The organism is Salinimonas profundi (genome assembly GCF_014750655.1).
Taxonomy (GTDB): domain Bacteria; phylum Pseudomonadota; class Gammaproteobacteria; order Enterobacterales; family Alteromonadaceae; genus Alteromonas; species Alteromonas profundi_A.
Genome location: NZ_JABBXD010000002.1, coordinates 263,284 through 320,954, shown reverse-complemented (window position 1 = coordinate 320,954; position 57,671 = coordinate 263,284). Strand labels below are relative to the sequence as shown.

The 57,671-nt window shown below is 47.9% G+C and carries 50 protein-coding genes, 1 tRNA gene, 1 pseudogene and 1 riboswitch (1 of these 53 running past the window's edge); of the genes and pseudogenes, 35 read left to right on the top strand and 17 right to left on the bottom strand.

What is annotated here, in order from left to right; translation table 11 throughout:
* The 14 genes from HHX48_RS05860 to lysS form a co-directional block, all read left to right on the top strand.
* Positions 1 to 128, top strand: partial view of an acyl-CoA thioesterase gene (locus HHX48_RS05860; protein WP_191023137.1) — the final stretch only. Its footprint begins 301 nt before the window's first position; the window shows 128 of its 429 coding nt (coding positions 302-429); its start codon lies beyond the left edge, outside the window; its stop codon occupies positions 126 to 128.
* Positions 129 to 630: 502 nt separating this feature from the next.
* Positions 631 to 735, top strand: a riboswitch (TPP riboswitch).
* A 53-nt stretch (positions 736 to 788) separates the two neighbouring features.
* Positions 789 to 2,849 (top strand): TonB-dependent receptor, encoded by a 2,061-nt coding sequence (locus HHX48_RS05855; RefSeq protein ID WP_191023135.1) that lies wholly within the window; start codon positions 789 to 791, stop codon positions 2,847 to 2,849.
* Between the two features lie 9 nt (positions 2,850 to 2,858).
* Complete coding sequence (locus tag HHX48_RS05850; RefSeq protein ID WP_191023133.1) at positions 2,859 to 3,122, top strand: YkoF family thiamine/hydroxymethylpyrimidine-binding protein; 264 nt, start codon at positions 2,859 to 2,861, stop codon at positions 3,120 to 3,122.
* Entirely contained in the window at positions 3,115 to 3,723 is a 609-nt protein-coding gene (gene pnuC, locus HHX48_RS05845) for a nicotinamide riboside transporter PnuC (protein WP_191023131.1), read from the top strand. Before HHX48_RS05850 ends, pnuC begins: the two co-directional genes overlap by 8 nt.
* Entirely contained in the window at positions 3,701 to 4,510 is an 810-nt protein-coding gene (locus tag HHX48_RS05840) for a phosphotransferase (protein ID WP_191023129.1), read from the top strand. The genes pnuC and HHX48_RS05840 overlap by 23 nt, the downstream gene beginning before the upstream one ends.
* A 94-nt stretch (positions 4,511 to 4,604) precedes the next feature.
* Positions 4,605 to 4,681, top strand: a tRNA-Trp gene (locus HHX48_RS05835).
* Positions 4,682 to 4,735: 54 nt separating this feature from the next.
* Complete coding sequence (locus tag HHX48_RS05830; protein ID WP_191023127.1) at positions 4,736 to 5,176, top strand: hypothetical protein; 441 nt, start codon at positions 4,736 to 4,738, stop codon at positions 5,174 to 5,176.
* A complete protein-coding gene (gene rimI, locus HHX48_RS05825; RefSeq protein ID WP_317983480.1) occupies positions 5,167 to 5,622 on the top strand; it encodes a ribosomal protein S18-alanine N-acetyltransferase in 456 nt (151 codons plus the stop codon). Before HHX48_RS05830 ends, rimI begins: the two co-directional genes overlap by 10 nt.
* 280 nt (positions 5,623 to 5,902) lie before the next feature.
* On the top strand, positions 5,903 to 7,813 hold the full coding sequence (locus tag HHX48_RS05820; protein ID WP_191023125.1) for a hypothetical protein: 1,911 nt from the start codon (positions 5,903 to 5,905) through the stop codon (positions 7,811 to 7,813).
* A gap of 212 nt (positions 7,814 to 8,025) precedes the next feature.
* On the top strand, positions 8,026 to 9,615 hold the full coding sequence (gene prfC / locus HHX48_RS05815; protein WP_191023123.1) for a peptide chain release factor 3: 1,590 nt from the start codon (positions 8,026 to 8,028) through the stop codon (positions 9,613 to 9,615).
* An 11-nt stretch (positions 9,616 to 9,626) separates the two neighbouring features.
* Positions 9,627 to 11,360 (top strand): arginine--tRNA ligase, encoded by a 1,734-nt coding sequence (gene argS / locus HHX48_RS05810; RefSeq protein WP_191023121.1) that lies wholly within the window; start codon positions 9,627 to 9,629, stop codon positions 11,358 to 11,360.
* An 80-nt stretch (positions 11,361 to 11,440) separates the two neighbouring features.
* Entirely contained in the window at positions 11,441 to 12,013 is a 573-nt protein-coding gene (locus HHX48_RS05805; RefSeq protein ID WP_191023119.1) for an NADPH-dependent FMN reductase, read from the top strand.
* Positions 12,014 to 12,171: 158 nt separating this feature from the next.
* A protein-coding gene (gene prfB, locus HHX48_RS05800; protein WP_191023117.1) for a peptide chain release factor 2 occupies positions 12,172 to 13,270 on the top strand; the annotation gives its coding sequence in 2 pieces (ribosomal slippage) (positions 12,172 to 12,246 and positions 12,248 to 13,270; 1,098 coding nt in all).
* An 18-nt stretch (positions 13,271 to 13,288) separates the two neighbouring features.
* Positions 13,289 to 14,830 carry a lysine--tRNA ligase gene (gene lysS / locus HHX48_RS05795; RefSeq protein ID WP_191023116.1) on the top strand — a complete coding sequence of 514 codons (1,542 nt, stop codon included), beginning with the start codon at positions 13,289 to 13,291 and terminating at the stop codon, positions 14,828 to 14,830.
* On the opposite strand, the gene HHX48_RS05790 is transcribed toward lysS, so the two are convergent.
* The 3 genes from HHX48_RS05790 to HHX48_RS05780 are packed head-to-tail and all read right to left on the bottom strand — an operon-like array spanning position 14,821 to position 16,992.
* The gene (locus tag HHX48_RS05790) at positions 14,821 to 15,744 is read right to left on the bottom strand and encodes a ketopantoate reductase family protein (RefSeq protein ID WP_191023114.1); all 924 of its coding nucleotides are present in this window, start codon (positions 15,742 to 15,744) and stop codon (positions 14,821 to 14,823) included. The two genes, lysS and HHX48_RS05790, sit on opposite strands and share 10 nt — an antisense overlap.
* 8 nt (positions 15,745 to 15,752) lie before the next feature.
* On the bottom strand, positions 15,753 to 16,493 hold the full coding sequence (locus HHX48_RS05785; RefSeq protein ID WP_223858078.1) for a TIGR01621 family pseudouridine synthase: 741 nt from the start codon (positions 16,491 to 16,493) through the stop codon (positions 15,753 to 15,755).
* Complete coding sequence (locus HHX48_RS05780) at positions 16,441 to 16,992, bottom strand: Hpt domain-containing protein (protein ID WP_191023112.1); 552 nt, start codon at positions 16,990 to 16,992, stop codon at positions 16,441 to 16,443. The genes HHX48_RS05785 and HHX48_RS05780 overlap by 53 nt, the downstream gene beginning before the upstream one ends.
* A gap of 184 nt (positions 16,993 to 17,176) precedes the next feature.
* Between HHX48_RS05780 and HHX48_RS05775 the strand changes: the two genes are divergently transcribed.
* From HHX48_RS05775 to HHX48_RS18925, 4 genes are all read left to right on the top strand, one after another.
* Positions 17,177 to 20,047 carry a M16 family metallopeptidase gene (locus tag HHX48_RS05775; RefSeq protein ID WP_397541067.1) on the top strand — a complete coding sequence of 957 codons (2,871 nt, stop codon included), beginning with the start codon at positions 17,177 to 17,179 and terminating at the stop codon, positions 20,045 to 20,047.
* Between the two features lie 90 nt (positions 20,048 to 20,137).
* Entirely contained in the window at positions 20,138 to 21,724 is a 1,587-nt protein-coding gene (gene gshA, locus HHX48_RS05770; RefSeq protein ID WP_191023108.1) for a glutamate--cysteine ligase, read from the top strand.
* Positions 21,725 to 21,804: 80 nt separating this feature from the next.
* Complete coding sequence (locus tag HHX48_RS05765; protein WP_191023107.1) at positions 21,805 to 22,440, top strand: transglycosylase SLT domain-containing protein; 636 nt, start codon at positions 21,805 to 21,807, stop codon at positions 22,438 to 22,440.
* A 335-nt stretch (positions 22,441 to 22,775) separates the two neighbouring features.
* Positions 22,776 to 22,898, top strand: a complete 123-nt coding sequence (locus HHX48_RS18925) for a hypothetical protein (protein WP_263406918.1) — start codon at positions 22,776 to 22,778, stop codon at positions 22,896 to 22,898.
* Positions 22,899 to 22,911: 13 nt separating this feature from the next.
* Here HHX48_RS18925 and smrB read toward each other — a convergent pair whose 3' ends face one another.
* Complete coding sequence (gene smrB / locus HHX48_RS05760) at positions 22,912 to 23,475, bottom strand: endonuclease SmrB (RefSeq protein WP_191023105.1); 564 nt, start codon at positions 23,473 to 23,475, stop codon at positions 22,912 to 22,914.
* Positions 23,476 to 23,608: 133 nt separating this feature from the next.
* Between smrB and prmB the strand changes: the two genes are divergently transcribed.
* The 4 genes from prmB to HHX48_RS05740 are packed head-to-tail and all read left to right on the top strand — an operon-like array spanning position 23,609 to position 27,818.
* Entirely contained in the window at positions 23,609 to 24,550 is a 942-nt protein-coding gene (gene prmB / locus HHX48_RS05755; protein ID WP_191023103.1) for a 50S ribosomal protein L3 N(5)-glutamine methyltransferase, read from the top strand.
* A 3-nt stretch (positions 24,551 to 24,553) separates the two neighbouring features.
* Complete coding sequence (aroC, locus tag HHX48_RS05750; protein ID WP_191023101.1) at positions 24,554 to 25,651, top strand: chorismate synthase; 1,098 nt, start codon at positions 24,554 to 24,556, stop codon at positions 25,649 to 25,651.
* A 17-nt stretch (positions 25,652 to 25,668) separates the two neighbouring features.
* Positions 25,669 to 26,850 carry an MFS transporter gene (locus tag HHX48_RS05745; protein ID WP_191023679.1) on the top strand — a complete coding sequence of 394 codons (1,182 nt, stop codon included), beginning with the start codon at positions 25,669 to 25,671 and terminating at the stop codon, positions 26,848 to 26,850.
* Between the two features lie 14 nt (positions 26,851 to 26,864).
* A complete protein-coding gene (locus HHX48_RS05740; protein ID WP_191023099.1) occupies positions 26,865 to 27,818 on the top strand; it encodes a hypothetical protein in 954 nt (317 codons plus the stop codon).
* On the opposite strand, the gene HHX48_RS05735 is transcribed toward HHX48_RS05740, so the two are convergent.
* The 4 genes from HHX48_RS05735 to HHX48_RS05720 form a co-directional block, all read right to left on the bottom strand.
* Positions 27,815 to 29,338, bottom strand: a complete 1,524-nt coding sequence (locus HHX48_RS05735) for a SpoVR family protein (protein ID WP_191023098.1) — start codon at positions 29,336 to 29,338, stop codon at positions 27,815 to 27,817. The genes HHX48_RS05740 and HHX48_RS05735 overlap by 4 nt on opposite strands.
* Before the next feature lies 1 nt (position 29,339).
* Positions 29,340 to 30,623, bottom strand: a complete 1,284-nt coding sequence (locus HHX48_RS05730) for a YeaH/YhbH family protein (protein WP_191023096.1) — start codon at positions 30,621 to 30,623, stop codon at positions 29,340 to 29,342.
* Positions 30,624 to 30,659: 36 nt separating this feature from the next.
* Positions 30,660 to 32,582, bottom strand: coding sequence for a PrkA family serine protein kinase (locus HHX48_RS05725; protein WP_191023094.1), 1,923 nt, complete (start codon positions 32,580 to 32,582; stop codon positions 30,660 to 30,662).
* A gap of 229 nt (positions 32,583 to 32,811) precedes the next feature.
* Positions 32,812 to 33,396, bottom strand: a complete 585-nt coding sequence (locus tag HHX48_RS05720) for a superoxide dismutase (protein WP_191023091.1) — start codon at positions 33,394 to 33,396, stop codon at positions 32,812 to 32,814.
* Between the two features lie 374 nt (positions 33,397 to 33,770).
* On the opposite strand from HHX48_RS05720, the gene HHX48_RS05715 reads away from it, so the two are divergent.
* From HHX48_RS05715 to HHX48_RS05695, 5 genes and pseudogenes are all read left to right on the top strand, one after another.
* Positions 33,771 to 34,121, top strand: coding sequence for a Grx4 family monothiol glutaredoxin (locus HHX48_RS05715; RefSeq protein ID WP_191023677.1), 351 nt, complete (start codon positions 33,771 to 33,773; stop codon positions 34,119 to 34,121).
* A gap of 306 nt (positions 34,122 to 34,427) precedes the next feature.
* Complete coding sequence (locus HHX48_RS05710; protein WP_191023089.1) at positions 34,428 to 37,025, top strand: TonB-dependent receptor plug domain-containing protein; 2,598 nt, start codon at positions 34,428 to 34,430, stop codon at positions 37,023 to 37,025.
* Positions 37,026 to 37,201: 176 nt separating this feature from the next.
* A pseudogene (locus HHX48_RS05705) lies at positions 37,202 to 37,760 on the top strand (RNA polymerase sigma factor).
* Positions 37,757 to 38,833 (top strand): FecR family protein, encoded by a 1,077-nt coding sequence (locus HHX48_RS05700; protein ID WP_191023087.1) that lies wholly within the window; start codon positions 37,757 to 37,759, stop codon positions 38,831 to 38,833. Before HHX48_RS05705 ends, HHX48_RS05700 begins: the two are co-directional and overlap by 4 nt.
* A gap of 176 nt (positions 38,834 to 39,009) precedes the next feature.
* Positions 39,010 to 41,904: a TonB-dependent receptor plug domain-containing protein gene (locus HHX48_RS05695; RefSeq protein ID WP_191023085.1), complete on the top strand. Its 2,895-nt coding sequence runs from the start codon at positions 39,010 to 39,012 to the stop codon at positions 41,902 to 41,904.
* 15 nt (positions 41,905 to 41,919) lie between these two features.
* On the opposite strand, the gene HHX48_RS05690 is transcribed toward HHX48_RS05695, so the two are convergent.
* On the bottom strand, positions 41,920 to 42,114 hold the full coding sequence (locus HHX48_RS05690) for a (2Fe-2S)-binding protein (RefSeq protein ID WP_191023083.1): 195 nt from the start codon (positions 42,112 to 42,114) through the stop codon (positions 41,920 to 41,922).
* Positions 42,115 to 42,359: 245 nt separating this feature from the next.
* Here HHX48_RS05690 and HHX48_RS05685 point away from each other — a divergent pair, with 245 nt between their 5' ends.
* Positions 42,360 to 42,965 carry a peroxiredoxin gene (locus tag HHX48_RS05685; RefSeq protein WP_191023081.1) on the top strand — a complete coding sequence of 202 codons (606 nt, stop codon included), beginning with the start codon at positions 42,360 to 42,362 and terminating at the stop codon, positions 42,963 to 42,965.
* A 51-nt stretch (positions 42,966 to 43,016) separates the two neighbouring features.
* Here the strand turns inward: HHX48_RS05685 and rnt are convergent, their stop codons facing one another.
* The gene (gene rnt / locus HHX48_RS05680; protein WP_191023079.1) at positions 43,017 to 43,664 is read right to left on the bottom strand and encodes a ribonuclease T; all 648 of its coding nucleotides are present in this window, start codon (positions 43,662 to 43,664) and stop codon (positions 43,017 to 43,019) included.
* A 202-nt stretch (positions 43,665 to 43,866) separates the two neighbouring features.
* Between rnt and HHX48_RS05675 the strand changes: the two genes are divergently transcribed.
* On the top strand, positions 43,867 to 44,739 hold the full coding sequence (locus HHX48_RS05675) for a flagellar protein MotY (RefSeq protein WP_191023077.1): 873 nt from the start codon (positions 43,867 to 43,869) through the stop codon (positions 44,737 to 44,739).
* Here the strand turns inward: HHX48_RS05675 and glpQ are convergent.
* The gene (gene glpQ, locus HHX48_RS05670) at positions 44,736 to 45,749 is read right to left on the bottom strand and encodes a glycerophosphodiester phosphodiesterase (protein ID WP_223858073.1); all 1,014 of its coding nucleotides are present in this window, start codon (positions 45,747 to 45,749) and stop codon (positions 44,736 to 44,738) included. The two genes, HHX48_RS05675 and glpQ, sit on opposite strands and share 4 nt — an antisense overlap.
* A gap of 144 nt (positions 45,750 to 45,893) precedes the next feature.
* Positions 45,894 to 48,176 carry a 5-methyltetrahydropteroyltriglutamate--homocysteine S-methyltransferase gene (metE, locus tag HHX48_RS05665; protein WP_191023075.1) on the bottom strand — a complete coding sequence of 761 codons (2,283 nt, stop codon included), beginning with the start codon at positions 48,174 to 48,176 and terminating at the stop codon, positions 45,894 to 45,896.
* Positions 48,177 to 48,331: 155 nt separating this feature from the next.
* Between metE and HHX48_RS05660 the strand changes: the two genes are divergently transcribed.
* Positions 48,332 to 49,216: a LysR family transcriptional regulator gene (locus tag HHX48_RS05660; protein WP_191023054.1), complete on the top strand. Its 885-nt coding sequence runs from the start codon at positions 48,332 to 48,334 to the stop codon at positions 49,214 to 49,216.
* 33 nt (positions 49,217 to 49,249) lie between these two features.
* On the opposite strand, the gene HHX48_RS05655 is transcribed toward HHX48_RS05660, so the two are convergent.
* The gene (locus tag HHX48_RS05655) at positions 49,250 to 50,134 is read right to left on the bottom strand and encodes an alpha/beta hydrolase (RefSeq protein WP_191023052.1); all 885 of its coding nucleotides are present in this window, start codon (positions 50,132 to 50,134) and stop codon (positions 49,250 to 49,252) included.
* 625 nt (positions 50,135 to 50,759) lie between these two features.
* Here HHX48_RS05655 and HHX48_RS05650 point away from each other — a divergent pair.
* From HHX48_RS05650 to HHX48_RS05630, 5 genes are all read left to right on the top strand, one after another.
* Positions 50,760 to 50,990, top strand: a complete 231-nt coding sequence (locus HHX48_RS05650) for a twin-arginine translocase TatA/TatE family subunit (protein ID WP_263406917.1) — start codon at positions 50,760 to 50,762, stop codon at positions 50,988 to 50,990.
* Positions 50,983 to 51,351: a Sec-independent protein translocase subunit TatA/TatB gene (locus HHX48_RS05645; RefSeq protein ID WP_191023050.1), complete on the top strand. Its 369-nt coding sequence runs from the start codon at positions 50,983 to 50,985 to the stop codon at positions 51,349 to 51,351. The genes HHX48_RS05650 and HHX48_RS05645 overlap by 8 nt, the downstream gene beginning before the upstream one ends.
* A complete protein-coding gene (gene tatC, locus HHX48_RS05640) occupies positions 51,344 to 52,126 on the top strand; it encodes a twin-arginine translocase subunit TatC (RefSeq protein WP_191023048.1) in 783 nt (260 codons plus the stop codon). The genes HHX48_RS05645 and tatC overlap by 8 nt, the downstream gene beginning before the upstream one ends.
* A 201-nt stretch (positions 52,127 to 52,327) precedes the next feature.
* Entirely contained in the window at positions 52,328 to 53,752 is a 1,425-nt protein-coding gene (locus HHX48_RS05635; RefSeq protein ID WP_191023046.1) for an alkaline phosphatase PhoX, read from the top strand.
* 67 nt (positions 53,753 to 53,819) lie between these two features.
* Positions 53,820 to 54,368 (top strand): hypothetical protein, encoded by a 549-nt coding sequence (locus tag HHX48_RS05630; protein WP_191023044.1) that lies wholly within the window; start codon positions 53,820 to 53,822, stop codon positions 54,366 to 54,368.
* Between the two features lie 127 nt (positions 54,369 to 54,495).
* On the opposite strand, the gene nth is transcribed toward HHX48_RS05630, so the two are convergent.
* From nth to rsxD, 4 genes are read right to left on the bottom strand one after another with little or no spacing between them, the layout of a single operon-like run.
* Complete coding sequence (gene nth / locus HHX48_RS05625; RefSeq protein WP_191023042.1) at positions 54,496 to 55,128, bottom strand: endonuclease III; 633 nt, start codon at positions 55,126 to 55,128, stop codon at positions 54,496 to 54,498.
* A 9-nt stretch (positions 55,129 to 55,137) separates the two neighbouring features.
* Entirely contained in the window at positions 55,138 to 55,830 is a 693-nt protein-coding gene (locus tag HHX48_RS05620; protein WP_191023040.1) for an electron transport complex subunit E, read from the bottom strand.
* Between the two features lie 11 nt (positions 55,831 to 55,841).
* On the bottom strand, positions 55,842 to 56,474 hold the full coding sequence (gene rsxG / locus HHX48_RS05615) for an electron transport complex subunit RsxG (protein ID WP_191023038.1): 633 nt from the start codon (positions 56,472 to 56,474) through the stop codon (positions 55,842 to 55,844).
* 5 nt (positions 56,475 to 56,479) lie between these two features.
* Positions 56,480 to 57,568 carry an electron transport complex subunit RsxD gene (gene rsxD, locus HHX48_RS05610; RefSeq protein WP_191023037.1) on the bottom strand — a complete coding sequence of 363 codons (1,089 nt, stop codon included), beginning with the start codon at positions 57,566 to 57,568 and terminating at the stop codon, positions 56,480 to 56,482.
* Positions 57,569 to 57,671 lie beyond the last annotated feature (103 nt).

Sequence of the window (57,671 nt, the reverse complement as noted above, 5' to 3'; positions counted from 1 at the left end):
TAGTCTTCGTCAAGGTTGACCCGGTAACCCGCCAGCCTGTACCGCACGGTAAAACGCTGGAAAGCCTGAAGACGCAAACCGATGAGGAGTTGCGCAGCCTGAATTTATTGTCAGAATCAGGCGACTAACGCCAGCGACTGACCAATCTTAAATGTTGATTGGTAAGGTATAAGGCGCATCAGTAGTGCTTCGGTACGCTGGCTGCTAAACTGCGCTGATTCTATAAGAGGGAAGGGCAGCAAGAGCATTCTCATCTGTCTGATTAGTGAATTGTAAGTCACATCAACGACTTAATAAGCTACGTATCAGCGCCGGGTAGAATAATTTGTGAAATGCCATCCGTGCTCCCTGTGTGCTAACGAAGTTAACTTTTGTCAGGGTTCAAAAAGGACCCAACACAAGTCGCAAGTGTCCTGTCAGTGATTGCCGGCTAGAATATCACTATCACGGTACTTCATGTCATTGCACGCAGGTTGTTTAGCGACGGCCGGTTTTGTCACGAATACTCTTACGTCAGGTAACGGCCTACCCACCTTCCATTGATTAAAAACGCCCGTCCGTCACTTTTACGGGCGTTTTTTATTTCATCCTATTGTACGACTTGATACACTGCCGCCAGCAGACGAGAGTCTGCCTACCAAGGGGTGCCGATTCCGGCTGAGATCTGCGTTTAGCGCAGGAACCCTTTTACCTGATCCGGATAATACCGGCGTAGGGATGGTGTCATGATACAACCAGCTTTCCTGCCCTAATGCCGGATCTTTTTCTAAGCAGATAAGAGATCCTTAATGAAATACAACGCGATACTTCTGGCCTTTCTGAGCACGTCGGTGTTTGCTGAAACACAGGATATTGAATACATCACAGTAACCGGTGATTTTCGACAGGCAACACTTGATCAGTTAAGCAGCAGTGCAACAGTATTGTCTACACAACGACTCAATGCCCGTCAGGCAACATATCTTGATGATATTTTAAACGTCGCTCCCAATGTCAACTTTGCATCCGGCGCTTCAAGAGGGCGATTTATCCAGATACGCGGGATTGGTGAGCGCTCACAATTCGCAGAACCCATCAATCCTTCGGTTAGCTTTTTAGTGGATGATTTTGACTTTTCGGGGCTCGCCGCAGCCGGCGTATTGTTTGATACTCAACAGGTCGAAGTATTCCGGGGACCCCAATCGACACTATTTGGTACCGGCGCCCTGGCAGGCGCAGTAAAAATCGTTTCAAACCAAGCCGGTGAAGACCAGAGTACACATGCTGAGGTGCGTGCTGGCAATAAAGATTCCTATCGTGTTGAAGCGGCTACAGGCAGTGAGTTAACGTCGGCGCTGCGCTATCGGGTGGCTTTTATGCACAACGCCAGCGACGGCTTTGTGAATAATACGTTTCTCAATCAGGATGATACTGACAATATCAATGAAACAGCAGCTAGGGCTGCGCTACAGTGGGATGTCAGTGATGACAGTGTGCTGGATATCAGCTACCGCTGGTATGATATCGACAATGGCTATGATGCTTTTTCTTTAGATAACACCCGCGAGTCCCTGGTGGATGAACCTGGTTTTGATACCCAGCAAACCCATGCCGTCAGTGTGAAGCTGACAACGGATTATCAGTACGGTCAGCTGACCTCATTACTTACCCATGCGTCGCATAATATCGCTTATGGATACGATGAAGACTGGACTTATACCGGGTTCCATCCGTTTGGCTATACGTCTTTCGATGCTTACTTTCGCGAAGTAGACACTCAAACTGCTGAAATACGATTTACCAGCGCCCAGCGTGCCAAACTGTTTAATGACACGACTGACTGGCTTGTCGGTGTACATTATAAAGGTGTTGAAGAAGCACTATGGCGGGAATACACCTATGCGGAAAGCGATTTTGTCAGTAAGTACCTACCCACAACAAAAGCACTGTACGCGCAGACTGACACGCAGTTTACAAACGCGCTGGCCCTGACCTTCGGGCTGCGTTTTGAAAATTACGGTTTCGACTACGCGGACAACCAGGGGCTGCAGCGCGAATATGATACCAACATGGTGGGCGGTAAAGTGGCGTTGCAATATACCCCGGATCAACATACCTGGTATGCCAGTATTTCACGCGGTTTCAAAGGTGCAGGCATCAATCCTGCGCAGCGTGTATCAGAAGAAAAACGATTTTTTGATGAAGAATATAACTGGAACTACGAACTTGGTGTCAAGGGCCCGCTATTCGTGCCGCAGGCAACACTGCGCGCGGCGATCTTTTATATGCAAAGAGACAATACGCAGGTGAATGATTTTGATGTCATTACCCGTGATGATGGTACACCTGATTTCATTGATGTCATTGATAACGCTGATTTGGGCACTAACCGTGGTATTGAACTTGAGGCAAGCTGGCTGGTTACCGATATCTGGCAACTTCAGGGCAGCATTGGTTATCTGGATGCAAAGTTTGAAGAATATACGAATGCTCGCGGCGATTTTATCGATGAACAACAACAGGCACAGGCGCCGCGCTGGACAGCAAATCTGTATTCACGGTTGATGATTAGCGATAGCTGGTCGTGGCAGGCCGATATCGATTTTAAAGACCGGTATCGCTTTTCAGACGGACACGATGTGATGTCACCTTCTGCCACACTGGTCAATACACAGCTCAGATGGGAAAACAATCATTGGTATGCATCAGCATGGGCCAATAATCTCTTTGACAAAACGTATTACGTGCGTGGATTTGGCGGCTTTAGCAACGACCCAAGAGATGGTGAGTTTGGGTATGCTTCGCCGGAACCCTATTACCAGCTGGGTGCAGGCAGACAATACGGTATTACTGTTGGATATCAATTTTAGGAGATAATTATGCAGGTAATGGTAGAACTATCACTTTATCCGTTGGCGGATAACTTCATCCCGGCAATTAAGTCGTTTTTAGAAAGAATTAACCGTTACGATGAGTTGTCAGTGACAACCTGTTCAACCAGCACTCAGGTGACAGGGGATTATCAACGTGTGATGGAAATGCTCGGTATAGAAATGCAGCGAACGCATGAAGAGGTCGGGCAGGCTGTGTTTGTGGCTAAGTTTTTAAACTTTGATGCGATGCAGTCACGAAGTGATGACTGATACGTTCATACAGCAGATCGCAGCCACCTCGCTAGCTGAGTGGCTTGCGGTCGGGCTGGCTATCGCTTACGTCTGGCTGGCGGCCCGACAAAACAGCTGGTGTTGGCTCTGCGCGTTTTTGAGCACGGCGATTTATACCTATCTGTTCTGGCAGGTCACGCTGCCATTTCAGTCTCTGCTGAACTTTTTTTACATGGTGATGGCGATTTACGGCTTTTATCAGTGGAAAAAAGGGCAGCAAACGTCGTCCGGCGTGCAATCCTGGCCGTGGTACTGGCACATTGCGATTGTCCCGACACTCTTATTGGCCGGCTGGGGGCTGGCGGTTGTCGCAGCTGGTCAGTTTAACAATGAATTTTTATGGCTGGATGCCTGTATTCAGGTGTTAAGTGTCGTGACTACCTTTATGGTCGCCCATAAAGTCTTGCAAAACTGGGTGTATTGGTTTTTCATTAACCTCGCTTCTGCATATCTGTATGCGCAATCTGGCTTGACCTTGTCTGCCTGCCTGTTCACCGGATATGTGGGATTCTCCGTATATGGATACTGGCAATGGCTTGGGCAATGGAAAATGCAGCATGAATCACACGCATATAATTAATGAACTGAAACAGGCGTTATCTCTTTCAGATAATGCCAGCCTGACTGAAATTCAGGGCGGTGAGGTTAACCGGGTTTTTAAACTGAAAGATGGCGAAATGCATTTCGCTGTCAAATCGCTGGCCAGGGATGAATTTAGTGGTATTAACCGGTTCCACCAGTTTCTACTACAAGAGCAACTGGCGCACAGGGAAATCGCGCCCGCACCAGTCTGGTTGAATAAGACGCAGGATCTATGGGTAGAAAGCTGGCTGGAAAAATCCATTGAAAAGGATATTTCTGTCGGCGGCAGGCCCGGTATTATGGCTGATATACTGGCTCAGATTCATCATCAGCCGATAACCGTCAGACCTTTAGATCTGCCGCAGCGTCTCTATCATTACATCGACAGAGCAGGGTTAAAAGATGACGATCCGCGTGTCAGACGAACGCAGCAAGTCATAAGACAATATGCCCTGGACTATGTGCCAGCTGAGCATCTTGTTTTATGCCACAATGATTTATCATGGGGGCATATTCAGTCACTTGATCCGGTAATGATTGTCGACTGGGAATATGCCGCAATGGGCAATCGTTTTTTTGATCTTGCATCATGCGCGAGTATCAATCGATTTGATGAAAAGGATACTGACCGTCTGATTTCCCGGTATGCCCAGCGAACGGCAATAGCACAGACCACGGTGGAGCACTATTTTCGCGAGCAGAGAGACGTTGTGGATGTGACCGAGACGTTGTGGAGCGCAGCGTTAGAAGCGACGTCTGACGGACGGGCTGATCAAGTGCTGTAATACGGCAAAATGATTGATAAGTAACCACTTAGCTTGCCGCCTGTAGAAAAACCCTTTACCTTTAACTTCCGTTACGTATAATGCTTTTCGCGCTAGGGGTGTAGTTCGAATTGGTAGAACAGCGGTCTCCAAAACCGATGGTTGGGGGTTCGAGTCCCTCCACCCCTGCCAATCTTCTCTTATGTGGCGTATAGTTAATCATCTTAACCTGAAAGCCAGTCGTACATGTCTCATTTAACTCAAGCTCAAATTGCCGCACTTCAGCAAATGGGTATCTGTGTCTGGATCAATGCAGATAAACTGGCGTCGACAGACACTGTGGCTGCAGACCTTGAGAAATCACAATCATCGTCGGTGTCCAGTAAGACAGATCATGCCGTGTCGGTTAACCGCGTTGCGCAGTTAAGAGAATCACTGTCCCAAACGACGCCGCATCAGACTAACCCTGTCCAAACGCCGTTAACGGACCAGCAACGAACGCAGTATGCGCAATTTATCAGCGACATAAATTATGCCTGGGCACTTTGCCATCCACAAAAATCACTACCCGAGTTAGTTGTCGGCACATCATTGCGTGTTACAGATACCATTGTTGAGCTTCCTTGCGATCCCGGACAATTAGATGCCGACCAAAAAGCTAACCTGTGGACGAAGTTGTGGCGCTAAAAATAGTGCGTAAGGTCTCACCAGATGATCACAAGTCAATAGATCGCGCCTATCATATTCATGAACAGGTGACATACTCACCCTGGTCGTACGCCACGTTCGCTGATTGTATTACTCCGCCTTATCAGATGATGGTTATCTGCGAAACCGATGTTATCGGCTATGCGATGATTCTGATGGTCGCTGACGAAGCGACGCTGATGGATATCGGCGTAAGCCCGGCAGCGCGGGGAAAAGGGGCTGGAAAAGCCCTTATTCAAAAGGTTATTGAAATTTGTACGCAACAAAAAATGGCTACGATCTGGCTTGAAGTCAGAGTGAGTAATAGTGTTGCAATAAATTTATATAAATCTCAAGGGTTTAGCGACCAAGAAGTACGTAAAAATTATTACGAAACGAATGATGGTAAGGAAGATGCCATCATCATGAAGCGAGTAATTAATTAGCATTTCGCGTCAGGAGCACTGATAAAACTTTCATATTAGTTTTGACTTATCTCTCTCAAATTCTCCTAACTAACTGTTTTTAAAGATCGTAAATAAACTTAAATTAAATTTGTAAAATTCAGTAATACTGCCGTATTGTCGCTTATACCCGTAATACTTAGTAAGCATTGCACTTCACAGCTACTCTTAGCGCATCTTATCGCTGAGCTTAGCGACTTGTCTGTCTTAAACGAAGTGTGTTGCAGTTATGACCCGACGATTTCTTATTTCCAGTTTATGCTTGTCAGTTTTAACCCTTTCAGCCTGTGGTTCAGGTGGGAGCGAATCGACAGAAAAATTAACAGCGCCCGATCAGTCTGAACCGTTGACAACGGGCAGTTTGCCCGCGCCCTCTAATCCTACTCCCAGTCAACCTGATGACAGCACTCAGGACGAACCTGCTGGTGATACGGGCGGGACTTATGAATTGCCTAAAGATGGCATTTCCGGTCCACTGACTGAAGATGTCACTGCGCAGGCTGCGACCTATCGATTAGGTGTTCAGCTGGCCTCGGTAAGCAGTGATATGACCGCATGGATGTTCAACGATTTGATGAAATCCGCCGGAATGCGGGGCCAATCTGTATCCTATGCCAGCCATGGGTGGTTTTACAACACAGGTTCCGGCATGGTCACCGACCGTTCTGATAATATTCAAACGGATGCCCACGGCTGGCCAACATCCATGACACTTAAGGATGGCACCATCGCTGAGTCAATACTTACGACAGTGATGTCATCGACTATTCAGGGGGCGTACGAATCGGGTGCATACACGCTGACCTTTGACGGGCAGGGCGCGTTTGCGTTTGAAAACGCAGATATCCTTGAGCAGCAGGAGGGTCAGATTGTACTGCAGTATGCTGGTGCGGGCCCGCTAACCATATCCATCACACAGACAGATCCTGATGGTAATGGTAATTATCTGAAAAATATTCAACTGCAGCGTCCTGATGCGAGCAGCGCTGAAACATTCTCGGCTGACTACGTCGATTATCTGACATCCAGCCGGGTAGTGCGCACTACCAGTCTGTATAGTGATGCTGCGCTTTACGCTAAACCCGGTACCGAAAACCTTTTCCAGGGCGCATCGGGGTGGAGCCAGCGCAGTACAATGCAGACCGCTCACTGGGGCACCGTGTCAGGCGTGCCGTATGAAGCGATGACTGAACTGGCAGATAAAGCCATTGCTGATTTGTGGCTAAACATTCCGTTAGCTGCTGATGATGCCTACGTGACAGCGATGGCAGAGCTGCTACTGACATCGCTTAAGACCAACCGGGTTTTATACATTGAATTGGGTAGCGAGCTGGCGAAACGGACCTACCCACAAAGTATGGGCCGTGACTACGCACTGTCACGCGCCATACAGCGCTGGCCGGATGCGATGCAAAGCGAGCTGCTTGCAGAACATTCGCTGCTGGCAAAAGAGAATGTACTTATCAGTAACTGGCAGGCAGCCAGAACACTGGAGATTCAGGCTATCTTCGATAGCGTCTGGCAGGCAGAAGCTGACCGGGTGGTTACGGTGCTGGCTGGAACGCTTAACAATACGATGAAAACCCACAACTACAATGCGCTGTTACTGGATGGCATGTTGCTTCGTGAATACGAAGGCGCAGATGCACCGGGAATGCAGGTGGATGCTTTGGCGGTTGATCCTGTTGTGGTAAACAATGCTGCTAATCAATTTAGTGTGGATAGCGCTGATGCGATGCTTACTGATGCAATCAATTACGTGGATGGTACCGGTCAGTATTATGAACAGGCCCATGCGCCGGGTCTGCGTTACGCGGTTCGCTCGGCTGCCGACCTATCTGAAGAATATGGCATTGCGCTTACTGCTTATTCCGGCGGTCATGCGCTAAATGCCTCGTCCTACCTGAATTATCAGGTGCTGAAAAGCAGTCAGATGTATGATGTCTATCAATCTGTATTTGCAGTCTGGCAGGAAGAGGGGGGCGGTGTGTTCGTTGCAGGACAGGGGATTGCTGCCACGGAACAACCTGAATACTGTAACAGCACTACTTATTCTCCCGGCAATCGTATTAGTACAATTGGCCTGAAGGAAACGCAGCATCAGGACGAGTCGGACGCCCACATGCTGCGCGCACTGAAAGATGAAATGCGGGCCATCGGTCAAATCAAATAAGCGGCGATATTAGTTAGAAAAAGCACGGCATCAGCCGTGTTTTTCTTTTTTCTGCCAGCCAGATCTCACGTAAATACGCGCACCAGTCACCTCCAATCCGCTCTGTGTATGTATTTGTGCGCTTATACACTATATAATCCCGTGCCATTAATATTGCAATTCATCCTGGCTGGGCAAATTAACTTCCGGTCTGTTAAACAATAAGTGTAAGCATGAGTAATAACGCGCTAGCGAACGAAATTCAGAAACGTCGCACATTCGCCATCATATCGCACCCCGATGCGGGTAAAACCACCATTACTGAGAAAGTACTGTTGTTCGGACGTGCGCTGCAAAAGGCAGGTACGGTTAAAGGTAAAAAATCCGGTCAGCACGCAAAATCAGACTGGATGGAAATGGAAAAGGAACGGGGGATCTCGGTAACCACCTCGGTCATGCAGTTTCCGTATTCTGACCATCTTGTTAACCTGCTGGATACCCCAGGGCACGAAGACTTTTCGGAAGATACGTACCGTACTCTGACGGCGGTGGATTCATGCCTGATGGTTATCGATGCTGCCAAAGGTGTTGAGGATCGCACCCGCAAACTGATGGAAGTAACGCGGCTTCGTGATACGCCTATCATCACATTTATGAATAAACTCGACCGGGATATTCGTGATCCGATGGAATTGCTGGATGAAGTAGAGACCGAGCTGAATATGATGTGCGCGCCCATTACCTGGCCAATTGGCAGTGGTAAAGGCTTTAAGGGCGTTTATCATCTTTACCGTGATGAGGTGATTCTGTATCAAAGCGGTCACGGTCATACCATTCAGGATGTGCGTAAGGTAAAAGGTCTGGATAATCCCGAGCTGGATGAGGCTGTAGGTGCTGAGCTAGCCACCACCTTGCGCGATGAGCTCGAGCTGGTGCGCGGCGCATCCAATGAATTTGACAAAGAATTGTTTCTGGAAGGTGAATTGACGCCCGTATTCTTTGGTACCGCATTAGGTAACTTTGGTGTTGATCACATGCTGGACGGGCTGGTCGAATGGGCGCCTGCACCAAAATCACGGGAAACCGAAGACGGCAAGATTGAAGCCAGTGCGCCGCAATTTAGTGGTTTTGTATTTAAGATCCAGGCCAATATGGATCCCAAGCACCGCGACCGCGTGGCATTTTGTCGTATTGTTTCCGGTAAGTATGAAAAAGGCATGAAAATGCGCCATTCACGCATTGGCAAAGATATCCGCATTGCTGATGCCCTGACGTTTCTGGCAGGAGACCGGTCGTTACTTGAAGAAGCGTATGCCGGCGACATTATCGGTTTACACAACCACGGCACCATTCGCATCGGTGACACCTTTACCTCCGGAGAAAACTTTAAATTTACCGGCATTCCGAACTTTGCGCCGGAACTGTTTAAGCGCATTCGGTTACGTGATCCCCTTAAACAGAAGCAGTTGCTAAAAGGTCTGATTCAGCTTTCCGAAGAAGGGGCCGTACAGGTTTTCCGTCCTCTGGCTAACAACGATCTGATAGTAGGCGCTGTGGGTGTGCTGCAGTTTGATGTGGTCGTTGCCCGTCTCAAAGCAGAATATAATGTTGATGCGCTGTACGAACATATCAGCGTTAACACTGCTCGTTGGGTGTATAGCGATGATGAAAGAAAGCTTGATGAATTCCGCCGTAAAGCCGAGCAGAATCTGGCTCTGGATGGTGGTGACAATCTGACCTATATCGCCCCGACTATGGTCAACCTGCAACTGGCGCAAGAGCGCTATCCCGATATTCAGTTTACTAAAACCCGTGAGCACTAAAGATTTAACCTATGAATATATACGCATTATTAGTTAGCCGTTTTACCCAGGCGCTTGATGAAATGGGTGTTGAAAATGCGCCTGTACCTATTGCCCGAAGTGCTCGGCCTGAGTTTGGCGAATATCAGTTCAATGGTGCCATGGCACTGGCAAAGCAGCTTAAGCAGAAGCCACGGGATATTGCTGAAAAAATTGTAGAGCAGGTCAAGCTGGATGATGTAGCGCATAAGCTGGAGATTGCAGGTCCCGGCTTCATCAACATCCATTTGAACGATGCATGGCTGGCCAATCAGTGTGAGCTGGCGTTACACGACCCGCGTCTGGGTATTGCCAAGCAAAGCCAGCAGAATGTGGTCGTTGATTATTCTTCACCAAATCTGGCGAAAGAAATGCACGTTGGTCACCTGCGCACCACCATCATCGGTGATAGCGTGGTGAAGCTGCTTGAGTTTTTGGGTCACAACGTTATTCGTCAGAATCACATGGGTGACTGGGGGACGCAGTTTGGTATGTTGCTGGCCCACTTTAACGACAAATTAGAAGCCAACTATATGGCTGAAACCGCCTTGTCGGATTTGGAAGACTTTTATCGTGAAGCAAAGGTGCGCTTTGACGAAGAAGAAGGCTTTGCTGACCGCGCCCGTGAATTTGTGGTGAAGCTGCAGGGCGGCGACGAGTCCTGTCTGGCGCTATGGGAACGGTTTATCGACATCTCCATTCAGCACAGTGAAGAAGTGTATGAAAAGCTCAATGTCAGTCTGACCCGCAAAGATGTCATGGGCGAGTCTGCCTATAACGATGACCTGGCCAACGTTGTGGCTGATTTAAAGGCGCAGGGTATTGCTGTGGAAGATCAGGGCGCTCAGGTTGTGTTCTTACCAGAGCTTGCTGATAAAGAGGGTAAGCCCGCCGTATTTATCGTACAGAAGTCTGGTGGCGGCTACTTGTATGCGACCACTGATTTGGCCGCTATGCGATATCGCTCAGGGAAACTGAACGCCGACAGAACGTTAATACTGACTGATGCCCGCCAGGCCTATCACTTTAAGCAAACTGAAATTGTGGGTCGTAAAGCTGGATTCATGAAACCAGAGCAAAGCTATGAACATTGTCCGTTCGGGATGATGCTGGGTAGCGATGGCAAGCCGTTTAAAACCCGTTCGGGCGGCACTGTAAAACTGGTGGACCTGCTGGATGAAGCGGTTACCCGGGCGCGTGACCTGATTGGTAAACGTGATTCTGATCTGAGCGCTGAAGAGCTGGATGACGTTGCTCGTAAGGTGGGCATCGGCGCGGTGAAATATGCGGATTTAAGTAAGAACCGCACCACTGACTACGTCTTCAATTGGGACACTATGCTAAGCTTTGAAGGCAATACTGCTCCTTATTTGCAATACGCGTTCACACGTGTGCAAAGTATTTTCAGAAAGTCCGGTATTTCTGTGGCAGATCTACCCGTAGATATCAAAATTAACGAAAAGCAGGAGCATGCGCTGGCCGTTCAGTTGATGCAGTTTGAAGAAACCATCAATGTGGTCGCCCGTGATGCTACGCCGCACGTATTGTGCAGCTATCTGTATGACCTTGCTTCTGCGTTCATGAGCTTCTACGAAGCGTGCCCGATTCTACGTGAGGATACACCGGTTGCAGTGCGTCATAGCCGGTTAGCACTGGCAGCGTTGGTTTCCAATACAATGTCGTTAGGTTTATCCCTGTTGGGTATCGAAACGCTCGAAAAAATGTAAACTGTAAAAAGCGTGGGGAATTTCCCGTATTATCGATAAAAAGGCTGTGAAAACAGCCTTTTGTTTTTTAAGGAGTCGTTATGCCACAACTACTTGCGTTTGCCGGCAGTATCCGCCGCAATTCATACAATCAGGCTATTCTGGATGTAGCGGTTGAAGGTGCCAGAGAAGCGGGGGCTGAAGTCACCGTGATCAGTCTGGAAGATTACGCGATGCCAATTTTTAACGAAGACGAAGAGTCAGCAAATGGTATTCCGGAACGGGCACAGGCGTTTAAGGAGCTGCTGATAAATCACGATGGCTTTTTAATCGCATCGCCGGAATACAACAGTAGTTATCCGGCACTGCTGAAAAATGCACTGGACTGGGCATCCCGAAAGGCCGGTGATGAAAAAGTGATGCAGGCTTATAAAGGCAAAGTTGCCGGAATCATGGCTGCATCTGCAGGTGGGCTGGGTGGCATGCGTGTGCTTGTTGTGCTGAGAATGCTGCTGGAGAACATGGGCGTCATTGTTGCGCCTAACCAAAAAGCGATTGCAAAAGTCAGTGGCCTGTTGGATGGCAATCACGCTATCAGTGATGAGAAAACCATCAAACAGCTTAAAGGGCTGGGCAGAGATACCGCTTTGTTGTGCCAGAAGGTGTCGCAGTAACGCTTCATTCGGGCAGTAATAGCCATCACTGCCCGCTCATACCTGCCCTGTTATTCCCGCGAGTTGGTGTAAAGACCAATTTCTTCTTTGTGACGGCTATTAAAAAAGCCATATTTTCGATACTATTCGCGGTCTTATTAATCAAGCGAAAGCGGATCATGTTCGAAATCAATCCTGTACAGAACGCCATCTCCGATATCCGGGCCCGTACTGAGGCACTTAGGGGGTATCTTTGACTTTGATGCAAAGTCAGAGCGTTTAGAAGAAGTTAACCGGGAACTTGAAAATCCCGATGTCTGGAATGACCCTGACTATGCGCAAGGTCTGGGTAAAGAAAAGGTTGCCTTAGAGCAGGTGGTCGAAACCATTCAGGCGCTGGAACAAGGTGCTGAGGATGTTGAGGGTTTACTTGAGCTGGCTGTCGAAGCCGAGGACGAGGAAACCTTTGAGGAATCTAAAAGCGAAATAGAAGGCCTGCAGCAACAGCTTGAAAAGCTTGAGTTTCGGCGCATGTTTTCCAAGCCAAATGATGCGGCTGACTGCTATGTCGATTTGCAAGCGGGGTCTGGCGGCACCGAAGCGCAGGACTGGGCCAATATGCTCCTTAGAATGTACCTTCGCTGGGGCGAGGCACACGGTTTCAAAAGTGAAATCATCGAGTTGTCAGAAGGTGATGTAGCAGGTATCAAAAGTGCCACTATCCGTTTTCAGGGTGAGTACGCATTTGGCTGGCTACGCACCGAGACCGGGGTACACCGCTTGGTGAGAAAATCGCCTTTCGATTCTGGTAACCGTCGGCATACATCATTTTCTTCAGCCTTTGTTTATCCTGAAATTGATGATGATATCGAAATTGATATTAATCCATCGGATCTGCGGATTGATACATACCGGGCTTCAGGGGCTGGTGGACAACACGTTAACAGAACGGACTCCGCTGTGCGCATCACGCACGAACCCAGCGGCATTGTTGTTCAGTGTCAGAACGACCGTTCTCAGCACAAAAACAAAGATCAGGCGATGAAGCAGCTTAAGGCCAAATTGTATGAGTTTGAGCTGCAAAAACAGAATGCTGAGAAACAGGCGATGGAAGACAACAAATCCGATATCGGGTGGGGCAGTCAAATTCGCTCTTATGTGCTGGATGACTCGCGCATTAAAGACTTACGCACCGGGATTGAAAACCGTAATACGCAGGCCGTTCTCGACGGTGATTTAGATAAATTTATAGAAGCCAGCCTCAAATCTGGCCTCTGACGATAAAGTGATTAGGTTATGACCAGTCAACAGCAAGACGAAAACAAGTTAATTGCCGAGCGCCGGGCAAAATTGAGCGCAATCCGTGAAAATTGTCGTGCGAACGGGTTTCCCAACAGCTTTCGCCGCGAGAATTACGCCGACGAACTGCAACGTGCTTATGGGGATCTGGATAAAGAAACCCTGGCAGAGCAAGGCAATCATGTCAGCATCGCCGGCCGGATAATGGCCAAGCGTGGACCGTTTCTATTGCTGCAGGATATGACAGGCCGCATTCAGGCTTACGCAGCAAAGGATACACAAAAGGACATCAAGGCAAGATATGGCAGTTTAGATATTGGTGACATTATTGGTGTTGCCGGTACGCTGCAAATGTCCGGCAAAGGCGATCTGTACGTTGATATGGCAGAATACGAATTGCTGACCAAGGCATTACGTCCCTTGCCAGAGAAATTCCATGGACTCAGCGACCAGGAAACAAAATACCGTCAGCGTTATGTTGATCTGATTACTAGCGACAAAACGCGCGACACATTTCGAATCCGCAGTGAGCTAATCAATGGTATCCGCAACTATCTGACGCAACGTAAGTTTATCGAAGTTGAGACGCCGATGCTGCAGGTGATTCCCGGTGGTGCCACGGCGAAACCGTTTGTGACGCATCATAATGCGATGGATATTGATATGTATCTGCGGATCGCGCCGGAGCTATATCTTAAGCGTTTAGTGGTTGGCGGGATTGAGCGGGTATTTGAAATTAATCGCAACTTCCGTAATGAAGGGCTGTCAACGCGCCACAACCCCGAATTCACCATGCTGGAATTTTATCAGGCCTATGCTGACTACCACGACCTGATGGACTTAACCGAGGACATGCTTCGCACGTTGGCCAATGACATTCTTGGTTCTGCAGAAGTTGTTAACACCGTTCGTGATACAGAAGGCAATGTCATTGAAGAGAAGCATTATAACTTTGGTAAGCCGTTCGATCGGTTAAGCATGGGTGATGCCATTCTGAAATACTGGCCAGAAGCCAACGAGGCCGCCATTCGTGATCCTGAGTCACATCTGGACGAGCTTAAAGCCATGGCGAAAGCGCTGCATATTAAAGAGCCTGAAGTCGATGGTATCTGGGGCGCCGGTAAATATCTTTGTGAGATATTTGAAGCGACCGCAGAGGAAAAGCTGGAACAGCCAACTTTTATCACTGAATACCCGTGGGAAGTTTCACCACTGGCGCGCCGTAACGATGATAATCCGTTTATCACGGATCGGTTTGAGTTCTTCGTAGGCGGGCGTGAGATCGCCAATGGTTTTAGCGAGCTTAATGACTCTGAAGACCAGGCTGAACGCTTCCGCAAACAGGTTGAAGAAAAAGATGCCGGTGACGATGAAGCCATGCACTTCGATGAAGACTACATCCGTGCGCTTGAACATGGGTTGCCGCCGACAGCGGGGCAGGGTATTGGTATTGATCGCCTAACGATGCTGTTCACTGACAGCCCAACCATTAAAGACGTTATACTGTTTCCACATATGCGTCCTGAAGGTCAGGAATAAGTCGATTCCAGAGCTTTAATTTTTTTGTACAAAAAGGCATTGATGGGGACATCAATGCCTTTTTTTTGCGCAGACTGCACAATATACCCATTGATGGCATCAATTTCAGTGGGCCTTCGATGTTTGACATCCTGATGCATGCTGGAGTAATTCTGTGATGTTGCGCGAATAACTTGCATGACCTGGCCAACCAGATCCTGGACTGAGCAGCGAAACCCTTCAGCCTGCATCACCGTGGCTGTTTCCTGGGAGATATCATTAATATGGCCGGCAAACCGGCTGTCTGACAAGTCGCCGTTTGGAATGTCGTGCAGCGCTGTCAATGGGTTGATGACGGCGTTTATGGCCAGCTTAAACCAGAGTGCTTCCATGATATTTTTATGCCATGTCACCGGCTGTAAACAACGACTCACCGTCTCAAAAACCCGTTCTAACTGCTCATCGTCTATCGCCTGATTATCCGGCGCCTCGCCAAAGATAGTCCGACCGAACCCTGTGTGCCTGACTTCGTGACGACTTGTTTTCAATACGCCGTGACTGGTTGTTGCAATATAGATAGCATGTTCGGGAAGTACTCGCCTGACTGCCTCCAGCCCGCCCATGCCATTATGCAGAAGCAGAATAGGTGTCGACTCGTCGAGTCTGTCCTGCCATTGACGCGCTGCTGCCTCAAGTTGATACACTTTTAGCGGGAGAATCAGCAGATCGTCGGGGCCCAGGCTGTCTTTATTGGCAAGGTTGGCAGATAACCAGCGGGACTGGTTGCTGTATGAGGTAATACGCTGAGTAAGCTTTTCGGGACTGCGTGGCGCGAGGCTATAAGCAATATTATTGCGCTGAGCACCTGCGGCAATCAAAGAGCCAATGGCTCCGCTTCCTACAATGTGTACCTGACCGCGTATGGGGTTAGCCATGAAGTATCCTAGTTGACGCCAGCTTTGCCTTTTACATTAGGCCATGGAAGATATTCAGGCTCACTGAGTGTGCGTAACCATTGTTGGCCAGCTTGCGACAGAAATGCCTGCCCTGCGCTAACAGGGCAGCTGACTGAGTACGTCGCGCCCTGATAAGTAAAACAAATTCGCAGAGCATGCAAATATAACCTGTCTGCGCTATCTTTTCCATACAAGGTATCGCCGAGAATGGGAGCACCAACGCTTTTCAGCGCCACTCTTATCTGGTGAGTTTTCCCGGTAAGCGGACGAACAATATAGCCACGCAGGCCAGGCGCGATGCTGTGGCTGAAAAACTGCGTAATGGCCGGGTTGTCACAGGTTTTTGTCAGTATGTGCTGGCCTCGGCGGCGATTTATCATGTCACCTTTCACAGTGCCTTGCTTTTTTTTGGGTTTACCTTGCGCCAGTGCAATATAAAATTTCTGAATTTGTTGGGTGGCAAATAGCTCAGAAAGCGCCGCCGCAGCACGCTGATTTCTGGCTAGCAGCAAACAGCCTGAAGTACCATCATCCAACCGGTGACAAAGGTATAATGCTGATTCTTGCAACTGATTTCGCAACAGCGTAACAATGCCATGCTGTGCATCGTGCATTGTCACGCCAACGGGCTTGGCAACAATGTAAAAGTCAGGGTGGGAAAAGAGAACAGGTATGTCAGACACTGTGGGCTTTGACGATTGCAATTGCGATGTCGTAATCCAGTTCATCAATGGCTTCACGAATTGCTGATTGCTTGTCTGCAGGCATGGCAAGGGTATCCATCCACTGTGTCAGCGTCTCGTCACTGATGAACTCATGATGATTAAGCGCATTGAGAAAGTCCTGCCTGGCTTGCGATATATTAACGGTATGGGTTTCACCGCTATCACTGGCCAGCTTATCAATAGCACGAAGGGTTTCAGACAAAACATCGATAAAGGAATGGTGTGAAGCCGGTACCGTATGACTGTCTCTGATTGCATCTTCGTAGACACGGGCTTCTGCATGCAGGGCATTGCATCCCAGATTGCCCGCTACGCCTTTAACGGTATGAACCATTGTTCGGACATCGTGCCAACGGTTTTCAGCCAGCGCATGATCTAACCTGACTGGCAAATCCTGATATTCTGCAGCGAACTTCTGTAGCAACGAAACGTACAAATTCCGGTTGCCGCTTAACTGTGAGACTCCAAATGCAAGATCAATAACGGACGTCGTGTTGTTCATCTTAAAATCCCTGATGGTTAGACGGTAAATTGTAGGCGAAGCTTACATAAATTGATACAACCTGTGATGATAGTACAGAAGTTATCTGTTACAAATTTTGTTAGTCTGTTGAGTCAGTTAAACATTCAAGAAGAACCTCATAAGGCGCTCGCTGATAATGTCAGGTTTACAACAAGGAAAAGGCGTGATGAAAAAACGCATCATTAACACCATTATAATTACTGGCGCAGTAATCGGTGCATTGACCGGGTGTCAGCAGGCTGGTCAGTCTAAAGCTCCCGATACCGGTTCAGTGGCTGCACAACAGGCAGACAAGCTTGCGATTGACTATCAAAAATACACGCTGGACAACGGCCTGACGGTAATTCTTCATCAGGACAAATCTGATCCTCTGGTACACGTTGATGTCACCTACCATGTTGGGTCAGCACGTGAAGATATTGGAAAATCAGGCTTTGCGCACTTTTTTGAACACATGATGTTTCAGGGCTCTGAGAATGTAGCTGATGAACAGCATTTTAAAATCATTACCGAGTCTGGCGGCAACCTGAATGGTACCACCAGTAGTGACCGTACAAATTACTATCAGACCGTGCCTGCCAATCAACTGGAAAAAGTACTCTGGCTTGAATCGGACCGAATGGGCTTTCTGCTGCAGGCTGTCGATCAGGAGAAGTGTGAAAACCAGCGTGAAACAGTGAAAAACGAACGTGCGCAGCGCGTGGACAATCAGCCTTATGGTTTGAGAAATGAGCGTACCGCTGAAGCATTATACCCTCAGGGCCACCCCTATTCCTGGCAGCCTATCGGCTATGTGGAGGATCTTGACCGCGTCAATGTTGATGATCTTAAAGCATTTTTCAAGCGCTGGTACGGACCAAATAATGCTGTTCTGACTATTGGCGGTGACATTGATATTGCCAAAACAAAAGCCTGGATCGACACCTACTTCGGCGGGATTCCTGCGGGTCCTGAAGTCACTGATGCTGAGCCGGAGCCGGTTGCTCTGGAACAAAACCGTTATATTACGCTTGAGGACAACGTCCATCTGCCTTTGTTGCAAATCACTTATCCCACCGTCTATGCAAGGCACCCGGACGAGGCTCCTCTGGATGTGCTGGCCGATATTCTGGGCGGAGGCAAAACCTCTTTACTTTATAAAAACCTGGTGAAATCTGGTCAGGCTGTCCAGGCTGCGGTTAACCATCCCTGCCGTGAGCTGGCCTGTGAGTTTCAGTTATTAGCGCTAGCCAATCCGGCCAGTACCCCTGATCTTGCCGCACTTAATACCGTCATAAGCCAGACGCTTAAAGAGTTTGAACAACGCGGTGTAAAACCTGACGACTTACAACGTGTCAAAGCGTCCATTGAATCATCAACAGTATTTGGCCTGCAAAGTGTCTCAGGAAAGGTTTCCAAGCTGGCAGCAGGGGAAACATTTTACGACAAGCCTGATTTAGTGCAGGAAGATATTAAGCGCTATAACGCGGTAACAGCGGCAGATGTTATGCGCGTTTATAGAAAGTACATTAAAAACAGTGCTGGCGTTGTGCTAAGTGTGGTGCCAGAAGGACAGGCTCAACTTGCTGTAAAAGAACAGAATTTCACTTTGCCTGCGCGCAAGATTCCAGAACGCCAGCCGGCTGAGCATGTAGAACCGATAAAAGTCTCCGATTCAACTGACCGTTCTGCGCCACCTCCGGCTGGACCTACGCCGATTGTTGAAGTGCCAGAATACTGGGAAGGAACATTACCTAATGGTATCTCACTACTGGGCGTAACTAATACCGAAACACCGACAGTGACGTTCAGTCTCAGCCTGGAAGGTGGGATGCTGCTTGATACAGATGAGAAGGCAGGAACCGCCTATCTCACCGCCCTGATGATGAATGAGTCGACGGATACCTATTCCAACGAAGCCATCGCCAATGAACTGGCAAAGCTGGGTAGCTCCATTCAGTTTTCAGCGCAGGGACGTTATACGCAAGTTATGGTTTCTTCTCTGACTAAAAACGTGTCACAAACAATGGCGTTACTGGAAGAAAAGCTGCTCCATCCTGCTTTTTTGCCTCAGGATTTCCAGCGCATGAAATCCAGAGTCATGCAAAGTATGCAGCAGCAACTTAAAGACCCCTCCTCTTTAGCTGCTCGGGCCAGGGATTGGGTGTTATTCGGCAAAGACAGCCGGTTAAGCTTACCTGAGGAAGGTACGCTCAACACCATTGAGAATATCTCGCTGGATGACATCAAGACGTTTTACAAACAGTACTATACGCCGGCACATGCCCATGCCGTTGTCGTGAGCGATTTGAACGAAGAAACATTTGTTGAAACCATGTCGTTTATGAAGAAATGGCAGAAAGAAGAGTATGCCATTCCTACTTTTGAGACGTTCCCCGATTATGATAAACCACACATTTACCTTGTAGATAACCCGGGTGCGGTACAGTCTGTGGTGCATATTGTAAAACGCGGACCAAAGTTTGATGCGACCGGCACGTACTTTAAGTCTCGTCTGATGAACTTTCCGCTTGGCGGCGCATTTAATAGCAGGGTTAATCTGAACCTTCGCGAGGACAAAGGGTATACCTATGGTGCCTCTACAGGATTTATCGGCGGAAAAACGCTGGGGTGGTTTGAGGCCTCTGCTGACCTGAACGCTGAGTTCACGGCGCAGGGAATTAATGAGATGCTCAGTGAGATTAAAACGTTTAAACAGCAAGGCATTCAGCAAGATGAAATTGCGTTTATGCGCAATGCATTTACATTGAGCGATGCACTGAAGTATGAAACGCCATCAAGTAAGGCGCGCTTCCTGAGTCAGTTGCAGGCGTACGATCTTCCTGATGACTATCGTCAGCAACAGCTCGAAATTATTAAAACCATCAGTGCTGATGAGCTGAATGCGCTGGCACAGGAGCAATTGGTGCTTGAAGATATGCAGTTAATTGTTGTTGGCGATAAGCAGAAAATTCTGGAACAATTGTTCACCTTAGGGTTTCCTGTTATTGAAATGTCGTTGCAACAGAAAACCCAACGCGAGTTAACACCGTAATTTTGCGATTCGTCGTATAAACCGGTAATAACCATTGAATTTTATGGGCTTTTCCCAATGTAGGAAAGCCCCTTTAAACCGGATTAAGATTTGACTGTGACGCAACTGAATTTTGAACAGCGGCTGGAAGCGCTGAGTGACAGCACATTTATTAACAGCCTGGCCCAGAGTCGTCGTGGCGTGGAAAGGGAAGCGCTTCGTATTGAAAAAGACGGGACGCTGTCGCAAAAGGGCCACCCTGAAGCATTGGGATCGGCCCTTACCCATGAATCGATAACTACCGATTTTTCAGAGTCACTGCTGGAGTTTATCACTCCGCCGGCCTTGCATGCCCAGACATCTATAGAGCAGCTTCAGGACATCCATAAATTTGTTTCTGATAACATCAGCGGCGAGCTGCTGTGGCCAATGAGTATGCCTTGTTTTATCGATGATGAAGACAGTATTCCTATTGCTAACTTTGGTGAGTCAAATGTTGGTAAAATGAAGCGTGTCTATCGTGTTGGATTGAAGAACCGGTATGGCAGTATGATGCAGGCCATTGCTGGCGTGCATTATAACTTCTCATTCTCCGAGAGCTTTTGGGCTCACTGGGCGGCGTTACACAAACAAGCACACACCAAAGAGCAAGTTGCTCAGGATTACTTTTCTCTGATAAGAAATTATCGAAGAACGTGCTGGCTTATCCCTTATTTGTTTGGTGCATCACCTGCGCTGTGCAGCTCGTTTTTAAATAATAAGTCTCACAAAATGAAGTTCGAGAAAGTCGGTAAAGGGACCTATTATCTGCCTTATGCAACGTCATTGAGAATGAGCGACTTAGGTTATACCAATGCAGAGCAGTCTGCGTTACAGATTTGCTATAACGAACTCGATAATTATGTGAGATTGCTCAGACAGGCGATGCAGACGCCGTCAACCCGATTTGCTAAATTTGCAGCGGGTGAAGAGGGGAACTGGCAGCAACTAAGCCACAATATTCTGCAAATAGAAAATGAGCTTTATTCTCCTATTCGTCCGAAACAGCCTACGTTGCCGTTGGAGAAACCCACTGATGCGCTGGTCAATCGTGGAGTAAGTTATGTAGAAATCCGGGCATTGGATTTGGACCCATTTTCACCAATGGGTATTTCAGCAGAGCAAATGGATTTTCTTGATGTTTATCTGCTTTGCTGTTTGATGATGCCCAGTGAATCATTGACGCCTGAAACCATTGCCGAAGCTCGCGAAAATATGGATGCCGTTGTGCTGGAAGGCCGTAATCCTGCGCTTTCGCTGAATGAAAACGGACAACCAGTAAAAATGCGTGACTGGGCAAAAACGTTGTTCGACAAGTTTGCATCTGTTGCTCGTCTGCTGGATAAGGCGAATGACACGGATAGATTTTCACGGGCAGTCGACGTGCAGTGGGAAAAAATATGTCATCCGGAGCAAACACCGTCCGGACAAATCATGTCAACACTATTGGCTGACAACGCCGATAACTCTGCTCTGGGGTTATTGTTAGCAAAAGAATACGCAGACACCTATCAAAAACTTGCCTATACTCATCACCGGGAAAGCGACTTCGCTGCACTGGCTCGCGCGTCTTTAAAGGCGCAGCAAGACATCGAAAGTGAAGATGATAAAGATTTTGAAACCTTTATTCGCGATTACTACGCTATGGAACAAGCATAAAAAAACGCCTGACAGGGCGTCAGGCGTAAAAACGTTCCAGGGAAACACACATTTTGCTAGAACATTAATTTGGACACCCGATGTTGAAAAAGTTCAAACGAGTTCACAGTTTTTTTTGGCCACTTGCCTTTCTATCAGTTTTTTTGACTGGCTGTGCTACCGCTCCCCCTAAAAACGCAAGCAATCTCTGCGACATTTTTTACGAAAAAGAAGACTGGTATGACGCAGCCGTCGATACCCGGGACAAGTGGGGCGTACCTATCCACGTGCCTATGGCAATGATGTATCAGGAAAGCTCATTCCGACATGATGCACTGCCCCCCAAAGATTATGTTTTTTTCGGACTCATTCCGTGGGGACGAGTAAGTTCGGCGTATGGTTATTCTCAGGCAAAGACAATTACCTGGGGAGACTATATTAAAGAAACCGGAAATAGCTGGGCCGACCGGGACGATTTTGATGATGCCATGGACTTTATGGGTTGGTTTATTTACAAGTCTTACAAAATCAATGGGTCTTCAAAATGGGACGCCTATAGCCAGTACCTGAACTATCACGAAGGGTGGGGAGGGTACAAAAGAAAGTCTTACAACCGGAAGCCCTGGCTGAAAAAGGTCGCAGCGAAAGTGAAGTCGCGCTCGCTTCGTTATGCTACTCAGCTTAAAAGCTGTCAGGAAGATCTTGATAAAAGCTGGTTCTGGAAACTGTTTTCTTAAAATGGTCGGACGGGTGCACCACACACCCGTCCAACACCGACGTTAAGCCAAGACCGTTAATCACCTAACGCCGAACAGGCAAATACAGGTTAGTGTAAATGAGAATTATTTGCAATAAAATATTGTGAAATGTTTTCTGTTTGATTATTGAACCGTGGCAGCAATGCTATTTTAGCTTAATTCGCAACCTGGCTCTTTGAGTACACGACGCCATCCGCCATCGCTTTTTGGTGTACTTACCATCTTTACAATCATGCATATTATTGATTTCGATCACTACGTCAGGGCCCATTCTCAAGCATACTTTATGGTGAAACACCTAAATGGAGAAACGTATGCTTGTATCAATGTTACATGATCCGGTTGTCTGGGGCTCATTGCTGGGAATAGGATTGATCATTGGTTTGATGGGCTATTATACCTACCTGATCATACACAATACCCGAGACGAAGAATAAGAGCTTGCAGCTTTCAACGAAAAGGATTGAAGGTTGGTTCGGCTGTCTCTACCAGAACCAGTAAGGCACCCTGGCCGCCGTGTTCCAAAGGCGCCTGATGAAATGCCATGACATGGGGATGCTGTATCAACAGATGAGGCAGGGCGCTTTTCAGTACGCCTGAGCCAATGCCATGAACAATCCCAACACAGTCGATAAGCTGTTTATGTGCCGTGTGAAGCAGAGCACTTAGCTCGTGCTTGGCAGCCTCACGATTCAACCCATGTAAATCAAGAATCAGTTCAGGATAGTGGTCACCGCGACGCAGTTGCTTAAGAAGATGGCTGGAAACGTCGTCACGACAATATCGCATTGGGCCAGATTCAGGCAGCGCTGCCTGGTACATATCGGAAAATGCAAACGAGGCTGTTACCTGTCGTTCTCGCCTGGTGCTTTTTGTATTGGTGCGCGACTTCGCTTTTAGTTTTTCCTGCCGGTCTGGCGCGACTTTATCCTGCTTCAGTGGCTTCACACTTCCAAATGCCTGACGAAACAGGTCGAAATCGTCGCTGTCCTGTTCCGGCTTTTTAATTGTCATGCACGAACTCTCCACCAATACCTCTGTAGCAGCTATCCCGACCGGGACCAGACCCAATTAAATTAGGCATGGGCGCGCCGCTTATTCTTGGGTATGATACCAGTTTTCCCCAATTGGATGTACCTGAGGCAGCATGACTGACAAGATTTATCTCGACGAAGCCATAAACGATTTGCATACCATACTTGATATGGTGCGCTGGTCAGTGAGCCGGTTTAATGATGCAGAGTTGTATTTCGGGCATGGTACAGATAATCCGTGGGATGAGGCTGTATCTCTTGTTCTGTATGGCCTGCACTTACCTCAGAGCATGCTTGCTCAGACCGGTGAAGGCCTTTTTGCTGCAAAGCTTACCAGAAGCGAGCGGGAAAAAGTCGCAGAACTCGTGCTCAAGCGTGTCCAAACCAGAATGCCGCTGCCTTATATTACTCACGAGGCATGGTTTTGTGGTCTGCCATTTTATGTTGATGAGCGTGTACTGATTCCCCGTTCTCCTTTCGCCGAGCTTATTCAAAAGCGCTTCAGCGATCATTTGTCAAAAGCACCTGCCATGATCCTGGATATGTGTACCGGAGGTGGGTGCATTGCCATTGCTTTAGCCTATGCATTTGAAGAAGCGCATGTCGATGCCGTGGACATTTCCTCCGACGCCCTGGCCGTGGCGGATGAGAATATACAGGAGCACCAGCTAAGTGACCGGGTTTATCCTATCGAGTCTGACCTGTTCAGCAACTTGCAGGGCCAGCGCTACGACTTGATCGTATCCAATCCGCCGTACGTTGATGCACAGGATATGGCGGACTTGCCCGAAGAGTATCACCATGAACCTGAGTTGGCTCTGGCTGCCGGCAACGATGGACTGGACCTTGTTGAGATTTTATTGAAACAAGGAGTCAATCATTTAAATGATGGCGGATGGATGTTCATTGAGGTAGGCAACAGCGAAGTACATATGGCACAGCGCTTTGCTGGTCTTGATGTTCAGTGGCTGACCTTTAAGCATGGTGGGCACGGTATTTTTGCCGTTCAAAAAGAGATATTGGTGGAATACTGGAATAAGCAGGCGGGGGAGTAATTTATGTCGGGAAACAGTTTCGGAAAGCTTTTTACGGTCACCACATTTGGTGAGAGCCATGGTATCGCAATAGGTGGTGTGGTTGATGGTTGCCCCCCCGGAATGACGTTGACTGAGTCTGACCTTCAGGTTGATCTCGATCGGCGGAAGCCGGGCACATCGCGCTACACGACAGCGCGTCGGGAAGATGATGCCGTACAGATTTTATCCGGTGTATTTGAAGGTAAAACAACCGGAACCAGCATTGGCCTGTTGATTAATAATAAAGATCAGCGTAGTCAGGATTACTCCAATATAAAGGACAGATTCCGGCCCGGACATGCTGACTATACCTATCAACAAAAATATGGGACACGTGATTATCGCGGCGGCGGTCGCTCGTCCGCCCGTGAAACCGCGGTTAGGGTTGCAGCCGGGGCAATAGCGAAAAAATACCTGGCGGAGGTGTTCGGTATTCAGATCCATGGCTATTTATCACAACTTGGCCCGGTAAAAATTGAGACGGTAGATCACAGCGTTACCAACACCAACCCCTTTTTCTGCCCCGATGAAAGCAAGCTGGACGCGTTAGATGAATACATGCGTGAGCTGAGAAAAAGTGGTGATTCAATTGGCGCAAAAGTTTCAGTCGTTGCGACCAATATGCCAGCAGGATGGGGAGAACCGGTGTTTGATCGCCTCGATGCGGACATTGCTGGTGCCATGATGGGCATCAATGCAGTAAAAGGTGTTGAAATTGGTGACGGCTTTGGCGTGATCGAGCAAAAAGGCAGCGAACACCGTGATCCCCTGACCCCGCAAGGATTTAGCTCCAACCATGCCGGTGGCGTGCTTGGAGGGATTTCAAGTGGCCAGGATCTGATTGTGCATATGGCACTCAAGCCTACCTCCAGTATATCGGTGCCCGGTAAAACCATCGACGTTGACGGTAACGAAATCGATATCGTGACAAAAGGACGTCACGATCCCTGTGTGGGGATCAGAGCGGTGCCTATTGCCGAAGCGATGCTGGCGATCACACTGATGGACCATTGTTTAAGACACAGAGCACAGAATCCTGTGTGTACCAGTCAAACACCTGATATCACTGCAAACAAATAACAGTGCCCACCTCTTTTATGTCGGGTGAGGGCAAAGCTCACACCCGAACTAATCTTATTTTACTGGCAGTAACTTACTGGCTGTACTTTGGCCAGTTGGGTGTCCTCGTTCCCTATCTGGGGATTTTTTTAGATGGCCGGGGCTTCAGCTCTGCCGATATTGGGAATCTGTTCGCGGTAATTACTCTGTCGCGCATAATTGGGCCATCGATATGGGCCGGCCTTGCTGATCGCACTGGTAAAGCGCTACAGATTCTGCGACTGGGCTGCTTTCTCAGTGCGCTATGCTTCAGCCTGGTATTTTTCGTATCCGGCTTTTGGGGATTGACGCTGGCGTTTGGTCTTATGATGATGTTCTGGACTGCAGTACTTCCGCAACTGGAAGTTATTACAATGAAGTCGGTCTCACAGACTAAAACCAGCTATGGGCAAATACGCTTATGGGGCAGTATCGGCTTTATTATTCTGACGGTTGGTGTTGGCAAGGGCCTGGATATTGCGTCCACGGAGCTACCGGTTTATGTCAGCCTGGTCATCCTTTTATTCCTATTTTTCAGTTCGCTTCTCATCACTCAGCCGTCACTTAAACTTAATCACAATGAAGCCTCAGGTAGTTTATGGCGTTATATCTCAACACGCCCTTTTTCGGTATTTATGCTCAGCGCGGTGCTTCTGCAAATTAGTTTTGGGCCTTATTACGGTTTTTTTGCTCTGTACATGCGCGACCTGAACTATTCAGGTCAGGAAACCGGTCTGCTTATTGCGCTTGGGGTGTTGGCTGAAGTCGGTATTTTTCTGATTGCGCAGCGACTTATCCGACAATTTGGCGTATGGATGCTGCTGATTGTGTGTTTATTACTGACCGCAGTGCGTTGGTACGCCTTGGCAGGGTGGGCTGATAGTGGCTGGGTGGTGGTGATTTCACAACTAATCCATGCTTTGAGTTTCGGCCTGAATCACGCTACATCAGTGCACTTTATTCATCATTACCTTCCAGCCCAATACCATGGACGCGGACAGGCCCTGTATATCGGGGTCGCGTTTGGATTTGGAGGGGCATTCGGTAACTTCGGCGCAGGCCAGTTATGGCAGGAAGGTACCAATAGTTTTACCACGTTTGCCATTGCTGCGCTAAGTTGTCTGGCTGGCGCGCTGGTGCTATTGTTAGTGCGGCCAAAACATATGGACAGCGGATACTGAGTGGTGAGGACTAAATGAAAAATTTTGCTCTGGGCAGCGTTATTTTTACTGCGATACTGATATCGTCCGTACCGGCGCGTGCCGCATCAAATTTATGGTTATTTAGCCTCAGTTATGACAATGATATGCCAAGCATTGAGCAGGCGCGTAAAATTACCGACACCGACTCATATACCAATCAACCTCATTTTTTCAGCGAAGGTCAGAAGCTGTACTATACTCAGCAGTTTGATGCAGGCTCTGCGTCACAAACGGACGTGATGGAATATAACCTGGTGAATCATTATCACCGTAATCTGACTTACACGGCCACCTCGGAATACTCACCAACGCCATTGCCCGATGCTGATGGCTTTTCTACAATACTGGTCGATAACCAGCAAAAGCAGTGGCTATGGTTGTTTGATGGGGGGAAAGGGCACAAATTCAGTGATTTGGAACCAATAGGCTATCATGTCTGGATAAACGATAATGAAGCACTGGTGTTTGTTCTGGGAGAGCCTCATACGCTGCAGCGCATCGGACGAGACAAACGACCAGTGGTACTGGATAAAAATATTGGTCCCAGCCTTTGGCAAATTCCTGATACCGGGCTTTTCAGCTATACCAAAAACCCTGAACCGGACAATCAACCCTGGACACTAATGAGCTATGACCCAGCTGTGAAGCAGTCAAGCTTACTGGTTACGCTACCCGAAAGCGCGTATTACATGGCGTGGACTCCGGGCGGTAAAGCACTGACTATGGTGGAAAATACCATCCTCGCCTGGGATTTTCGCGAGCCTGTGGTCAGTGAAATGCCCTCCCGCCAAACCACCGATACGGTGATGGCTACTGAGAATATAGCGCCGGCGTGGCAACCCTGGCTCGACATCTCAGCATATTGCTCGCAGGGCGCGAGCCGTTTGCATGTCAGTCATAAAGGTACGCACCTAGCGGTGGTCTGTGAGGAAGCAGACGTCAACTAGGCAACCTTCGCCTTATTCGTACACGCGGCGATTACTTCAATATCACCATTTTCCATCTCCTGCTCCAGTCTGACATTAAATTTCCAAAGCCGGTGCAGGTGACGCATTACTTCTTCTTTTGAGTCTGCCAGTGGAATACCATTTTGGGGGATGTATCGCAGTGTAAGCGAACGATCACCGCGAACATCGACATTGTATATCTGAATATTAGGTTCGTTGTTACTCAGGTTGTATTGTGCTGAGAGTTTTTCCTTTATTGCCCGGTAACCGGATTCATCATGAATGACGCTGACGCTGATAAACGGGTTTTGCTCATCATCTTCGACCGCGAACAATTTAAAGTCGCGTATCAGTTTGGGCGACAGAAACTGGCTGATAAAGCTTTCATCTTTAAAATTCTGCATGGCAAAGTGCACTGTTTCAAGCCAGTCTTTGCCCGCGATATCAGGTAAATAGTGACGATCTTCATCGGTAGGATTCTGGCAAACCCGTTTAATATCCATAAACATGTTAAAACCCAGCGCGTAAGGATTAATACCAGAATAGTAGGGGCTGTTATACTCTGGTTGCATTACAACACTGGTATGACTGTGTAAAAACTCCATCATGAAGCGGTCAGTCACCAGACCATCATCATACAGCTGCGTTAAAATGTGATAGTGCCAGAAGCATGCCCATCCCTCGTTCATGACCTGAGTCTGTTTTTGTGGATAAAAATACTGTGAAACCTTTCTGACAATGCGTACCAGTTCACGCTGCCATGACTCCAGTAAAGGCGCGTTTTTCTCTATAAAATAAAGCAGATTTTCCTGCGGTTCCTCCGGAAAGCGGACCGCTTGGGGCGTTGCAGTGGCTTTGTTGTCCGGCAATGTTCGCCATAGCTCGTTGACCTGTGACTGCAGATATTTTTCTCGCTGCTTCTGACGATTTCGTTCTTCCTGTAACGAAATCTTTTGCGGCCGTTTATAGCGATCCACGCCATAATTCATCAGGGCATGGCAGGAATCAAGAATATCCTCCACTTCTTTTTCACCGTGTTTTTGCTCACACTTAGAAATATAATTTTTGGCAAAGACCAGATAATCGATAATGGAATCAGCATCTGTCCATGTCTGAAAAAGATAATTGCCTTTGAAAAAGGAGTTGTGGCCATAACAGGCATGCGCCATGACCAGTGCCTGCATGGTGATGGTATTTTCTTCCATCAGATACGCAATGCAGGGGTTGGAGTTTATGACGATTTCGTAGGCCAGACCCATTTGGCCGCGACGATATTGTTGTTCGGTCTGAATAAACTTTTTGCCAAATGACCAATGAGTATAATTAATCGGCATACCGATGCTGGCATAGGCATCCATCATCTGCTCAGCGGTAATAACCTCAATCTGGTTAGGATAGATGTCCAGACGAAAGTCTTTAGCAATCCTGTCAATATGCTGTTCGTACTGTTCAATTAATTCAAAGGTCCAGTCTGGCCCGTCACTCAACGGGGCAGAGTATTTTTGCTCAGCACTTCCCATATCAGGCTCCTGATTCTGCCGCGTGTTCAGCGCGTGAAAACAATTCGCGAAAAACGGGATAGATATCGGATACTGACTGCACATGTTTACAGACAAAGTTGTCAGATACCGCTTCTACCCCCTGATACTCACGCCATAAACTCTGATGCTGACGCTCTGTTATCTCAATGTATGCAAAGTAGCGGGTTACAGGCAGCAAACTGTTCAATAGCAAGTCTTTGCAATAGGGTGAGTCATCGGCCCAGTTGTCACCGTCTGAAGCCTGCGCTGCGTATATATTCCAGTTAGCGTCACTGTAACGCGCTTTGACTATGTCATCCATCAGCCTCAAGGCACTCGAAACTATCGTTCCTCCGGTTTCCTGAGAGTAAAAGAACTCATGTTCATCCACTTCCTTGGCTTGCGTGTGATGACGAATGTATACCACCTCAACATTTTCATAGGTACGGGTTAGGAAAAGATACAGCAGGATGTAGAATCGTTTCGCCATGTCTTTGGTCGCTTGATCCATAGAACCGGAGACATCCATCAGGCAAAACATCACCGCTTTACTGGTTGGCACGGGACGCTTGTCATAATTTTTAAAGCGCAGATCAAAGGTATCAATAAAAGGCACGCCAGCGATCTTTTTGCGTAATGCCTCGATGTCTTTTTCAAGGGCAATAATTGCCAGCGTATTTTCGTGTTTATCACTTTTAAGTGCGGCCAGTTCTTCCTCAAGTTCCCGCAGTTTTTTACGATCAGCCCCAGTCAGCGCGATACGTCTTGCCACGGAGCCTTTAAGTGAACGAACGATATCAAGGTTGCTGGGGACGCCATCAGTCTGGTACCCGGCCCGGTAAGTCTCGTAATCGACGACTTTATCGAACTGGGTTTTCTGAAGGTTAGGCAGTGCCAGGTCATCGAAAAGTAAATCGAGATACTCGTCTTTGGAAATAGAAAAGACAAAATCATCCTCGCCTTCTCCTTTATCGCTGGCTTCACCGTCACCGGGCCCCCCCTGTCCCTGTGGCGGCCGGTCGATGCGGTCGCCGGTAACAAACTGATCGTTTCCCGGATGTACAGCTTCACGTCGACCGCCTTTACCAGTGTGAAATACGGGCTCAGAGATATCCCGGGTCGGGATACTTATCTGCTCGCCGCTTTCCAAATCGGTCACGGAACGACTTCCTACTGCATCGGATACCGCTTTTTTAATCTGCTGTTTGTAGCGACGCAGAAAGCGTTGACGATTGACGGTGCTCTTCCCTTTGCTGTTTAATCGCCGGTCTATAAAATGCGCCATAAGCACCTACTCTGACTGCAGACAAAGAACATATTGCTAAGACGCTTTACGCACTCTTAGATACCATTCGCACAACAAGCGTACCTGCTTCTGCGTATAGCCTTTCTCTGTCATGCGATTAACAAAATCATCATGTTTTTTCTTATCTTCGGTTGAGCCCTTGGTGTTAAACGAGATAACAGGCAGCAAATCTTCTGTGTTTGAGAACATTTTTTTCTCGATTACAGTGCGAAGCTTTTCGTAGCTGGTCCAGGCTGGATTCTTGCCACCATTATTGGCGCGAGCGCGCAGTACGAAGTTGACAATCTCGTTACGAAAATCTTTTGGATTACTGATTCCTGCTGGCTTCTCTGTTTTTTCAAGCTCAGCATTAAGCGACTCACGGTCAAACAGTTGTCCGGTTTCCGGATCTCTGTATTCCTGATCCTGAATCCAGAAGTCGGCATAGGTGACATAGCGGTCAAACAGGTTCTGACCATATTCAGAATAAGATTCCAGATAGGCTGTCTGAATTTCCTTACCAATAAACTCTACGTATCGGGGGATCAGATAGCCTTTCAGAAACTCCCGATAACGGTCGGCGGTTTCCTGCGGGAATTGTTCACGCTCAATTTGTCGTTCCAGCACATAAAACAGATGTACCGGGTTGGCGGCAACCTCCTGATGATCAAAATTAAATACCCGCGATAAAATCTTAAATGCAAAACGCGTGGACAAACCTTCCATCCCCTCATCTACACCGGCATAATCGCGGTATTCCTGATAGGACTTGGCTTTGGGATCAGTATCTTTCAGGCTCTCGCCATCATACACCCGCATCTTTGAGTAAATACTGGAGTTTTCCGGTGATTTGAGGCGTGACAACACCGTGAACTGCGCCAGGCATTCCAGTGTGTCGGGCGCGCATGGTGCGCCGTTCAGTTCGCTGTGATCAAGTAACTTACGATAGATTTTCATCTCTTCGGTCACGCGCAGACAATAAGGCACTTTGACGATGTAAACCCGGTCAAGAAAAGCCTCGTTGTTTTTATTATTGCGGAATGTCTGCCATTCAGACTCATTAGAGTGGGCCAGAATTAAGCCATCGAAGGGGAGGGCAGAGAACCCCTCTGTAGGATTATAGTTTCCTTCCTGGGTGGCTGTTAACAGTGGATGAAGCACTTTAATCGGCGCTTTGAACATCTCCACAAACTCCATCAGGCCCTGGTTGGCTTTACATAACGAGCCGGAGTAACTGTAGGCATCGGGATCATTTTGCGCATATTGCTCGAGTCGACGAATATCAACTTTCCCCACGAGTGAAGAAATGTCCTGATTGTTTTCGTCGCCCGGCTCCGTTTTCGCAATCGCAGTCTGATCAAGAATAGACGGATAAACCCGCACCACTTTAAATTGGGTAATGTCGCCACCTGCTTCATGCAGACGTTTTCTGACCCAGGGCGACATAATGGTTTTCAGATAACGTTTGGGGATGCCGTATTCCTGCTCAAGAATATTGCCATCTTCATTAATATCGAACAGGCAGAAAGGATGGTCATTCACCGGCGAGCCTTTGAGCATGTAGATAGGCACTTTTTGCATGAGCTCTTTTAAGCGTTCCGCCAGCGATGATTTGCCGCCACCCACCGGGCCAAGCAAATACAGAATTTGCTTTTTCTCTTCCAGGCCTTGTGCAGCGTGACGAAGATAAGAAACAATCTGTTCGATGGATTCTTCCATACCGTAAAACTCGCTAAACGCGGGATACCTGGCAATGATACGGTTAGAGAAAAGACGGCTGAGAGCCGGGTCGTTAGATGTGTTAATCATTTCAGGCTCACCAATGGCCTGAAGCAAACGCTCTGCGGAGTTGGCGTAAGCCATCGGATCGGACTTACATATCTCCAGAAACTCCTGAATAGTAAATTCTTCCTGCTTTCTCTCTTCGTAGCGTTGTTGGTAATGTTCGAAAATACCCATGAGTACCTCTAAGTCAGAAAACGGCTCCCCATACTTTCAGCTTAGTCGGTATTTCTAAAATCGAAATTTTTTTTGAATTTTTTTAGGAATAGGCAGAAAAGAAATGTTCTATGAAAAACTGAACTTTTTTTAAACAATAAAAGTCAATTATTAAACGTTTTACATAGTTTTTTAGATATATAAAAGCCCGCTCAAGGGCGGGCTTGCGGTAACAAGATAATGAATTAGCTTATTTAGCGAAGTTATCTGCTACAAAATTCCAGTTTACAACAGCCCAGAAGTTTTCCAGGTATTTTGGACGCGCGTTACGATAATCAATGTAGTAAGCGTGTTCCCAAACATCCGCGGTTAGCAGCGGTGTATGTTCGTTGCCGGAAATCGGGGTTTCCGCATCATCAGTGTTGACGATATCAAGAGAACCGTCTGATGTTTTAACCAGCCATGTCCAGCCAGAGCCGAAGTTACCGGTAGCTTTATCGTTGAATGCAGCCTGGAAGTCAGCGAACGATCCCCATTTTGCATTAATTGCGTCGGCCAGATCACCGCTTGGCTCACCGCCGCCGTTCGGGCTCAGACCATTCCAGTAAAACGTATGGTTCCATACCTGCGCAGCGTTGTTAAACAAGCCGCCGCTTGAAGATTTGATGATCTCCTCCAGGCTCTTGTTTTCGTTTTCTGTACCTTCAACCAGGCCGTTCAGCTTGGATACGTATGTTGCATGGTGTTTACCATAGTGGTATTCCAGCGTCTCAGCAGAAATATGAGGTTCCAGTGCATTCTTTTCATAGGGTAATGCTGGTAATTCAAAAGCCATTACGAGTCTCCATGTTGGTGAAAATGTTTGCTGGTCAGCAGATGGGTATGTTTACGCCTCACGCCACCAACCTGCAACGGTCTTAACTAACCAAAAATATAAGGGCGAATTTCGATAACCCAATGACAAAATTATGAATTTTCTCAAATTCGGTGTCGGTTGCGCTGCCAGTGGTGAAAGGGTTATTCGCTCAATATGATTCTCATAGGCCGCACATATCCTTTCAGATCACATGCTGATGCGCATTTCATAAAAAGTTACCACCGCAGGCCCGCTATGATGCGCGCCGCTGGTTATGTTATGATCAAGCATCTTGAAAGACTGACCCGTTATGCCCATATACTCAGGCAAACGTGACCGAAAGCGAGGATTTAATGGAAGGTACAACCCCTGAATCAACAGTTGATAAAATTAAAGAACAAATAGCAGAGAATCCGATTCTGCTTTATATGAAAGGCTCGCCCAAGTTGCCGAGTTGTGGCTTTTCAGCGCAGGCGGTGCAGGCGCTGATGTCTTGCGGTGAGCAATTTGCGTATGTTGATATTCTGCAAAATCCGGATATTCGCGCTGAGTTGCCTAAATACGCTAACTGGCCAACATTCCCACAATTATGGGTAGAAGGTGAGCTGGTAGGCGGCTGCGATATCATTATTGAAATGTTCCAGCAAAATGAGCTACAGCCACTGATAAAAGAAGCGGCTGAAAAGCAAAAAAGCGAAGAGTGAAAAAAGGACCCGGCTGATGCCGGGTTTTTAATGAAGTGAAGAACGGGAGATTCACTTAAATTCGTTGGCGTAACACTGCCAATATCTACATAGACAAGTCAGAAATTAAAATCCTCCATGCCCGAAAAATAAATAATTTTTTTTGCATGAATTGTTTGTTTTCCCACCATTTACTGTTTATAACCGAAGACGCAGGTTTGAATTTTAGCCTGTAACAACAAGTGAAACGTCATCTTTTTGCGCCTGAAAATAATAACGATGCCTGACGAGGCCGCATTAAGAAAAAAATGTTCTTCGGGGAAACTTATGAAAACAACTTTGTCACCACTGGCAAAACAACTTCGTTCTGTCTTTGCAGCATCCGCTGCGATTTCACTCTTATCATTTAATACAGCCATGGCTCAGGAGCAAACAGAGCAAAGCGCTCAGGAAGCACCTGAAGATGTCGAACAAATTGCGGTTGTAGGTACACGTGCAGCGCCGCGTTCAGTGGGAGAATCACCGGTTCCCATTGATATTATCTCTGATGAAGAATTCAAAAATCAGGGGTCCACTGATATGGTCTCTATGCTGCAGACCGTCGTGCCATCTTTCAACGTTAATGAACAGCCCATCAATGATGCGTCGACGCTGGTACGTCCGGCTAACTTGCGGGGCATGGCCTCTGACCACACACTGGTGCTGGTTAATGGTAAACGTCGCCACCGCTCAGCGGTAATCACGTTTTTGGGCGGGGGGCTGTCAGATGGTGCACAAGGCCCGGATATTTCTGTTATTCCCGCATTTGCACTTAAGCAGGTAGAAGTTCTGCGTGATGGTGCTGCAGCACAGTATGGTTCGGATGCAATTGCCGGGGTGGTTAACTTTGTGCTTAAAGATGCCTCGGAAGGCGGTGTTGCTGAAGCGCGTTACGGCTCTTACTATGAAGGCGACGGTGAGATGATGCAGGTTTCCGGTAATATCGGCCTGCCTTTAGGCGACGATGGCTTTGCCAACTTCACTGCCGAATACCGTACCGCTGATCCTACCTCTCGCAGCGTACAGCGAGATGATGCAGCAGCACTGATTGCAGCGGGCAATACCTTTGTGGCTGATCCTGCTCAAGTCTGGGGTAACCCGGAAATCAAAGACGATATTAAGCTGTTTGCCAACCTGGGTATGGAGCTAAGTAATTCTTCTGAAGCTTATTTGTTTGGTAACTACGCAGAGCGTGAAGTTGAAGGCGGATTCTACTATCGTAATCCACATACCCGTGGTGGTGTGAACGATGGTGGTGTGGATGCTGACGGTACCCCATTACTGCTGGTCGGAGACTTAGATGGGGTTGGTACGGGTGTTCAGTGCCCCACGGTCAGAATCAGTGATGGCAATGTTCTGGATGATGCAGACTACGGTCTGATTGCTGACAACAGCACGGCTGTTGGCGCTAACTGTTTCGCATTTAATGAGTTGTTCCCGGGTGGCTTTACACCGCGCTTTGGTGGCACCATCACCGATATGTCACTGGTATTCGGAACCAAGGGTGAGCTGGCTAATGAAATTGGCTATGACGTAAGTGTCAACCTTGGTCAGAATGAAGTCGATTTTGCCATATCAAATACGGTTAACCCTTCGTTAGGGCCGGCTACGCCGACTTCCTTTAAACCTGGCCGATATACACAGTCTGAGCAAACCTTTGATCTCGGTCTGACCAAGCCAATTGATATTGGTATGGCTGATCCGTTGTTTTTAGCAGGTGGTTTTCAATACCGTCATGAATCTTATGAAAGCTTCGCGGGCGACACCGCATCGTATGAAATCGGTCCGCTGGCATCACAAGGCTTTGGTATCGGTTCAAACGGCTTTCCGGGTTTATCTGCACGCAGTCAGGGTGAAGCATCTCGCCACAATATAGCTTTCTATCTGGATGCTGAAATGTATCTGACAGAGAGTTTCCTGGTTGCCGGTGCAGTACGTTACGAAGACTTCTCTGACTTTGGTGACACAACCAAAGGTAAAATTTCTGCCCGCTGGCAGCTTACAGATACTTTCGCACTTCGAGGCGCGTTCTCGACCGGCTTCAAGGCACCGACTATCGGTCAGACTAACGTACGTAACGTCACTACCGCGTTTGGTACGGATGGCGAGTTGATTGACCGTGCGACTCTGCCACCGACGGATCCGATTTCCGTGCAAAAAGGCGGTACCGTGCTAACCCCAGAAGAATCTGAAAGCTTAAGCTTCGGTGTGGTGGCAAACTTTGATAACGGTTTGTTCTTTACTGCCGATTATTACAACATCGAGCTGACAGATCGAATCAGTACAACGTCGGGAATCAAGTTAACCGAGGAAGACATTGCGGCGCTTCTAGCCCAGGGTGTCAGTGACGCATCAAGCTTCTCTGAGGTTAGTTTCTTTACCAATGACTTCGACACCACAACAGAAGGTGTGGATGTGGTAGCAAACTACAGCCACGAGATGTTTGGCGGCGATACCAAATACTCGCTGGCTTATAACTGGACATCGACTGAAGTTGATGAGGCGTCAGATAATATCTCTGCAGAGCGTATCCGCATGCTGGAAGATAACCTGCCGTCGACACGCTGGAGTCTTACTACCACGCATACTAATGAAAACTGGCGACTGCTGGGCCGTCTGAATTATTTTGGCAGCATCTATGAGGATCACCTTGACTCAGGTTTGCCAATTGAAGATATCAGCAGTGAGATTACGTTGGATTTGGAAGTGGGGTATTACATCGGTGAAAGCATTCAGCTGGTGGCTGGCGCGAAAAACGCGTTGGACGAGTATCCTGATGAGAACGTACTGTATGATACAGAGGTGGCAGGTGCGGCTTATCCGGTAACCTCTCCCATAGGTATCAACGGTGGGTTTTACTACGCACGCGCTATTTATACTTTCTAGCGTCTGAAGAGGGGCCAATGGCCCCTCTTTACACTCTACCCCGGCAATTTTAACTGGTTACCAGGTGACATTGTTCAACAGCTGCTGCACTATGTCTGCTATGGGGAAAATCTTTTTATTCAGCCTGCATAGAAAGTAACAGGCGCAGGTTATTTTAAACGACGTAATATCGGCACATGTCAGATAAATCCACTCTTGCAGATACATTCATCAAATATCGCGGAAAGCTGATGCGAGCGGTAAGCTCCATTGTGAATCCTGATGATATAGAAGATATCGTGCAGGAAGCGTTCATCAAAAGCTACGAAGCGCAACTGAATCAGGATATTCAGTATGAGCGCACTTACATGCTGCAGACAGTCAGAAATCTGGCGTTAAATCACATTTCCAGTGCCGCCAGCACACTCAACGATCCTATCGAAAATATGGATGCGTTACCCTACGATTTAGTAGGTCATACATTAGAAAAGCATGTTGAGGGTAAAGAGCGTTTCATTCATTTTTGTCGGGCAACGACGACGTTGTCACCCGATGTAAAACGCGTGTTTTTGCTTAAAAAAAATATATGGAATGAAGCAAAAGGAAATTGCAGAACTGGTAGGGCTTAGCGAAAGCACGGTAGAGAAGCATGTCGCAAAAGGTCTGCTGATGTGTTCAAAGTATATGGCTACACTCGATGATAAAACAGACTCAGTGGTAGATAGCCGTTCAGGTCAGGATGTTCGAAGTCAATGAACAATATCAGTCACTTTACCAGCAAAGACGAGATTTATGAGCAGGCATCATTGTGGATAAGCCGTATTGACCGCGGTTTGTCAGAAGATGAGAAAAAGGCGCTCACCCAGTGGCTGAACGCCAGCCAGGGGCATCGTCGGATTTTATTTGAACTGGCCGGCACGTGGGATGATATGAGTGTGCTGAGCGAATTGCAGTCACTCAATCCGGCAATGTCAGCGCGCCCCACCAAGTCAGTTCGACGTCATTTATATCGAAGCCGTCATGCCATAGCGGCTTCATTTGTTGTTCTGGGATTATGCCTTACCTTATTTGGGATTACGCCTTGGTTAACCAACGACGCTACTCGGCCTGCGCACGCCGTTCAACGTGTTGCTACGGCTATTGGTGAGCAGCGCGATATAAAGTTAGCCGACGGTACATTAGTTCAGCTTAATACCAATAGCATTATTCAGGCCGATTTCAGTGGTAACGTACGACGGGTTACGCTTAAACAGGGCGAAGCTCACTTCACTGTTGCCCATGATCACTATCGGCCTTTCATTGTGCAGGCTGCAAACAATACAGTTACTGCCATTGGAACGGCATTTAATATGCAGCTTACCGATGAAGATGGTTTTGAGTTGGTGGTGACAGAGGGCAAGGTGCTGGTGAGGGATTTACTCAGTACCGAACAAGCCAGTGATGCGACCGCTCTCATTAACCCGGATATTCAGCATGACAAGAAGCTGCTGGTTTCCGGCGAAAAAGCAACGGTAAAAGGCGATATCAGTGCACGGCTAAAGCTTAAACCTGACGTGATGCAACAAGACCTGGCGTGGCAGCAGGGTATGATTGTGTTTACCGGTGAACCGCTGGATGTGGCGCTTAAGGAGATCGGCCGCTATACGCCTGTCACCTTTAAAATCACAGATGAAAGCTTGCTGGACAAGCGCGTGGCCGGATATTTTAAAGTGGGTGATATCAGCGGACTATTGGCCGCTTTGAAAAACAGTTTTAATATTGTTCACAAGCGTGGCGATGGATTGGTGATCGAACTTTATCAGGCAACAACGGGCGAGCAGGGCAGTTAAACGGCAAGAGTTTATCCGCGCATATTCTCTTTGCTGAATATCTGTGCCAGTATGACATTATTGTTACTGCATCAACGTTAATAGTATCAAGAGTGTCGCTAAGCGCGTGATTAATACACATAATTGTAAAGCATTGTCTGAAAAACTCAGCCTGTATCAGGCTCTTCTGATCTGAAATGATTAAACACCTGCGCGCGTTACGTGTCATCCCCGTGCTTGCATCCCTGTGCGTGAGCTTTAATGGCTTAGCGGCGCAGGCTGTTTACGACTTTTCTATCTCGTCTGCATCGGCCGATGAGGCGCTCACTGAATTTGCGCGTCAGGCAGATACCACATTGTTATTTGATTATGAGCTGGTGGAAAAATTTGAAACCAACTCGCTGTCGGGACAGTTCACGCTTAAAGAAGGCTTGAAAAAGTTACTGGAAGGCACTGAGCTGGCCATCCATGTCGATGCAACCGGTACCTTTTCGGTCAGGCATGTCAGCGAATTGCCTGCAACGCCAACCCCTGCTGAAAATAATTCAGATCCGCAAAACAATCAGCTTGCTTTTGGCCTGGAACGTATCGCCATCGTTGGGACCAGAAGTTCACCGCGTACGGTCACCTCCTCATCAGTGCCGCTGGATATCATTACGGATGACGCCTTTCGTGCTCAATCCGGCGCGAACTTACTGGATATGCTTGCTGCATCCGTGCCTTCTTTGAATGTTAACGATCAGCCCATTAATGATGCGACCAGTCTGGTTCGACCTGCAAACCTGCGGGGAATGGCCTCAGATCACACCTTATTGCTGCTAAATGGAAAGCGTCGCCATCGCTCAGCAGTGATCACCTTTCTGGGGGGCGGGCTGTCAGATGGCGCGCAGGGACCAGATATTTCTGTGCTGCCGGCCAGTGCCATGAAGCAGGTTGAGGTATTACGGGATGGCGCGGCAGCGCAATACGGGTCAGACGCAATTGCCGGCGTTATAAATTTTGTGCTGCGGGATGACAATGAAGGCGGCAGCATCGCTTTGAAAAGTGGCCAGTACTTTCAGTCTGATGGCCAACTGCTGCAGTTACAGGGCAATGTTGGCCTGCCGCTTTTGGATACGGGATTTGCGAACCTCACCGCAGAATACACGCAGCAACAACCTACTTCCCGCACCGTGCAGCGTTCAGATGCATCGGCACTTGCAGATGCGGGGAACCCGTTTGTGCCTGATCCGGCTCAGGTATGGGGAACCCTGGATGTTGAGCATGACATCAAGCTGGCAGGCAATTTTGGTTATCCTATTGACCAGGATAAACAGCTATATGCATTTATGAATCTGGCACAGCGAAAAATCGAAGGCGGCTTTTATTATCGTCACCCACATCTGCGTGATGGCGTTTTTAGCCGCGAGTATCAAAATGAACGTTCATTATTGATTGCTGATCTGGATGGGCTTGGTCAGGGGATCCCATGTCCACAGGTGACCATTGATTCACAGAATGTGTTAACCCAGCCTGATTATCAGGTTATTGCTGACGAACAAACCGCTGTGGGCAGAAACTGCTTTGCGTTCAATGAACGATACCCTGGCGGATTTACACCCCGATTCGGTGGGACAATTAACGATGCCTCGGCTTTTTTTGGTATGAAGGGCGAGACAGCATCAAACTGGTTGTTTGATGTCAGCGCCGGGGTAGGGTACTCAAAGATTGATTATACCCTCTCAGATACCATCAATCCGTCTTTAGGGCCTGATAGTCCTACCGTGTTCTCGCCAGGCGCTGTAGCGCAGGTTGAACGAACGGTCAATCTGGATGTGTCGAAAGTGTTTGAGCCAGGCTGGCAGAATATCGGCCCGTTTAACCTGGGAATGGGGGTAGAGTGGCGAAGAGAGACGTATCATCAGCAGGCTGGCGACGAATCCTCCTGGCAAGCAGGGCCTTTTGCCTTTAATCCACAAAGCGGACTGTCTCAGGGGTTCAGCGTTGGCTCTAACGGGTTTCCCGGCTATCAGCCGGCAGCAGCTGGTCACTGGAGCCGGCATAACTGGGCGCTATATCTTGATGCAGAAACATCCTTTGGCGCGCTGGAAACGGGGGTGGCTGTACGTGTAGAACGCTTTTCAGACTTCGGCTCCACGTTTGATGGGAAGTTGACTTTACGACTACCGGTGACGGAAGAGCTGGCCCTGCGCAGTTCTGTGAGTACAGGCTTTAAAGCGCCCACCGTGGGACAAAGTAATGTCATCAACGTGACTACCGCTTATGCAGCTGAGGGGCTTGAAGATCAGGCTACGTTGCCGCCAACACACCCCATTTCAGTTCAGCTGGGTGCGGACGCGCTCAGTCCGGAGGAATCTGTAAATTACAGCTTTGGCGGCGTCGCTTTTTTTGACGACAACCTCTATCTGACCGTGGATTACTTTAATATCGATTTGAGGAACAGGATCAGTACAACTTCGGCCATCGAACTGACTCAGAAAGACATTGATGTGCTGCTGGCGATTGGTCAGGATGATGCGCTTAATTATGCGGCAGCAAAGTACTTCACTAATGATTTTGATACACAAACACAGGGTATTGATGTCGTTTTGCATTATCAGTTAAAAACCGGTGCGTTTTTGCATGACATGAACCTGGCGTACAACTGGACGGATACGCAGGTCGAGCGAGTGTCACTGTATCCTGTCTTCGATACCTCCGGTGAGCCACGATTTGAAGCTAATCTGACCCCTTCAAGAATTCGTATGCTTGAGGATAATTTGCCCTCACACCGTGCTACTTTCACCGTTAAGCATCACTGGAATAACATTACTGGATTATGGCGGGCGAATTATTATGGCAGCTTTTACGAAGATCACCTTGATGCGGCGGCCGGCTTTGACATTTATGCTGGTCCGGTAACAACATTTGATGCCGAGATTACCTGGCTACTTACAGAGTCTACAACGCTATCAGTCGGGACCGAAAATGTTTTTGATGCGCAACCCGAACTGAATCCATATCGCGGGGAGGTGGGTTCTAAATACCCGCCAACTTCACCCAGTGGGATTAATGGCGGATTTTACTATGCGAATGTGTCAGTGATATTTTAACTACGACAGAGCAGGTTAAGAAACTTCTTTGAACAGCGACTCATCAATAATCGTCGCATCGATGATATCCTGCGTCATAGAAATGCATCTGCCGCACTGGCTGCCAATCTCCATAACATCACGAAGTTCACGAAGATTCCCGACACCGTGGGCTTCTACCGCCTGTTGAATAGCTTTATCAGTTACGCCATAGCACATGCATACGTACATCGACTGGATCCTCTAAAAATCACTGCGAATGATAATAGTTGCTATTTACGATTGGTTCAAGCATTCAGATGTTTAAATTTTCGTATTACGTTTAAACCTATTGATTTGTCACAGGTTGTTTGTATTACAACTTTCCTTATGGCATGCGGTTGTAATTTTCGTTCAAGGACCAATATTCCCTATGCCCGGAATGCAATGTTACCGGGTGATTATAAAAACTAAATTATACTTCTATGGAGTAAAGCATGAGCGTATTAGTAGGCCGTCAGGCACCTGATTTTACTGCCGCAGCCGTCAAAGGTAGTGGTGAAATTGTGGATACTTTTTCACTAAGCGAAGCAATTAAAGGTAAAAAGGCAGTTATCTTTTTCTATCCACTGGATTTCACTTTTGTATGTCCTTCAGAGCTGATCGCTTTTGATAAACGTTACGAAGAGTTCCAGAAGCGTGGTGTAGAAGTCATAGGTGTGTCTATCGACTCTCAGTTTTCTCATAATGCATGGCGTAACACGCCGGTAAACGAAGGCGGTATTGGCCCGGTCAAATACACACTGGTTGCCGATGTAAAACATGAAATCTGTAAAGCGTATGATGTTGAGCATCCGGAGGCTGGTGTAGCATTCCGTGGATCGTTCCTTATTGATGAAGAGGGTATGGTGCGTCATCAGGTCGTCAATGATCTGCCATTAGGCCGCAACATTGATGAAATGTTACGCATGGTGGATGCACTGAGTTTCCATGAGGAACACGGCGAAGTATGTCCTGCTGGCTGGACTGAAGGAAAGTCGGGTATGGATGCAAGTCCGGAAGGTGTGGCTAAGTATCTGTCCAGCGAAGCTGATAAACTCTAAGCGAACACTGTTAAAATGCAGCCCGGTTGCCGACAGGTAACCGGGCTTTTTTTATACTTCGGTTGTTTCTGGCGAAGGCAGGGGCCATCCGCCCAGTGATTTATACCGGTTAACAATATAACAAAACAGCTCAGCTGTCCGGCTGGCATCATACAGCGCGCTGTGGGCCTCTTTCTGGTCAAACGCAATACCTGCCGCCTGACACGCCTTCACCAATACTGTTTGTCCAACCGCCAGGCCCGCCAGCGAGGTGGTATCAAAAGATACAAATGGGTGAAACGGCGTACGCTTAATTTGACTGCGTTCCAGTGCGGCATTGACAAAGCCCTGATCAAAGCTTGCATTGTGGGCAACAATTACCGAACGCTGACAGTTTGCCTTTTTTTGTGCTTTACGAATCGCCTTGCAAAGTCCTTTCATGGCTTCAGTTTCTTCAATGGCACCGCGCAGGGCGCAGGCAGGGTCGATACCATTAAACTCAAGGGCTGCAGGTTCCAGATTAGCCCCTTCGAATGGCGTGACATGTGCGTGAAAGGTTTCGTTCGGGTGTAAGTCTCCCTGCGCGTCCATCTTCAGTGTAACAGCAGCAATTTCCAGTAACGCATCGGTATTCGCGTTGAATCCTGCAGTTTCTACATCAATAACAACGGGAAAGTAACCTCTGAACCGGGTAGCCAGAGAGGGGGTTTCGTCAGTCATAGAACCTCATTTGACGCGCTTCTCATTATCAGGATGGAAACGTAAGCAATAAAAGAAAATTATCGCAATATTCATCAGGCATATCCAGCCCTGTCTTGGTTCATACCACTTTGAAACTATTGGTGAGGCAATCTGTGCTAAACTTTTTCGCGCAAGTGACGATATTGTGATAGACGGTAAGACCTTATTAACGGTAGCAGGTATGAGACTCAGACATACGATTTTTGTTGGATTAAGCCTATTTTGTGCATTTTCTTCCAGTGCAGCGATGCGCCAGTATTCTGCGCCGGTAACATCATCAGACTGGTTGCTCGATAAACAAAGTCGACTGCAGTGCGAGCTATCCCATTCGGTGCCCGGTTATGGTAAGGCCACATTTACCAGTGTGGCATCAAAGCAGCTGAATATGGAATTTGAGATGCAAATGTCGCTTTTACCTAAAAAAGCGGGCATTGCCGCCGTTTATTCCGTGCCCCCTAAATGGATGCCCGGACAGCAGGCCAAAGAAATTGCCGATATGAAACTGCGCAAACAATATGATGGCGACTTGCCTGAAGAGGCCGCATGGACAATGCTTAGCGAGCTGGAAAAGGGCTACTGGCCAACGATTTATTATCAGGATTGGTATAATCGTTATGACAAGGTCGCCGTGGCACTTAATGCCAGTAATTTCACCGGTAGCTATCACAAGTTCGTCAATTGTGTATCAGCACTTCTGCCTTATAGCTTTGAAGATATTGCGTACACGGTGTTGTCTTATGAGAAAAACAGTACCGATCTGACCAAATATGCGGAAAAACGTCTGCAGATGATTGGTGAGTATCTTAAAGAGGACAGCAATCTGGAGCTGGTGTTACTGGATGGCTATACCGACAGCTATGGTGCTCGCTACAGTAACGAGCAGCTTTCCGTTAAGCGTGCTACTCAGGTAAAGGATTATCTTACGGCACTGGGCGTATCCAATGATCGAATTGAAGTCACCGGTCATGGCGAAAAACGCCACATTGCTTCTAACGAAAACAGTGACAGCCGCGCCCTGAACAGACGTGTGGTGGTAAGGCTGTCGAAAAGCTAGTTATCTTTTCGTTGCTTTAGGAAAGCTTTCACAGCAGGTACGTGATCGGTAAATATGCCATCTATCCTAACGTCTTTAGTCAGACGTTTTAATAAAGCCGGGCCCGGTATATTTTCAATGTCGGCATCTGACCGGTACGTGTATGGATGAATAAATAACCCCCGGGACGCTGCCTGCGACACCCAGTCGCTTACTTTTCCAAAACCTGATGACTTGTTTTTTTCAGCAAATAGCTGGGGGATCCAGGGACCGAGGCCATCAGCCACTTCTGCGACCTCATCAAGCCCGTCTTCCGATAACAGCCAGTCAAAGTCGGTCTGTGACTCCTTCCAGCTATTTTCTGCGACCAGCTGTACAAGTTTGCCTTTATAACCCAGCATATTACGTATGCGCTGATTTTCTGAAAAGTCAAAGCATTGCAGGATAAGGTTCCTGTCAGGTTTCAGCATGCCCTTTTCGCGCAGTACATTAAGCACAATAGAGGAAATATCAGCGCCTTGCTGCTTGTGCCAGCGGGGAGATTTTATCTCTATGTACATACCAATGTTTCTGTCCATTGCACGATTGAGTTGCTGAATCAGCTCAATGTGCTCCTCCAGTGATGCAATCGTAAAATTTGCCTGGCTGCCCTGATAACGATGGTTGTACACCTGCTCGCCGGCGCGATCGTGTCTTTCATGGACCCGAAGGGTACGCAGTTCGCTTAAAGTGAAATCTTTGGTGTAAAAACGCCCGTCTGGACGGGCTCTGTCAGGAAATATCTGCTCAACATTGGTGACGGTTTCCAGATGAATATCGTGCAGGACTACGGGTATGTTATCTGCCGTTAGTACCACATCCTGCTCGATGTAGTCAGGCGCCTGCGCAAATGCCAGCGTCGCTGCCTCCAGCGTGTGCTCTGGCAGGTAACCGGAGGCACCGCGGTGGGCGATGATATCAATAGCAAATACCGAGGTGGTGTGCAAAAACAGAAGAAATACCAGCAGGTGGCGCATAAGAGATCCAGACATTTTATCTTTTCAGCAACATAATGCTATAAGGTGACAGGGATATGACACAGGTACAAGCGGTTCTATGCAGGAACCAGCGCAGTTACTGAAGATGGTAAAAGCAGGTCTGACTGCTTTTACCATGGGGGATTTTATAGGACGCCCCTATGCGGCAGCGACCTGTTGTCTGAGTACTTTTGCTGCTTGCACCATATTCTCCAGTGCCGGCTTCACCTCGTCCCACCGACGGGTTTTAAGGCCACAGTCAGGGTTGACCCAAAGATTTTGTGCAGGCAGTTTGCCGGCGGCTTGTTTGAGCAAATACACCATGCTTTCTGTTGATGGCGTATTAGGTGAGTGAATATCGTACACGCCCGGGCCAATCTGATTGGGGTAATCAAAGTGATTAAATGCATCAAGTAGCGCCATATCTGACCGGGATGTTTCGATACTGATCACATCCGCATCCAGCCGTGCAATGGACTCGATGATATCGTTAAATTCTGAGTAACACATGTGTGTGTGGATTTGAGTGGCATCCTTTACCGCGTTTGCAGATAGGCGAAATGCATCTACAGCCCAATTCAGGTATGTCTGCCACCCAGACTTGCGTAAAGGGAGTCCTTCGCGCAGTGCTGCCTCGTCGATCTGTATCATGCTTATACCGGCCTTTTCCAGATCCAGCACTTCATCACGGATCGCCAGGCCGATCTGTTGGCAGGTCTGCCAGCGCGGCTGATCATCGCGAACAAATGACCAGTTGAGGATCGTTACTGGCCCGGTAAGCATCCCTTTTAGTGGCTTTGCTGTGCAGGACTGCGCATATTTCGCCCATGCTACGGTCATGGGGTGAGGGCGGCGGACATCGCCATAAATAACTGGCGGTTTGACACACCGGGAGCCGTAAGACTGCACCCATCCAAACTGTGTAAATACAAAGCCCTCAAGTTGTTCACCGAAATACTCAACCATATCGTTGCGCTCGGCCTCTCCATGTACCAGTACATCCAGTCCCAGTTGTTCCTGCTCTTTAATGCATTCGGCAATGATAGCTTTAATGGCAGTGTTGTAGTGCTCGACGGAAAGGGTGCCGGCATTGCGCTCGCGGCGCAAATTGCGGATTTGGCTGGTCTGCGGAAACGAACCGATAGTTGTTGTCGGATAAAGCGGAAGATCAAGGTGCGTTTTATGCGTTTGGTTACGGACAGAAAACGGCGAGTGTCGCGTTAAGTCTTCTGGCTTAATGGCAGCGACTGCCTGGCGTACAGTTTCATTATGAACACGGGGCGAAATGCGGCGGCGCAGTAGCGCCTCGCGGTTCTCCGCCAACTGATTAGCTACCGCTTCACGTCCCTTATTTAATGCGATGCCCAGAAGTTCAACTTCATTGAGCTTTTGCGTTGCAAATGCCAGCCAGCTTTTAATTTCAGGATCCATCCTGCTCTCGCTATTCAGATCCACGGGGACATGCAACAACGAACAGCTTGGCGCAATCCATAAAGCGTTACCCCGATTTCTGGCGACAGGCTCAAGCCAGTCCAGTGTTGCCGATAGATCTGATTTCCAGATGTTGCGACCGTCGATAACACCCAAAGAAAGCACTTTGTGCGGCGCAAGTTCCTTCGCCACCGTTTCAACCTCGTGGCGGGCCCTGACTGCATCAATATGTAAGCCATCTACAGGGAGTTGGGTAGCAAGCTTCAGGTTATTTTCAAGCGGTCCGAAGTAGGTAGTCAGTAACAGCTTTACCGGACTTTGAGATAAGGCCTGATAAGCGACATGGTAAGCCTGTTGCCACTCAGATGATAAGTCAGTGACCAGGGCTGGCTCATCAATTTGAACCCACTCCACGCCACAGCGGCTGATATTTCTCAACAACTGTAAATATGCCGGTAATAATTTTTCCAGTAACGCTAAAGGAGCGACATTGTCTTTCGCTTTACCCAGCGACAGGTAGGTTAATGGTCCGATAACAACGGGCTTGGCATCAAATCCCTGGCTTCTGGCCCGGTGAATTTGTTTGATCAGCGCTTTATCGTTCAGGGTAAAGCTGGTTTCGCATGTAAATTCGGGCACAATGTAGTGATAATTGGTGTCAAACCATTTGGTCATTTCACCAGCGGCAACCTGTTGTTCGACATCATCGTGTGGTGCGCGTCCGCGTGCTAACCGAAAGTATTGATGGAGCTCGTCATCTCCTGCTTTACAGCGGGAAGGGGTGTTTCCAAACATGATGATGTGATCAAGTACATGGTCGTAGAGTGAAAAATCGCCCACTGGCTGCAGGTCGAGATTTGCCTGTCGTGATAAATTATCATCAAAGCGGGCCTGGGCAGCCTGCACTAATTCCTCAGCATTAGCCTCACCGTTCCAGTATTTCTCCAGCGCAAACTTTAATTCGCGGCGGCCACCGATACGCGGAAAACCTAAATTATGAATAATAGCCATGATTACGTCCTTACTGTTACGTGCTTTTAGATGTCTGGACGTATAGTAGCCTCGCTCTTGTTATGTATAAAAGTGATATATTTTCATTGAATTATGAGTTTTGTTCATGGTTTAGTGTTCGTTTCTGGTTAAAGAGATGACCGCAAAGGCGAACTATGATCGAGCGAATACATCTGGACATTCTTACTGCAATCAAAAAGCACGGCACAGTGACTAAAGCCGCAGAGGCGCTACATCTGTCTCAGTCAGCGCTCAGCCACAGTATCAAAAAGCTGGAATCTCAGATTCACACCCCGATCTGGGAAAAAGCAGGGCGAAATTTACGGCTGACTGCAGCCGGTGAGCGTATTGTGACGCTGGCAGATCGGGTGTTGCCACAATTTGCTCACGTCGAGTCGCTGCTAAGCCAGATTGCCAAAGGAGAAATGGGGATGCTCCGTATCGGCATGGAGTGCCATCCCTGCTATCAGTGGCTGTTAAAGGTCATTGATCCGTATCTGAAAAAATGGCCTGAGGTCGATATTGATGTTAAGCAGCAATTTCAGTTCGGGGCGCTCGGTGCATTACACCGTTATGAGATTGACGTCATTATTACCCCTGATCCTTTGTTCACGCCCAGTGTCGAATATATTCCTGTATTTGAGTATGAACATCGTCTGGTGGTTTCCAGCGAGCATTGGTTAGCAAAGCGGCCCTGTGTATTTCCAGAAGATTTACGTGAGGAAGTATTATTGAGTTACCCGGTCGAACCGCAGAGACTGGACATTTTCAGTCAGTTTCTGCATCCGGCAAAATGTACGGTTAAAAAACACAAGATCATCGAAACCACTGAAATAATGCTACAGATGGTGGCTGCCGGACGCGGCGTGTGCGCATTACCAGGCTGGCTGGTGGACGAATACGCCTCGAAGCTGTCAGTCTCAAGTTTACGCTTTGGCGAAACCGGGATCCATAAGCACATTTACGTGGGCATGCGAATGGGTGAGCAGCATATTAACTATTTAGAGGATTTCGTTGCCCAGGCCAGAAGCACCCGATAACCGGTCGAAGATGAAGGGTAGGCGACAATCTGCTCAGTTAGAGGCGCTTACCCAGCCTTCGGCAACGAGCCATTCATAGACTCGTTCAATCCAGTCATCGGAGGGCAGCCCCTGCGTTTTCATTCCAAAGCCATGATCGCCCTGAGCGTATAGATGCATCGCCGCGTTTTTATCCGCCGATAGATAAGAGCGATATAAATCCACCGCGCCTTCGGCCAGGCCCAGGCTATCGTTGGTTGCTGCGATAACAATCATCGGCGGCGCATCGGCTTTTGGTGTTTCTATCGCAATGGCGTCGGTCCATGGGTAAACAGGTATCAGAAAGTCCGGGCGAGTTGATGTGTCATATTGATAGCTTACGCCCATTGCAACGGCACCACCGGCTGAAAACCCCATAAATCCAATTTTTTCCGGGTTTACGCCCAGAGAGGCGGCGTGAGTACGAACATAATTAACGGCACTGAGTCCGTCTTCAATCGCCAGGGGCAGTATCTTATCTGCCTTATTTAATACAATCTGATAGTCGGCTTCCCACTCTTCAGATAGTTGCGCAGTTGCATCCTTTTGGGTGGGTACCAGGCGATAACGCAGCACAAATGCTGCAATACCTTTATCTGCCAGCCATCGCGCAACATCATTGCCTTCACTGTTGATACTCAGCGCATAAAGGGCGCCCCCGGGCGCGACAATCACTGCAGGACTGTTGCCATTGTTCTTTTCAGGTAAAAACGCAGTGAGAGTGGGGGATGAGACATTGCTGACAACCTGCGTATTCCATAGCGCTGAAAAATACGCGCGCTGTTCATTTTCATAAACGGTAGGGTTATCTGATGTGACAGGAAGGGAAATTCGTTCACTGGCAACACTCATCCCGGATAACAAAAACAATAGTGACGCGCTAATAATCCTACAGTTCATTTGCTTCAAGTTTCCTAATATCACCATAGCATATCAAGATACCACACTACGTTTTAAAGGATACTAGAAACAATGGAAAGCCTGGTGGATGTGTGTATCAGAGACGATAACGATGCTGTAACAGTTTTTATTAATGAATATACACCCCGTCCACATTTTTCACGACTTAGCGAAATAATAATTATATCGACAATGAGAGACGCTACACATGCAGAATCGGTAAGTATTACAACAGGGTTGGGGTTTAGTCTGCCACTACAATTGGCCAGTCGTTACCTGAAGCACTGAAGCAGCATTCGGCACAATACCTAGTGCGTGAAGATACCATCAAGCTTGAATTTTATGATGAGAATTTAACGTGCAACCAGCAAAGTAAGAGCGCTCAGTTGCTGCAGGGATCTCCCGATCTCTGCAGCATGAAGTACTTGAGTAGCAACTCTGTAGCTAACATCGATTCTTCTATCTTACGAAATCTGTCGGTTAGCGGGCGAAAACACATTTCAAACCCAATAGCACTTATTGTGAAAACACACACAAATTGTTCATTTAACCGTCATAGTTCAGTCATAATTTACTTCCACTATAAATCCTGAATAACTATGGGAGTGAAGGTATGGGTCTTAGTATGTGGCAAGTGATGTTGGTTTTACTTATTGTCATTCTATTGTTCGGGCGAGGTAGGATCCCTGCATTAATGGGTGATGTAGCATCTGGCATTCGATCGTTTAAACACGGACTGCAAGATGATAATACAGATACACCAACACAACCGTCAGCGCAGCAAAATGTTGAGCATAAAGCGGACACTTCAACAATCCAAAAAGATCGTGCGGTAGCCGAGCAGAAGAATGCTTGATTTGAGTTGGAGCGAACTTTTCTTTGTTGGTGTATTGGCCTTGGTAATAATAGGACCTAAAGATCTGCCGGAGTTTTTTCAGATGTTTGGACGCATGGTTGGCAAGGTCAAAAGAACCTACGCCAATGTACAGGGCGGCATGAATCAACTAACTAAAGAAGTGAATATCGTATCAGGTAAAGCTCAACCTGGAGACGAAAGCTGGCGCACGTTTTTGCCAAAAGAGATTCAAGATTTGCCCGCCGACTTTCGCCCTGGCGCAATGTCAGCAGAGCAACACGCAGATCGCAAAGCAAAAATTGACGAAGCAAGAAAGTTGGCAGAGCAAGCGGCAACGCAAAAGGGTAATGAGCATGAATAAACAGCAGATTGATAATTCCACCGCACCTCTGCTAACACATCTTATTGAACTGCGGACCCGGTTGCTTTATTGCTTAGCTTTTTTCATCGCTATGTTTGCGTTGGGGTACTATTTTTCTGCTGATATATATAATTTTTTACAGCAACCGCTGTTGGAACAGTTTGGTCCCGGCAGCCAACGAAGAATGATCTACACCGGCTTGCAAGAAGCGTTTCTTACCTATCTAAAACTGGCATTTTTTACGGCACTGTTCTTTTCAATACCACTGATACTCATTCAAATCTGGCGTTTTCTAGCGCCTGGAATGTACGAGCAAGAAAGAAAAAGCTTTATGCCGCTTTTTCTAATGACCCCGGTATTATTCATTGCTGGCGCTGCGCTAGCGTTTTATTTGGTTATGCCGATGGCATGGCAGTTTTTTATGAGCTTTGAAACCAATGGAGCTGCTGACGTGATACGGGTGGAATTAGAAGCAAAAGTCAGCGAGTATCTATCGTTGGTCATCAAGCTCATTCTTGCCTTTGGACTGAGTTTTGAATTACCTGTTTTGTTACTTGTGTTGGCGAAAGCTGGCTTGGTGACTTCACAAACGCTTAAGCATTACCGTCGTCATGCGATAGTGATGATTTTTCTCGTTGCAGCCTTCATTACGCCGCCGGACTTAATATCCCAAGTCGCTCTTGGCACACCGATTATGTTGCTATATGAAGCTTCTATCTACTTGGTTTCGCTCACACAGAAACGGGCCGCAAAAAACGAAGCGGCTGCAATATAACGCATGACTTGCAACCAGATGAAATAAAACAATGCGATGACCTGGTAAAAAAAAATGTCATATTTTGTTCGTTTAAACGTCAATAAAATGACGATTAATTGTCATTTTTCCACCGTAATTTAGTTATTGGCAAGACCGGGAAGTAGTCCCTTTAGAGGTATAGGGTTCCAGCCACTAATAACTAACTAAACAGGTGAAAAAATGTCTAAAGATACAACCGGCATCCACGCTATTCAGCCAGCGGTAAACCGTCGAGACTTTGTTAAAGGTAGCTCCGTTGTTGCTGCCAGTACCGCACTAGCTTCATTATCAGCTAAAGCCGCTACACTACCGTTTTCCTCCTCTTACGGCCCACTTAAGCCCAAAGCGTGTAAAGCAACAGGACTGGAGCTGCTGGCTCTACCTGATGGCTTTGAGTACACGTCGTACGGTTGGACCGGCCAGATTCAGTCTGATCGCACGCCCACCCCTACCGATCACGATGGCATGGCCGTCGTTGCTGCGAAACAGAACGTGGTTTGTCTGGTACGTAACCACGAACTAAGCGAAGGGGAAGGTCATAAGTGTGAGCCTCTGCGAGGGCGAGGTGTTTACAACCCGGCCCAGTATGGCGGAACCACAAATGTATTGTTCGATGTGGTTAACGGGCAGTTTCTATCTTCTTATAACAGTTTAGGTGGCACCATTCGTAATTGTGCAGGAGGGCTTACACCGTGGGGGACCTGGTTGTCCTGCGAAGAGACCTATATGTACGCCCAGGATATTCCGCATGGCTATATTTTTGAAGTTCCGGGTTTTGGCATCTCAGATGGCAAGCCTATTCGTGAAATGGGCCGTTTTACTCACGAAGCCGTGGCGGTGGATCCTGCAACGAGCATTGTTTACATGACAGAGGATCGCGGTAGCTCCGCATTTTATAAATTTGAGCCTGCTGGTGGTTGGGGAGATCTCAAGTCAGGCGGCACCCTATACGCCATGGTGCTCAACAATACCCCTAGACTTGATTTGCGTGGCGGTCTGGTAGAAGGCACCACGTATGAAGTGACTTGGCAGGAAGTTCCTGAGCCGGATGCGTTTAATGAAAGCTGTTTCGACCAAGCTAATAATGCTGCAATCATTGAGCGTGGAGAAGGCTGTTGGTATGACGATGGAAAAATTTACTTTGTTTCCACTTCTGGGGGAGCTGCGGATCTGGGACAAATATTCTGCTTTGACCCACGTCGTCAGCAATTAAAAGTTATTTTTGAATCAACCAGCACCTCACAAGTTGATGGACCAGACAACATTGCAGTAAGTCCGCGGGGCAGCATTTTAATGTGTGAGGATGGTGGTTCCGATCCTAAGCGTCTGGTCGGCCTGACGCAAAGCGGTGAAACTTTCACATTCTGTGAAAACCGTATTGCTTTGGATAAGGGGGACCTGGCGGCTATCGATGACGTATATCCAGGCGTGGCGACGGGGTTCACAGACAGTGTAGGAGATTCTTCCGATGGCTCTAACCGTCGTAGCTTTACCAGCAGGGAATGGTGTGGAGCCTGCTTTTACGGCCGGTGGTTATTTGTCAATATCCAGTCGCCTGGCGTAACTTTCGCCATCACCGGTCCATGGGAAAACGGTGCTTTGTAAAAAAGATTCAAAATCATTAACAACATGTCAGAGCAGCATCGTTACTCTGAAAACATAAGGAATAATCATGAAAATTTGGGTTTTATTAGCGTCATTAATGATGGCGGTTCAGGCAAATGCAGCAATACTATCATTAACTATACCCGGCTCAGTGACCGGTTCACTAAGCAATGAAAGCGGATGGTTAGATGGAGACACATCCGCCATCGATTTTTACACCTTCGAACTTACCTCAGATACCGAGCTCAGTTTCTTCGCCGATACGGATTTTACATCCATGGGCTTGAGTTTGTACGCCGGTGAAATCATGATGGACCCTGGATTTTTATTTAACAATGCCGGTGACTTTTTTGATTTTGCCGGTGAAAGTCTGACCTATCTTACCGGTACCAGTGCGTTTGTGCCGGGTGTAGGCGATAATGCGCTTCAGGCTGGTGTGATGGAACGTGGCCAATATACGCTTGCGGTGGGTGGAAATGAAGGTTTCAGCTTTGGCGCGTTTGACTATACGCTTAATGCAACAGCGGTATCAGCTGCTGTTTCAGAACCATCGACGTTTGGTATTGCTTTATTAATGTTGAGTGGTTTGTATTGCAGCCGCCGTGATCGACGATAGCTGACATTGAGTTTGCTAAAAGAAGAGCTAGAAAGCTCTTCTTTTAGCGGCCTTTGGGCAGCGATTGAACATCTTTTAGCATATGAATCCAATCGTCAGATACCAAGTGCCAAAACAATTATTACTATTATTCAGTCTTATCCTTAAACTCACACAGATCTTCAATAATACAGCTGCCACAACGGGGCTTTCTGGCAATGCAGGTATATCTACCATGTAGGATAAGCCAGTGATGCACATCGACCTTGAATTCTTTTGGCACAACTTTCAATAACTTTTGTTCCACCTGGTCAACGTTTTTACCCATAGCCAGTTTGGTGCGGTTGGATACGCGGAAGATGTGAGTGTCCACGGCAATAGTCGGCCAGCCGAATGCCGTATTCAGAACAACGTTGGCTGTCTTTCTGCCTACGCCAGGCAAAGCCTGTAGTGCCTCGCGATCTTCGGGCACCTCACCAGCATGCTTTTCGATCAGAATCTGACACATCTTGTGCACATTTTCTGCTTTGGCATTATAAAGCCCAATTGTTTTTATATAATTTTTAAGACCATCCACACCCAAATCAAATATTGCCTGCGGCGTATTGGCAACCGGAAACAGTTTCGCTGTCGCCTTATTAACACCTACGTCGGTGGCCTGTGCAGACAGCGTGACCGCAACAAGCAACTCGAATGGTGAGCTAAAGTGAAGCTCTGTAGTGGGCGTGGGGTTGGCGTCGCGCAGGCGAGTAAGAATTTCTTTTCGTTTGGTATTATTCATGGAAAAAAATCAGCTCTCTGCGGTGACCCGAATGCGGGTGACCTGTTTCTTTTGCTTAGTTTGTCTGGCTGCCAGGCGCTGATCGATGGCATTTTTCGCGGCGATCAACAGCCCCATCCCGATAAAGGCGCCGGGGGGTAAGATCGCCAGTAAAAACGGGTGCTCGGTTGCAAAAACAGTTACAGTCCAGTTGTTAGCGACAGGCCCGAACAGCCGGTCGGCACCTGATAGTAGTGTACCAGCGCCAAGTAGCTCACGCATGCCACCTAAAAGCACCAGTACCACGGTAAAGCCAAGTCCCATCATGACGCCATCAAAGGCGGCAGGCAAAACCTTGTTTTTTGACGCAAACGCTTCAGCGCGACCAATAATGGCGCAATTAGTCACAATGAGTGGAATGAAGATACCCAGTGCCAGATATAACTCGTAAGTGAAGGCGTTCATCAGCAGCTGAATGATTGTCACAAACGACGCGATGACCATCACAAAAATTGGAATGCGAATTTCATTTCGCACAATATTACGAACCAGGGATACCGTTACATTAGATCCTATCAGCACAGCCATCGTTGCCAGACCCAGTCCCAGGCCATTAATGACAGTCGCCGTGACCGCTAATAAAGGACACAGGCCAAGCAACTGAACCAGCGCAGGGTTGTTTTTCCACATGCCGTCGGCCGCGAGCGTTTTATATTCTGACATGGGCTCTCCTGTTACTGTGAGACGCTGCAATTAGCAGGTTGAGCGAAAAGGGCAGTCTGGTTTTCAATAACATAATCCAGCGTGCGGCGCACCGCGCCCACGACTGCCCGGGGCGTAATAGTAGCGCCGGTAAACTGGTCAAACTGGCCGCCATCTTTTTTGACCTGCCAGGCCTGTTGCTGCTCAGGATCAAAGGTTTTTCCACTGAAGGTGCGGATCCAGTCACTGACAGCAAGTTCTATTTTATCACCCAAACCGGGTGTTTCCTGATGGGTCAGCGTGCGAACGCCCAGCACTGTCATTGACGTATCCACTCCGACAACCAGCTCTATGTTACCACTGTAGCCATTCGGTGCTGTGGTTTGCAGTACCAGCGCGACAGGGGTTTCATCATTTCGCGCACGGTAAACGCGATGGGCTTTCTCTGTACCAAGCGCATCGGCTGTGATTACGGTGCAGTCGGCATAAAGTTTGTTGTCATATATTGATGCCGGCACGACTTCATTAAGCACAGATAGCAAGCGGGCTCGCTGCTGCTGCGCGATACGATCTTCTGTGCCGATAAATGTCAGGCTGATCAATGCGGTGGTAATAACTGCAAAGGTGCCGAGCATTCCACCATTGGTGGCTAATGTTTTAAACATAAAGGCTACCTGTGTTTACGTTTTTCAGAACGCGGACTGTGGCCGTAGGTTCTGGGGCGGGTGTAATAGTCGATTAACGGCACCGCCATATTCATAATAATTACCGCGAATGCCACGGCGTCCGGGTAGCCTCCAAAAGTTCTGATGATCACCAGCCAGAAGCCAATGGCAGCGGCGAAAATAAGTCTTCCCTTATTCGTGGTGGAGGCAGAGACGGGATCGGTGGCAATAAAAAATGCACCAATTAATAAGCTACCATTAAATACATGGAATAAAGGTGATGCATAACGGTCCATATCCAGCAGATGCAGAAAACCAGAAAAAACAATAACACTGGCAATCATGGCGACCGGAATATGCCAGTTGATTACTCGGGCTTTCAGTAAAAACAGCCCGCCAGCCAAATAAGCCAAGGCGATCCAGGACCACGCTGCACCGAGACTGGAAGCAAACCCCCCTTCAAAAATAGGGGCCTGCAACGTCTCAGTGTAGGTTCGGCTTTGTGTCAGTCCGGTTTTAACGGCATCCAGTGGTGTCGCCATTGTTATCCCGTCAACAACGGTCCGTAATTGCACGATATCCATGCCAGACTGTGTATAGCCGGTTAAAATCAGACTCAGTGTATCAGCGAAGGAAAGTGGCTCAGCAAGAAATTGCTGTGGTGGCAGCCACATGGTCATCGCAACCGGAAAGGAAATCAGCAAAATAACATAGGCAATCATGGCTGGATTAAACATATTGAAGCCGAGTCCACCATAAAGCTGCTTGGCAATAGCGATAGCGCAAAAGGTGCCCAACACGGTCATCCACCAGGGTAATGCCGGGGGGATGCTTACAGCCAGAAGCAGTGCAGTCAGTACCGCGCTGTAATCACTCAAAGCCCGGCCAACTGGTTTTTGACGCAGCGCCAGAAAAGCTGCTTCTGTTCCAACCGCAGTAAGGATTGCGATTGAAGCCTGAATCAGTAAACCCCAGCCAAAGAAAAACATCTGCAACACCATGGCCGGAGCCATCGCGTAAATGACCAGACGCATGATTTGGCCGGTATCTCTTCGAACACGCTGGTGGGGAGAGCTGGATAAGGTTAATTTCATATTAACTGTTATTCTCGTTTTGCTTATCGCGCTGGGCTTTTTTTGCTTTGGCGCGCGCTACCGCAGCGGCAATGCGCTGTTGCTTTTCAGTCTTGGCATTCTC

What these genes read in the sequence shown, in the direction of transcription:
- HHX48_RS05855 (WP_191023135.1), top strand. Translation starts at nt 789, where the DNA reads ATGAAATACAACGCGATACTTCTGGCCTTTCTGAGCACGTCGGTGTTT.
- HHX48_RS05850 (WP_191023133.1), top strand. Translation starts at nt 2,859, where the DNA reads ATGCAGGTAATGGTAGAACTATCACTTTATCCGTTGGCGGATAACTTC.
- pnuC (WP_191023131.1), top strand. Translation starts at nt 3,115, where the DNA reads ATGACTGATACGTTCATACAGCAGATCGCAGCCACCTCGCTAGCTGAG.
- HHX48_RS05840 (WP_191023129.1), top strand. Translation starts at nt 3,701, where the DNA reads ATGAATCACACGCATATAATTAATGAACTGAAACAGGCGTTATCTCTT.
- HHX48_RS05830 (WP_191023127.1), top strand. Translation starts at nt 4,736, where the DNA reads ATGTCTCATTTAACTCAAGCTCAAATTGCCGCACTTCAGCAAATGGGT.
- prfC (WP_191023123.1), top strand. Translation starts at nt 8,026, where the DNA reads ATGAGTAATAACGCGCTAGCGAACGAAATTCAGAAACGTCGCACATTC.
- argS (WP_191023121.1), top strand. Translation starts at nt 9,627, where the DNA reads ATGAATATATACGCATTATTAGTTAGCCGTTTTACCCAGGCGCTTGAT.
- HHX48_RS05805 (WP_191023119.1), top strand. Translation starts at nt 11,441, where the DNA reads ATGCCACAACTACTTGCGTTTGCCGGCAGTATCCGCCGCAATTCATAC.
- lysS (WP_191023116.1), top strand. Translation starts at nt 13,289, where the DNA reads ATGACCAGTCAACAGCAAGACGAAAACAAGTTAATTGCCGAGCGCCGG.
- HHX48_RS05790 (WP_191023114.1), bottom strand. Translation starts at nt 15,744, where the DNA reads ATGGCTAACCCCATACGCGGTCAGGTACACATTGTAGGAAGCGGAGCC.
- HHX48_RS05785 (WP_223858078.1), bottom strand. Translation starts at nt 16,493, where the DNA reads ATGAACTGGATTACGACATCGCAATTGCAATCGTCAAAGCCCACAGTG.
- HHX48_RS05780 (WP_191023112.1), bottom strand. Translation starts at nt 16,992, where the DNA reads ATGAACAACACGACGTCCGTTATTGATCTTGCATTTGGAGTCTCACAG.
- HHX48_RS05765 (WP_191023107.1), top strand. Translation starts at nt 21,805, where the DNA reads ATGTTGAAAAAGTTCAAACGAGTTCACAGTTTTTTTTGGCCACTTGCC.
- HHX48_RS18925 (WP_263406918.1), top strand. Translation starts at nt 22,776, where the DNA reads ATGCTTGTATCAATGTTACATGATCCGGTTGTCTGGGGCTCATTGCTG.
- smrB (WP_191023105.1), bottom strand. Translation starts at nt 23,475, where the DNA reads ATGACAATTAAAAAGCCGGAACAGGACAGCGACGATTTCGACCTGTTT.
- prmB (WP_191023103.1), top strand. Translation starts at nt 23,609, where the DNA reads ATGACTGACAAGATTTATCTCGACGAAGCCATAAACGATTTGCATACC.
- aroC (WP_191023101.1), top strand. Translation starts at nt 24,554, where the DNA reads ATGTCGGGAAACAGTTTCGGAAAGCTTTTTACGGTCACCACATTTGGT.
- HHX48_RS05745 (WP_191023679.1), top strand. Translation starts at nt 25,669, where the DNA reads ATGTCGGGTGAGGGCAAAGCTCACACCCGAACTAATCTTATTTTACTG.
- HHX48_RS05740 (WP_191023099.1), top strand. Translation starts at nt 26,865, where the DNA reads ATGAAAAATTTTGCTCTGGGCAGCGTTATTTTTACTGCGATACTGATA.
- HHX48_RS05735 (WP_191023098.1), bottom strand. Translation starts at nt 29,338, where the DNA reads ATGGGAAGTGCTGAGCAAAAATACTCTGCCCCGTTGAGTGACGGGCCA.
- HHX48_RS05730 (WP_191023096.1), bottom strand. Translation starts at nt 30,623, where the DNA reads ATGGCGCATTTTATAGACCGGCGATTAAACAGCAAAGGGAAGAGCACC.
- HHX48_RS05725 (WP_191023094.1), bottom strand. Translation starts at nt 32,582, where the DNA reads ATGGGTATTTTCGAACATTACCAACAACGCTACGAAGAGAGAAAGCAG.
- HHX48_RS05720 (WP_191023091.1), bottom strand. Translation starts at nt 33,396, where the DNA reads ATGGCTTTTGAATTACCAGCATTACCCTATGAAAAGAATGCACTGGAA.
- HHX48_RS05715 (WP_191023677.1), top strand. Translation starts at nt 33,771, where the DNA reads ATGGAAGGTACAACCCCTGAATCAACAGTTGATAAAATTAAAGAACAA.
- HHX48_RS05710 (WP_191023089.1), top strand. Translation starts at nt 34,428, where the DNA reads ATGAAAACAACTTTGTCACCACTGGCAAAACAACTTCGTTCTGTCTTT.
- HHX48_RS05700 (WP_191023087.1), top strand. Translation starts at nt 37,757, where the DNA reads ATGAACAATATCAGTCACTTTACCAGCAAAGACGAGATTTATGAGCAG.
- HHX48_RS05695 (WP_191023085.1), top strand. Translation starts at nt 39,010, where the DNA reads ATGATTAAACACCTGCGCGCGTTACGTGTCATCCCCGTGCTTGCATCC.
- HHX48_RS05690 (WP_191023083.1), bottom strand. Translation starts at nt 42,114, where the DNA reads ATGTACGTATGCATGTGCTATGGCGTAACTGATAAAGCTATTCAACAG.
- HHX48_RS05685 (WP_191023081.1), top strand. Translation starts at nt 42,360, where the DNA reads ATGAGCGTATTAGTAGGCCGTCAGGCACCTGATTTTACTGCCGCAGCC.
- rnt (WP_191023079.1), bottom strand. Translation starts at nt 43,664, where the DNA reads ATGACTGACGAAACCCCCTCTCTGGCTACCCGGTTCAGAGGTTACTTT.
- HHX48_RS05675 (WP_191023077.1), top strand. Translation starts at nt 43,867, where the DNA reads ATGAGACTCAGACATACGATTTTTGTTGGATTAAGCCTATTTTGTGCA.
- glpQ (WP_223858073.1), bottom strand. Translation starts at nt 45,749, where the DNA reads ATGTCTGGATCTCTTATGCGCCACCTGCTGGTATTTCTTCTGTTTTTG.
- metE (WP_191023075.1), bottom strand. Translation starts at nt 48,176, where the DNA reads ATGGCTATTATTCATAATTTAGGTTTTCCGCGTATCGGTGGCCGCCGC.
- HHX48_RS05660 (WP_191023054.1), top strand. Translation starts at nt 48,332, where the DNA reads ATGATCGAGCGAATACATCTGGACATTCTTACTGCAATCAAAAAGCAC.
- HHX48_RS05655 (WP_191023052.1), bottom strand. Translation starts at nt 50,134, where the DNA reads ATGAACTGTAGGATTATTAGCGCGTCACTATTGTTTTTGTTATCCGGG.
- HHX48_RS05650 (WP_263406917.1), top strand. Translation starts at nt 50,760, where the DNA reads ATGTGGCAAGTGATGTTGGTTTTACTTATTGTCATTCTATTGTTCGGG.
- HHX48_RS05645 (WP_191023050.1), top strand. Translation starts at nt 50,983, where the DNA reads ATGCTTGATTTGAGTTGGAGCGAACTTTTCTTTGTTGGTGTATTGGCC.
- tatC (WP_191023048.1), top strand. Translation starts at nt 51,344, where the DNA reads ATGAATAAACAGCAGATTGATAATTCCACCGCACCTCTGCTAACACAT.
- HHX48_RS05635 (WP_191023046.1), top strand. Translation starts at nt 52,328, where the DNA reads ATGTCTAAAGATACAACCGGCATCCACGCTATTCAGCCAGCGGTAAAC.
- HHX48_RS05630 (WP_191023044.1), top strand. Translation starts at nt 53,820, where the DNA reads ATGAAAATTTGGGTTTTATTAGCGTCATTAATGATGGCGGTTCAGGCA.
- nth (WP_191023042.1), bottom strand. Translation starts at nt 55,128, where the DNA reads ATGAATAATACCAAACGAAAAGAAATTCTTACTCGCCTGCGCGACGCC.
- HHX48_RS05620 (WP_191023040.1), bottom strand. Translation starts at nt 55,830, where the DNA reads ATGTCAGAATATAAAACGCTCGCGGCCGACGGCATGTGGAAAAACAAC.
- rsxG (WP_191023038.1), bottom strand. Translation starts at nt 56,474, where the DNA reads ATGTTTAAAACATTAGCCACCAATGGTGGAATGCTCGGCACCTTTGCA.
- rsxD (WP_191023037.1), bottom strand. Translation starts at nt 57,568, where the DNA reads ATGAAATTAACCTTATCCAGCTCTCCCCACCAGCGTGTTCGAAGAGAT.